This window comes from uncultured Pseudomonas sp., assembly GCF_913774235.1.
GTDB lineage: Bacteria > Pseudomonadota > Gammaproteobacteria > Pseudomonadales > Pseudomonadaceae > Chryseomonas.
Window position 1 is genome coordinate 113,873 of the sequence record NZ_CAJYDW010000017.1, and the last position, 56,456, is coordinate 170,328.

Here is a 56,456-nt window from a genome sequence, read left to right on the forward strand (position 1 = left end):
TTTTCATTTGGTAACGTTAACACTGATGCGCATTGATAGGCCTCGTCGGCGGTTTGTCAAGCGGTGGCGTTCGGAAAGTTGGGGTTTGGAACGCCGCTCAACCAAGACCACAGACAAGAAAAACAAAGGTGACTCATGAAGGCTCAATTCTCTGGAAGAGGGGCGGCCGCGTCCCTGCTGTTGCTCTCGCCGCTCGCCCTGGCTGCACCCAACGGCCTCACGTTGGAAGAGCGGATGGCGCAGCTGGAATCCCGGGTCGTCGCTGCGGAAAGCCGGGCCGCCAAGGCCGAGGCCGAGGTGATCCGGTTGCGTCAGGAAGAGCAGGCCAAGCCGGCGAAACCGGGCAAAACCGCTACCACCGCCACGACCGCCAGCAACGCTGCGACTCCCGCGGGCAGCGCGGCGACCACTACCGATCAGTTGTCGCTGGACGAACGTGTGGCGCGGATCGAAGCGCAGCAGCGCACGGTCGGTGTCGCGCCGGCACCCGTCGCGCCCACCGATAGCGGCTTCAAGTTCGGCGCCTATGCCCGTTCCGGCTTCCTGGCCAATGGTGACAAGGCAGGCCGGGGCGGTCCGGGGGTGACGCCGGCCGGCTCCATCGGCGGCCATATCGGACGCCTGGGCAACGAGCCCGATACCTACATGGAGGCCAAGTTCTCCCAGCAGCAACAGGTGGAGAACGGCACGCGCTGGAAGTACTTCCTGATGCTGGCCGACGGGGTGCAGACGCCCAACGTCTGGACCGCCCAGGAAAGCAACCTGAACGTTCGCCAGGCCTATGCCGAGCTGAGCAGCCTGGCGTCCTTCAAGTCCTCGCCTACCTTTCGTGACTCCACGCTCTGGGCCGGCAAGCGCTTCGACCGCGACAACTTCGACGTGCACTGGCTGGACCGCGACATCGTCTTCCTGGCGGGTACCGGTGCCGGCATCTACGACGTCAAGCCGACCGACTACTGGCGCCTGAACGGCTCGCTGATGACCCGCTCCTATGGCGATTTCGGCCTGGAGAACGGCAAGGATGCGCGGAGCTATATCGGCACCCTGAACCAGTTCTTCGACGATGGCCGCTGGCAGGTGATGACCAGCGGCATCACCTCCGGGCAGAACGACGGCCGCCTGGCCCAGCCGGGCGCCGGCGGCAACGACCATCGCGTCAACCTCGGCGGGCAGACGCCGGGCGACAAGGGTCTGCACACCAACTTCACCTATTCGCAGAACGATTTCTTCGGCCGGGAAGGATTGTTCAAGGCCTCGCTGCTCTATGGTCGCGGCCTCGGTGCGGAACTCACCCAGGTGGGTGGCGACGGCGACCTGCTGGACAACGCCCAGTCGCTGCGGCTGGCGTTCTATGGCCATACCCGCCTGAGTCCGTTCTGGCGGGTGGCGCCGGCCGTGATCGCCGAGCGTGGTACCAACCGCTACATGCCGGGCGACCACTATCGCTACGTGACCACCAACCTGAGATTTTCCAACGACATCACCCGCAACTTCGAAATGCAGTACGAGCTGACCTTCCAGAACATGGATATCGACGCGCGCGGCTATGCCAACCGTGGCATAGCCGATGGCAACTTCTGGAAGGCCACCATCGCTCCTACCTTCAAGGCGCAGACCGGTGACTACTTCCTGCGCCCCGAACTGCGGGTGTTCGCCTCCTACATGAACTGGAGCTCGGGACTCGACAACTTCAGCAGCTCCGACGACCTGGGGCAGCCGGGCTTCAAGTCGGGTGGTGTCTGGCAGGTCGGGACCCAGATGGAGGTCTGGTTCTAGGACTCGAGCGAACGGCGATCCCCTCGCCGTTCGTCTGAAATAGTCATATGAGTTGAGGGGTTTCCAGCGGCTCAACGTCCAGGGTTTGGCCGCTTTTTTCGCTTTCGCACGGTCCAGCGAAACGCTCCACGGTATCAAGAAGTTTGACCACACTGCCGATGGGGTCATCAATTGGCCAGTGGCGATTCGCTTCCCACAAGTCACGTCAGCTCTGAATGGGCCGTGGCTTTCCAGTTTTTCCCATGCCCTGGCCCTCGTTCGTTCGATCCACGCGAAGTGGATCTTCAACAGGGCAATGTCCATGCTCAAGCGGTTGTTCTCCTCCTCTCGCGTACGCTGGAGTCTCGGCGTCTTTCTCTGTGGCGTCCTGCTGACCAGCGTGGCCATGCGGCATCTGGCGGCGCGCAATGATCAGCAGTTGCGCAGCGCCCTGGACAGCGCGGCCGAGGACGTCCGCGACCAGGTACTGGATCGGCTGCGCATCTACGAGTACAGCCTGATCGGCATGCGTGACCTGGTGGTGGTCGCCGGTGGCAACCTGTCGCGCGAGTTGCTCGGCAACTACGGCCGGGTCCATGACCTGGGCCAGGAATTTCGCGGCGCGCGGGGCGTCGGCTTCATCCGCCGGGTGCCCCAGGCCGACGAGGCCCGGTTTCTACGCGAGGCCAGCGCCGATGGCTGGCCCAACTTCACCATTCGGGCCTTCGCCCCCCATGACGGCGATCGCTATGTCGTCCAGTACCTGGAACCAGCTGCGCGCAATCTCAAGGCCATTGGCCTGGACGCGGCGTCCGAGCCCGTCCGCCGCGAGGCCGCCGTGCTGTCCATGCAGCACGGCGATATCCATCTGACCGGTCCACTGCAGTTGCAGGCGTCCAAGCCGCCCGAGCCCGGTTTCTTGATGATGCTACCGATCTATGCCGAGGGGTTGCCTCCGGTCGATCCGCGCGCCCGGGAGGCGGCTACCCTGGGGTGGGCCTACGTGCCCCTGAGCATCGACGCAATGTTCGGCAGTCTGCGGTTGAACATTCCAGGACTGATCATTCGCCTGAGCGACGTGACCGTCCCCGATGCCCCACGCCTGTTCTATCGGCAGGGCGAGGACGAGGAGGGCGTCCAGGAGCTGTCCGAGCGCCGGCTGTTGCAGGACGTCTATGGCCGGCAATGGCAGCTGGCATTCACCGCCACCCCGACCTTCGTCGCGGCGCAGAACCTGGTCTCGGTGCCCTGGGTGCATCTGTTCGGCAAACTGTTCAGCCTGCTGGCCGCCGGCCTGACCTTCGCCGTGATGACCACTCGCCAGCGGCGCCGCCAGTATCAGCAGGACCAGGCCAACCTCACCGCGGTGGTGGAAAGCTCTTCCGACGGCATCATCAGCAAGGATCTCAAGGGCGTGGTGCTGAGCTGGAACCACGCGGCGGAGCAACTGTTCGGCTATTCCGCCAGCGAAGCCGTGGGGCGGCGCCTGCTCGATCTGGTGGTGCCCACCGAACTGGAACACGAGGAATGGTCGGTGCTCGAACGCATCGGCCGGGGTGAACCGGTGCCGCACTTCGAGACCCGCCGCCAGCACCGCGACGGTCACCTCATCGACGTGCTGGTCAGCGTCTCGCCCATGCGCGGCCCCGACGGTCGTGTGGTCGGTGCCTCCAAGACGGTGCGCGACATCTCGCTGCAGAAGGCCGCCCAGGCGGAGATCCTGGCGCTCAATGTCCGGCTCGAAGAGCAGGTGGCCCAGCGTACCGCCGAACTCAGCCAGACCAATCGGTTGCTCGGCGACGTCCTGCGCGCCGCGTCCGAGGTGGGCATCATCGCCACCGACCGCGACGGTCGTATCACCCTGTTCAACGAAGGCGCCGAGCGCCTGCTCGGTTATCGCGCCGCCGAGGTGGTGGGTAGCTGGCACGCCAGTGACTTCCACCTGCCCGAGGAGCTGGCCGCTCAGGGGCAGGCGCTGAGCGCCCAGTACGGCCAGGAGATCAATGGCTTTCGGGTGCTGGTGGAGCGTTCGGAGCGAGCCGGCGCCGAGGCCCGCGAGTGGACCTATGTCCGCCGCGATGGCGAGCACCGGGACGTCAGCCTGGTGGTGACCACCATGCGCGACGAGTCCGGGCAGATCAGCGGCTACCTGGGCATCGCCTCGGACGTCACCGAGCGCAAGGCCGCCGAACATGAACTGGAGGCGAGCCTGGCGCTGACCCGGGCGATCCTCGACACCGCGGTCAACCCAGTGCTGACGGTGGATGACGGCGGGCGGGTACGCTCCTTCAATCCGGCGGGTGAGCGGGTATTCGGTTGCGCCGCCGATCAGGTGGTCGGGCAGGACATCCGCCGGCTGATCCCGTCCTACCTGAGCGGCTACGAAGCGCTGTTCACCGAGGATGACAGCGGTGAGGCACGGGCGGTCGACTCCCTCGGTCACGAAACCCTGGCCCGGCGCGGCGATGGCAGTGAGTTTCCCATCACCCTGAGTCTCGGTATTACCTGGGTGGACGGCCAACGGTTGGCGGTGGCCATCATCGCCGACATCACCGAGCAGTCTCGCCAGCGCGAGGCGCTGTTGCAGACCCGCGATCAGTTGGCCATGGCCGCCGAAGTGGCCCAGTTGGGTATCTGGTGCTGGCGGCCCGAGACCAACGAGGTGCAGAGCAACGAGCACATGGCCGAACTCTACGAGTGGTCTCCGGAGCAGGTCCAACGCGGTCTGGTGTACGAAGACTGGCGCCGCTGCGTGCATCCCGACGACCTCGCCGATGCCGAGACACGGCTGCTGGCGGCCATGGCTGGCCAGGCGGTATTCGATCCGGTATTCCGTATCCTGCGTCAGGATGGCTCCATCCGGCATATCCAGGCCGGCGCCCATACCGAGCGCGACAGCCGCGGTCGGGTCCTGCGTCTGGTAGGCACCAACCGCGACATCACCGAACAGTTGGAACTGGAACACCGCCTGCGCGAGGAGCGCACCCGCGCCGACCTGGCTAGCCAGGCGAAGTCCTCCTTCCTGGCCAACATGAGTCACGAGATCCGCACCCCGATGAACGCCGTGTTGGGCATGCTGCAACTGCTGCAGCGCACCACCCTGGATAACCGCCAGGGCGACTACCTGACCAAGGCCCAGCAGGCGGCGCGCTCGCTGCTGGGGCTGCTCAACGACGTGCTCGACTACTCCAAGATCGAAGCCGGCAAGCTGCAATTGGACGTCCATCCGTTCAGCCTGGAGCAGGTGCTGCGCAACCTGGGTGTGGTGCTGTCCGGCAACAGTGGCGAGAAGAACGTCGAGATCAACTACCACCTGGAGGCTGGGCTGCCCACCGCTCTGATCGGCGACAGCCTGCGCCTGCAGCAGATCCTCATCAACCTGGCCGGCAACGCTCTCAAGTTCACCGAGGCGGGCCAGGTGCTGGTCAGCGTGCGCCAACTATCCTGCACGAACGGCCAACTGCGCCTGGAGTTCGCGGTGCAGGACACCGGCATCGGCATCAGCCCGGCCCAGCAGCAGCACCTGTTCCAGGGCTTCACCCAGGCCGAGGCCTCCATCAGCCGGCGCTTTGGCGGGACCGGCCTGGGGCTGGCGATCTGCAAGCGGCTGGTGGAACTGATGGACGGCCAGCTGCAGGTGGAAAGCGAAGTGGGGGTGGGCAGCCGCTTCTGGTTCGACGTCGCCCTGCGGGTGGACAGCCAAGGCCAGGCCCAGCTCGCGCCGCGCCGCCGCCGGGTACTGCTGGCCGACGACAACACCCTGGTCGGCGAGGTATTGGTGGAGACCCTCACGGCCCTCGGCTGGGAGGTCGACCTGGTCACCAGCGGCGACGCCGCCCTGGCCCGGGTGGTCCAGGCTCAGGAGCGAGGCGAGCCCTTCGATGCCGTGCTCATGGACTGGCGCATGCCCCACGGTGATGGACTGCTGACCGCCCGGCAGTTGCGCGAGCGGCAGGCCGACAGCCGGCCCAAGGTGGTCATGCTCACCGGCTTCGGCCGCGACTTCCTCTCCGAGACCCAGCAAAGCGCCGAACCGCCCTTCGACGACTACCTGACCAAGCCGGTGACGCCAGCGCAGATCGTCGAGGTAGTGGAACGCGCCCTCGGCGCCGAGGTGCCGGCCGGCGTGCATGCCGCCGCGGTGGTCGATGAGAGCCAGCGCCTGGCCGGGTTGCGCCTGCTGGTGGTGGAGGACAACGCCCTCAACCGCCAGGTGGCCGCCGAGCTGCTGCTGGCCCAGGGCGCCCAGGTGGAACTGGCGGAAGGCGGCCTGGAAGGCGTCGAACGCGTGCTCCAGGGCGCTCCGCTGGATGTGGTCATCATGGACATGCAGATGCCCGACATCGACGGCCTGGAAGCTACCCGCCGCATCCGCGCCGATGGTCGTTTCCGCACCCTGCCGATCCTGGCGATGACCGCCAATGCCTCCCACAGCGACCGCGACGCCTGCCTGGCTGCCGGCATGGACGACCACATCGGCAAGCCCATCGACCTGGAATTGCTGGTCGCCCGCCTGCAACGCCTCAGTGGTCGGGAATTGACGACGCGGCCCAGCGAGGCGCCGGTCGCCAATGATCAACAGGTGGAGTCGCTCAATGTGGTATTGCGGCGTTTTGGCGGCGATGCCCGCCTGTTCGCTTCTTTGCTCGAACGTTTCGCCGAGGATTCCCTCGCCCTGCTCGCTGACCTGGAGCGCGCCTGGCAGGCCGGCGAGACCGAGGCGGCAGTGGCGGTGCTGCACTCGCTCAAGGGCAGTGCCGGCACCATGGGCGCCCAGCGCCTGGCGGCGCGCGCTGCTGAGGGCGAACGCGCGGGCAAGGCCGGAGGCGGTCTGCCGGCTGACGTCACGGCGGAGCTGGCGACCCTGAGAAGCCTGCTCGACGACGGCCTCGCCGACTTGCGCGCGGCCCTGGCCGAGCGCCTGCCGCCGGTACCTGCCGAATCCGAAATCGCCGCCGAGCCCCTGAGCGCCTACGCCTGGCCCGAGCGCCTGGCGGAACTCCAGGTGCTGCTCGACCAGGGCAATCTGGAAGCCCTGGAGCTGGTCGCTACGCTACCCACCCAGTGTCGTGCCGAAGCCCAGGTGCGCTATGACCTCTTCCGCGCCCAGGTCGAGTCCCTCGACTTCGCCGCTGCCCTCGCGCTCCTCCCCCAACTCAAGGAAGCCCTATGACCCTGCCGACCGCTCTGGACGCCGGGCGGCGCAGCAAGCCCAAGCTGCTGATCGTCGACGACCAACCGCTGAACATCCGCATCCTCCACGAACTCTTCCGTGAAGACTGCGAGACCCTGATGGCCACCAACGGCGCCCAGGCCCTGCAACTCGCCCTGGCGCAGCAGCCGGACCTGATCCTGCTCGACGTGGTGATGCCCCAGCTCGATGGCCACGAGGTACTGCGCCGCTTGCAGGCCGACCCGGCCACCGCCGCCATCCCGGTGATCTTCGTCACCGGCCAGGAAGGCCCGGACGAGGAGGTCACTGGTCTGGAACTGGGCGCGGTAGATTTCATCAGCAAGCCGATCAATCCGGTCATCGTGCGCGCCCGGGTGCGCACCCAGCTCACTCTCAAAGCGCAACGCGACGTCCTGCGCAGCATCGCCCTGGTCGATGGTCTTACCGGTGTCGCCAACCGTCGCCAGTTCGACGAGGCGCTGCTGCGCGGCTGGCGGCAGAGCCAGCGCGAAGGCACGCCCTTCTCGTTGATCCTCATGGACATCGACCACTTCAAGGCCTACAACGACCACTACGGGCATCTGGCCGGTGACCAGTGCCTGCGCCAGGTCGCCCAGGCCCTGGGGCAGGGCCTGTTCCGCCCCTACGACCTGCTGGCGCGCTACGGCGGCGAGGAATTCGGCTGCCTGCTGCCGGGAACCGACCTGGAGGGCGCCACCCAGGTCGCCGAGCGACTGCTGCAGCAGGTGCGCGACCAGCGCCTGCCCCACGGCTACTCCTCGGCGACCGGCTACGTCACCCTGAGCCTGGGAGTGGCCACCGCGCTGCCGCCCACCGCCGTCGATCCGGCTGCCCTGATCACCGCTGCCGATGCGCAGCTCTATGCGGCCAAGCACCAGGGCCGGGCGCGGGTCTGCGCCGCCGAGTTGCTCGGCTGAGCGGCACCGGCACAGGTAACGCCGGGTAACAGAGCCCGTGGCTTTCTTCGCTGTCCAGGCTGGGCGGCGAGGCGGCGGACTGGCAGACTGAGTGCAGGGATTCTGCCGTTCGGTAATCTATGTACGCCTTCACGCAACGCCAGGCCATCTTGGCCAGCTGGATCATCGTCTTCACCGCCCTCTACCTGGTTCTCCCGCTCAAGCTGCTGCCCAGCCTGCTGGCCGGGCTGCTGGTCTACGAACTGGTCAATACCCTGGCCGGGCGCCTGCAGCGCCATCTGCCCGGGGGCGGCGCACGCTGGCTCGCGGTGGCCCTGCTCGGCGCCCTGGTGGTGAGCCTGCTGACGCTGTTCTTCGTCTGGTTCACCAGCTTCATCATCCAGGAAGTGCAGAACCCCGGCCGGCTGCTGGACAAGTTCATGGTGCTCACCGAGCGCGCCCGCACCCAGCTGCCGCCTTCGCTGGACGCCTACCTGCCGGCCAACGCCGACGGCATGAAGCGCGAGTTGGTGGAGTGGATCAGGGCCCATGTGGCGCAGTTGCAGCTATTCGGTCGCGATGCGGCGCGCACCTTCGTCATCGTGCTGATCGGCATGATCCTCGGCGCCATCGTCGCCCTGCAGCCCACCCCCGATCCCGAACGCCTGCGGCCGCTGTCCGGCGCCCTGCTGGTGCGCCTCGGCCTGGTGGCCCAGGCCTTTCGCAACATCGTTTTCGCCCAGATCAAGATCTCGCTGCTCAACACCACCCTGACCGGCATCTTCCTGCTCGGCGTGCTGCCGCTGTTCGATGTCCACCTGCCGCTGGCCAAGACCCTGGTGATCCTCACCTTCATCCTCGGCCTGCTGCCGGTGATCGGCAACCTGATGTCCAACACCCTGATCTTCATCGCCGGCCTGTCGCTGTCGATCTGGGTGGCCATCGCCGCGCTGGGCTACCTGATCGCCATCCACAAGCTGGAATACTTCCTCAACGCCCGCATCGTCGGCGGCCAGATTAGCGCCCGCTCCTGGGAACTGCTGGTAGCCATGCTGGTGTTCGAAGCGGCCTTCGGCCTGCCCGGCCTGGTGGCGGCGCCGGTCTATTACGCCTATCTCAAGAGTGAGTTGAAGGCGGAGGGGCTGGTCTAGCGTTGACGGTCGTTTAGCGACTGGCGAACCGGCGGGTACCGCTCGTGTTGCCCGCCGGCAACGCCAGCGGCCTGGCCTTCCAAGGTGCGCCCAGCACCTTCAGCCTGACCCCGTAGCAGTCGCCAGCGGGCATTCACTGACGATCCAGATTCGACCACATGCGCTGCCAGAAGGCACCGGCCTCTTCGTTGCTGGCGCGCCACGTCTGTTCCAGGCGCAGGCGTTCTGGCGCTTCGAGATCCTCCGGGCAGGCCAGATAGCGGTCGGCCGCCGCCTGGGCCTCCGCCTGCAGCCGGCGCCATTCGCGCACGTCATCCAGCCAGCGGCGGCCGGTGTGGACCTCGTAGTACTCGTGGGCGATCGCGTCTTTGCTCATGGGGCGTTCCACGGGGGGGGTATAGAGGCCTAGACCGCGCCTGACGGCGGGGGTGCCCACCTCAGAGGTCGAAGACGTCCCGGTTGGCGTTTTCCCGCGCTCGGCAGACGTCCCCCCTCTCTAGTCACCAGACATAGAAAAGCCGCGTCGAGACGCGGCTTCGTGACCTGCCAGACAGGGCTTACTGCCGTGCCAGCACCGTGCTGCGGCCACCCTTGGGCGCGCCCGGCAGGGGACTCAGGGCGCCGGTTTCCAGCCAGCGGCGGACGCGGGTGGCGTCGGCCATATGGGTGAACTTGCCGAAAGCGTCCATCACCACGAAGGCTACCGGCCGGCCGGCCATCACGGTCCGCATCACCAGACAATGACCGGCCTTGTCGGTGTAGCCGGTTTTGGTCAGCTGCACGCTCCAGTCGGCGTTGTAGACCAGGTGGTTGGTGTTGCGAAAGCCCAGCACATAGTTGGGGTTGTGGAAGGCCTGGGTCTTTTCCGGGGTGGTGCTGAGCTGGCCGAGCAGGGGGTAGTGCTCGGTGGCCTTGAGCAGGGTGACCAGGTCGCGGGCGGTGGAGACGTTGAGCGGCGACAGCCCGGTGGGCTCGGCGTAGCGGGTGTTCTTCATGCCCAGGGCGCGGGCCTTGGCGTTCATCGCGGCGACGAAGGCCTTCTGGCCGCCCGGATAGTGGTGGGCGAGGCTGGTCGCGGCGCGGTTTTCCGAGGACATCAGCGCCAGTTGCAGCATGTCGCGGCGCGTCAGCTCGCTACCCAGGCGCACCCGCGAGAAGACGCCGCGCATGGCGGGGTTCTCGCTGATGTCGATATCGATGGTCTGCTCCAGCGGCAGCTTGGCATCGAGCACCACCATGGCGGTCATCAGCTTGGTCACCGAGGCGATGGGGGCGACCTGGTCGGGATTCTGGGCGAACAATACCTGGTTGGTCTTGAGGTCCACGACCAGGGCGTGGTTGGAGGCCAGGCGCTGGGCGGTGGCGGCGGCCGCGGCCTTGACCTTCGGCGGGGTCTGGGCCAAGACGGCCGGACTCAGCCCGACCAAGCCAGCCAGCAAAAGGCCGGCAAACTGATGACAGATCTTCACGGTGGCAGCTCTCAAAAAGGGGGGCGGGGTCAGAACAACCGCGAACGGCAATGCGCCTTGCAGATCAAGGACATTGCGCAGAGATTTCACGTCTTTTATCACCCGGATTGTCGGCTGGGAATCCGACAAGGCAGCTTTTTACACAGCGCGCTGGGAAAAAGTCACAATTAGTTGCAGATGGGCGACGGACGGCAGGGATGGCGGAGCGAATGGGCGCCCGAACGGGGTCGGGCGCCTTGCCTTTCAGTCATGGGCTTCCTGGGCCGTTGGGCCGAGCATGCTGCCGGTGACCAGGTAGCGCTCGTGCCAGGACAGGGCCTCAGGCAGCAGGTGCGGGGTGTGCTTGCCGTGGCTGCCGGCCAGGGCGCGCTCGAAGTAATCCTCCAGTGCCGGGCGGAAGCTCGGGTGCACGCAGTGCTCGAGGATGGCGCGGGCACGTTGCTTGGGGCTGAGCATGCGCAGGTCGGCCAGGCCCTGGTCGGTGACGATCACCGACACGTCGTGCTCGGTGTGGTCGACATGGCTGACCATGGGCACCAGGGTCGAGATCAGCCCATTCTTGGCTGTGCTCGGCGCCATGAACACCGACAGGTAGGCGTTGCGGGCGAAATCGCCGGAGCCGCCGATGCCGTTCATCATCCCGGTGCCCATCTGGTGGGTGGAGTTGACGTTGCCATAAAGGTCGGCTTCGAGCATGCCGTTCAGGGCGATGCAACCCAGCCGCCGCACCAGTTCCGGATGGTTGCTCACCCCCTGCTGGCGCAGGATGATGCGCTGGCGCAGCGATTCCGCATGTTCGAGAAAGCGCTCGATGCCCACCGGGCTCAGGGAGAAGGAGGTGGCCGAGGCCAGTTCCATCTTGCCGCTGATGAGCAATTCCAGCATGCCGTCCTGGATCACCTCGGTGAAGGCGGTCAGCCCCCGGAATTCGCTCTCGGCCAGGCCCTGCATGAAGGCGTTGGCGATGTTGCCGACCCCCGACTGGATCGGCAGCAGGTTGGCGGGGATGCGGCCTTGGCGCACCTCGAAGCGGAGGAAGTCCAGCAGGTGCGCGGCGATGGCCTGGGAGGCGGCGTCCGGCGCCTTGAACGGACTGTTGCGGTCGGGTGCATCGGTCTCCACCACCGCCACCACTTTCTCCAGCGGCACCTCCAGATAGGGCGAGCCGATGCGGTCGCCGGGATGCGCCAGCGGGATGGGCGTGCGGTGGGGCGGCAGGGCGCCATCGGTGTAGATGTCGTGCATGCCGTCCAGGGCGTCGGGTTGCCAGCGATTGACCTCGAGGATCACCGCGTCGGCCATGTCCAGCCAGGTCTTGTTATTGCCCACCGAGGAGGAGGGTACCAGCAGACCGTCCTCGCGGATCGCGGCGATCTCTACCACGGCCACGTCGATCTTGCCGAAGAAGCCATAGCGCACCTTTTCCGCCAACTGGCCCAGGTGGATATCCATGTACTCCAGGCCACCGGCGTTGATGCGGCTACGTAGCTCCGGATCGGACTGGAAGGGCACCCGCAACTCGATGCCATCGACCCGCGCCAGGGCGCCATCCAGTTCCGGTGCGGTGGAGGCGCCGGTCAGCACCTTGATGCGAAAGGCCTCGCCGGCGCCGTGGCTGGCGGTGATGCGCTGGGCCAGGGCGCCGGGCACGGCCTTGGGATAACCGGCCCCGGTGAAGCCGCTCATGCCCACGGTCATGCCGTGGCGGATGAACTGGGCGGCCTGCTCGGCGCTCTGGCGTTTGGCAGCGAAGCCGGGGTGGCGAATACGGTGGGACATGACGACCTCTGCGGGTGTTATCGAAAGCACACTAAGAGTGTGGATTCTACGCGGAAGGGATGCTTAGGTCCCTAAGCAAAAGGTCGGGTGGGAAGGGAAATTTGGGGGGAGTGTGGCGTAGATTGGGTCGAGCGATAGCGAAGCCCAACGGTGCCCAGCCATCTCGAACGTCGGTATTCGTAGGTTGGCGCTGAGCGCAGCGAAGTCCAACGGATTAGGGGTATGGGTGCCCTAGCTGTTTATCGAGTGCTCTGAGGGCTTTTGTTTCGCCCACCCGGGCGAGTTACTTTTTGCATTCGCCAAAAAAGTAACCAAAAACGCTTGTCCCCACGTTTCGGCCCTCCGCTGCGCTCTGGGTCCCCTCGCTCCGGCGCCGTGGCAGGGGCACGGCACGAAGGGGCCTCCTGCCCCTCGCGCCTCGCTCGGCGTCCTGCCTCGCAACCCCCGCCACGACACCGGAACTCGGCCTCACTGACGGGGACGGGACGCCAGCCTGAGGATTCGGAGTTCAGGGGTCGTAGCGTGGAAAACCGCGCAGCGTTTTCCACTGAGGGAGTAACGCCTATCGCGTGGACAAGGCTGCGCCGTTGTCCACCCTACCGGTTTGCACCCAATGCATCAGGCGCGCTAATCGCCCCGTTCAGGAGGGCGAACGCCAGTGTCGTGGAGTGGGTCGAGCCGCATGGATGCGGCGAGAGGCCTAACGGGCCATGGATGGCCCGTGTAGGCCGACCCCGGAGCGGCGCTGGGGTGAGTGGACCCGGCGCTTCGCGCCGGGCCGGATGACCGGGGCAAGCGTTTTTGCTTACTTTTTTCGCGACTGAAAAAAGTGAGTCGCCCGAGGGGGCGAAACAAAAAGCGTCAAGGCACTCGATAGCCAGCTAAGGAGGCTCCTATTCGTTGGGCTTCGCTATCGCTCAACCCAACCTCCGCTGCTTCGCCCGAGCCACCAAGACACGGGCCTCAGCCCACCCCCCCTCACGCCACCATCATCATCCACGGCACCCCGATCCCCAGCAGCACCAACAAGAACAGCGCTCCAAAGATCGTCCCCAACCGCCAATAGTCGGCGCTGGGCAGGTAGCCGCTGCCGTAGTACACCGGACTCGGGCCGGTGCCATAGGGGGTGATGATGCCCATCAGCCCCAGGGACGTCCCCAGCAGCAGGGCGAACACCGGCAGGTCGATGCCGGGGATGCCCATGCCGGCGGCCAGCATCACCGGCAGCAGGGCCGTGGTATGGGCGGTGGTGCTGGCGAACAGGTAGTGGGCGAGATAGAAGACCACTACCAGCACCACCATGGCGGTGCCGGCGTGGAAGCCGCCCAGGTGGCCGGCGACCCACTGGCCGAACCAGGCGACGAAGCCGACCCGGGTCAGGCCATCGGCCAGGGCGACCAGGGTGGCGAACCAGGCGAAGGTGTTCCAGGCGGCCTTGTTGCCCAGGGCATCGTCCCAGGTGATGACCTTCAGCAGCAGCATCAGCACGATCACCAGGATGCCCACCAGCGCCGGATCGGCCCAGGCGGCGCCGAAGATCCACAGCGCCAGGGCACCGATCACCAGGGCCAGCAGCAGCTTCTCGTTGCGCGTCAGAGTGCCGAGTTCGGCCAGTTCCTTGGCCGCCCACAGCGGCACCTGGTCGTTGCGCTTGATCTCCGGCGGATACAGCCAGTAGGCCAGCAGCGGCAGCAGGGCCAGCAGGAGGATGCCCATGGGCGCGGCGGCGATGAACCACTGGCCCCAGCTGATGTGCAACTGGGCGGTCTTCTCGATCAGCGCGGTGGCCAGCAGGTTGGGCGCCAGGGCGGTGAGGAAGAGGGTGCTGGTCACGCAGGTGGAGGAGATTGCCACCCACATCAGGTAGGAACCGATACGCCGGGCGCTGGGGTCGTTGGGCTTGGAATCGTAGAGCAGCGGCAGGTTGCGGATCACCGGGTAGACGGTGCCGCCGCTGCGTGCGGTGTTGGACGGGGTGAAGGGCGCCAGGGCGAGGTCCGCCAGCATCACCGCATAGCCCAGGGTGAGGGTTCGCCGGCCCATGGCCTTGACCAGCAACAGCGCGATGCGTCGACCGAGACCGGTCTTCTCGTAGCCCAGGGCGAACATGAAGGCGCTGAAGATCAGCCAGACGGTGTTGTTGGCGAAGCCCGCCAGGCCCCAGCGCAATGCCTCTTGGGGCGGGCGGAAGCCCGGCGTGGCCAGTTGCTCTGGACTGAACAGTACCCAAGGCGCCAGCAGGACGGCTAGGGCCACGCCGATCAGGCCGATCACCGCGCCGGGCAGGGGTTCGAAGATGAGGCCGACCACCACCCCGGCGAACAGGGCGAAGTACAGCCAGGCGTGCGGGGCCAGGCCGTCCGGGGCGGGCAACAGGGCCAGGAGGCCGGCGACGGCCAGGGGCAGCAGGAATTTCCAGGTGGTACGCATCGGGCTCTCGCAGATTCCGGTGGTCTCGGGAAACCGGCCAGGGCCGGGATGGCTGATGGATGACATGCAGCGCCTTCCCTGCGCCTGCCAGGCTCCCTTGCCTACAGCGGCGCCAAGCTTTGCAAAGCGCGAAGCCCTTTCCCAGCGCCCTGGCCGTGGTCATTCGTCGCAGGCCGACGGCCTTGGGTTCCTCGAAGCATTCTTTACTTATCGAGAATGACTTGCAACGAGGCGGGAAGCTCGTCGCCATCGATTGCACCCGTGGTCCCGACCTGCGAACAATCGGGCGTTCCGCCAACGACAACAACACGAGGAAGAGCAGCATGAAATACCGCCTGGGGAAACAGAGTGTCGAGGCCCATCCGCAGAGCTGGGTCGCACCCACCGCCGCGGTGATCGGCAAGGTGCGCCTGGACGAGGGCGCCAGCGTCTGGTTCGGCGCGGTACTGCGTGGCGACAACGAGCTGATCCACATCGGCCCGGACAGCAACGTGCAGGACGGCGCCGTGCTGCACACCGACCCAGGCTCGCCATTGACCCTGGGCCGCGGCGTGACCGTCGGGCACCAGGCCATGTTGCACGGCTGCGAGATCGGCGACGGCAGCCTGATCGGCATCCACGCCGTGGTGCTCAACGGCGCGCGCATCGGTCGTCATTGCCTGGTGGGCGCCAATGCCCTGGTCACCGAGAACGCGGTGATCCCCGACGGCTCCCTAGTGCTGGGCTCGCCGGCCAAGGTGGTGCGCACCCTGAGCGAGGCCCAGCAGGCCCAGCTGGTGGCCAACGCCCAGGTCTACGTGACCAATGCGCGGCGTTATCTGGAGGAGTTGTTCGAGCAGGGGGAGTAGGGGCGAGCAGGAGCCGCACTTCGCGCTGGATGACCCCCTCTCCCTCCGGGAGAGGGCTGGGGTGAGGGCGGCTCGGCGGTAGAGCGAGTCCAGTTTCTCACTTATCGCGGCCATGCCGGTGCGCCGTAGCGATCGCTCCTACAGCTCAAAGCGCCTGTAGGAGCGGCCCATGGCCGCGATCAAACACTACGCCGACGCAGCTGCGTAGCGTGGAAAACGGCGCAGCCTTTTCCACATGGAGACTAGGTGCCCGGCGCGCCCTCACCCCAACCCTCTCCCAAGGGGAGAGGGGGCTGTTCGAGCAAGCGCTTGGCTCCATCGGCGACTAAGGTAAGCATCTACCTCACGGCTTCTCGAAGCGATAGAACAGATTCGGCTCGCTGACCACGTACAGCCGGCCCTGGTCGTCCATGGCCACGCCTTCGGCCTGGGGCACGCTGCGACTAAGGCCGTGCTGGCCACGCAGCAGCGACAGCGAACTGATCGGCTTGCCGTCGTCGTCCAGCTCCAGCACCAGCCGCGACTGGTCGGAGAGGGCCAGTAGGTGACCCGTGCCGGGATCGAATTGCAGGCTTGAGAGGTCACGCACGAACAGCCGACGATCGCGCTGCGGATCGGTGCGCAGCGACAGCGCCTGCAGGCCCTCGAAGGCCTGGCTGCCGAGGCCGTCGATCTCGTAGATGCGTACCGGATCGCTCTCCTTGGCGACGAAGAAGCGCTCGCGGGCGGCGTCGTAGGCCAGGCCTTCGTTACCGCGGTTGTCGCTTGCCACGTCGCTGAGACTGAAGGGATGGCTGACGCGGCGGTCATCGATGTCCACCGCGCGGGTGTCGGCGCCGATCTGCACCCGCACCAGGCGCTGGCGGCGCTCTTCGCTGATCATGTAGACGCCCGGGGCGATGTATTCGATGGCTTCCGGATCGCTGAAGCCCTTGAGGTCCACCTGGCGCAGCAGCCGGCCGTCCAGATCCAGTTCGAGAAAGCGCGCCGGCTTGTTGGTGACGCTGACCAGAGTGCGGCGATCCGGATCGAAGCTCAGCGCCGAGACGTCGGTGATGCCCTCGCCGATGGGACGGGCCTCCACGGTGACGCGGTAGGCCGGCAGCCACAGCGAACGCGCCTGGCGGCTCTCGGCCTGGAACTGGCTCTGGACATTGAACCAGAGGCGTTCGAAGAGGCGATGCTGCTGGGCTACCAGGGTCAGGGCCAGCAACAGCGCAGCGCCCAGCACGGCGCCGAGCAAGCGAAAGGAAAACAGCGGGAACATCGGCAGGGTCCTACGACAGCACTGCGGCGCAGCCTAAGGGCGCCTGGCTGAATTCAAGCTGAATAAGGCCTCATTGCCCCGGCCCGGACACCTTGCGAAACACATGGAAGATGTTGGGCTCGCCGATGATGTAGAGATTGCCGGCCTCGTCCAGGGCCACGCCTTCCGGTTGCTCCAGGGTGGCGTCCAGACCGTGCAGGCCGCGTCTCAGGCTGATGAAGCTGACCGGCTGGCCCTCGGCGGTGTACTCCACCAGGATGTGGGACTGGTCGGACAGTGCCAGCAGGTGACCGGTGCGTGGATCGACCGCTATCGCGGAATAGTCGATCACCAGTTGCTTCAGCGGGAAGGGCTGCAGGCTGCCGGAGACGCCACGGCCGTCGCTGGCCAGGGTGAAGAGGGCGGCCGGATCGCGTTCCTTGCTGAGGATCAGCCGCTGGCGCCGCGGGTCCCAGGCGATGCCTTCGAAGCCCTTGTTGCCGGCGTCGGGAAAGCCCAGGTCGTGGTGTTCGAAGGTATTGGCGTCCAGCTCCTGCGTGGCGTCGGTGAGGGTGAACAGCGACAGGCGCCGCTGGCGTTCGTCGACGATGGCCATGCGGCCGTCCGCCAGGGCGGTCACCCCCTCCAGATTCGAAACGTTGCGGATCGGGATGCGCCGGAGGATGTCGCCGCTCAGGCTCAGTTGCACCAGGTAGGGGTTGCTGCCGGTGACGGTGAAGAGGGTGCGGGTGCGCGGATCGTAGGTGAGGTCGGAGGTCTCGGCTTCGGCCAGGCCCGGCAACTGCTTGCCCTGGATCACCGCCTGGTAGTCCGGCAGCCAGACCGAAGCGGCCCGCACTTCCGGCGGCGTGCGGTACTCCTGCCACCAGAGCAGTGCCCGGTCGTTCCAGTGCCAGACGACGCTGAGGACGATCAGGACCAGCAGGACGAAGGCGGGGAGCAGGCGCGACAGGAGGAGGCGGGGGAGTCTGGACATGCGGCTTCTTGTTGGATAGTCGCCAAGTACCAGACGCACCATCGCCAGGCACTCGCCCGGCGACGGTGGGTGGCGGTTTTATAGCACGCGGGTTTCGAAGCGGCTAACGCCCGGCAGCTCCAGTACCAGCTCATCGCCCACATTGAGCGGTCCGACACCTACTGGGGTGCCGGTGAGGATGACGTCGCCCGGTTGCAGCGAGAAATGCCCGGCGATGGCCTGGATCAGTGGCAGGATCGGGTTGAGCATGTCGCGACTGTTGCCGTCCTGGCGCACTTCGCCGTTGATGGTCAGGCGCACCGGGATGTCGGCCAGATCCTCGAAGGCGTCGCCTGGCACGAAGGGTGCGAGCACGCAGGCGCCGTCGAAGCTCTTGGCGATCTCCCAGGGATAGCCCTTTTCCTTGAGGCGGCTCTGCACGTCGCGCAGGGTCAGGTCCAAGGAGGGGGCGAAGCCGGAAATGGCGTCGCGCACTTCCTCGGCGGAGGGCTTCTTCGACAGCGGTTTGCCGATCAGCACGGCGATCTCGGCCTCGTAGTGCACCGAGCCCTGGTCGGTGGGGATGGCGAAACCTTCAGCCACCGGCACCACGCAACTGGCCGGCTTGATGAACAGCAGGGGCTCGGTGGGAACCGGGTTGTTCAGTTCCTTGGCGTGTTCGGCGTAGTTGCGGCCGATGCAGACGACCTTGCCCAGAGAGAAGTGGATCTTGGTGCCGTCGAGGTACTGGTGCTGATAGGCCATCTTGTGCTCCTGATGAGTGGCGTCCGCCCACGATCTTAACCAAAAGCGGCGGCCGCGGGGCGGTGCTGGTCGCGAGGCGTTCATGGTCGCCCTGAGAAAGCTTCAGGTCGCAACCGGACCTGCACGCGGTCGCTCATGGTAAGATGGCGCCCCTTCGCCGCTGGCGACTCCGGTCGGATCGCCGCGCAGGCTCCCTCTCCTTGGAAACCCTGGATTCAACGCAGATGAGCAAGACTTCCCTCGACAAGAGCAAGATCCGCTTCCTTCTTCTGGAAGGCGTCCACCAGTCCGCCGTGGATACCCTGAAGTCCGCGGGTTACAGCAACATCGAGTACGTCACCAGCTCCCTGCCGGAGGCCCAGCTCAAGGAAAAGATCGCCGACGCCCACTTCATCGGCATCCGTTCCCGTACCCAGCTCACCGAAGAAATCTTCGATTGCGCCAAGAAGCTGGTCGCCGTGGGTTGCTTCTGCATCGGCACCAACCAGGTCGATCTGCAGGCCGCTCGTGAGCGCGGCATCGCCGTATTCAACGCGCCCTATTCCAATACCCGTTCGGTGGCCGAACTGGTGCTGGCCGAGGCCATTCTGCTGCTGCGTGGCATCCCGGCCAAGAACGCTTCCTGCCACCGTGGTGGCTGGATCAAGAGCGCGGCCAACTCCTTCGAGATCCGCGGCAAGAAACTGGGCATCATCGGCTACGGTTCCATCGGCACCCAGCTGTCGGTGCTGGCCGAGGGCCTGGGCATGCAGGTGTTCTTCTACGACGTGGTCACCAAGCTGCCCCTGGGTAATGCCCAGCAGGTCGGCTCGCTCACCGAGCTGCTCGGCATGAGCGACATCGTCACCTTGCACGTGCCGGAAACCCCCGCCACTCAGCTGATGATGGGCGAGCGCGAGATCCGCGCCATGAAGAAGGGCGGCATCCTGATCAACGCCGCCCGCGGCACCGTGGTCGATCTCGATGCCCTGGCCGCCGCCATCAAGGACGAGCACCTGATCGGCGCCGCCATCGACGTCTTCCCGGTGGAGCCGCGCTCCAACAACGACGAATTCGTCTCGCCGCTGCGCGGCCTGGACAACGTCATCCTCACCCCGCACATCGGCGGCTCCACTGCCGAGGCCCAGGCCAACATCGGTCTCGAAGTGGCCGAGAAGCTGGTCAAGTACAGCGACAACGGCACCTCGGTGTCCTCGGTCAACTTTCCCGAAGTGGCCCTGCCGTCGCACCCGGGCAAGCACCGCCTGCTGCACATCCATCAAAACGTGCCGGGCGTGCTGTCGGAGATCAACCGCGTCTTCTCCGAGAGCGGCATCAACATCTCCGGCCAGTACCTGCAGACCGACGAGAAGGTCGGCTACGTGGTGATCGACGTCGACGCCGAGTACTCCGACCTGGCCCAGGAAAAGCTGCAGAACATCAAGGGCACCATCCGCTGCCGCGTGCTGTTCTAAGTTTTCCGGTGACATGAAAAAGCCCCGGTCGGGTTCGCCTGACCGGGGCTTTTTGCTTGCGTGCTGGCGGAAGGTCTATCGCGGCCATGCCGGTGCGCCGTAGCGACCGCTCCTACAGAGGTGATACTTTTGTAAAAGCGGCCACATCGGCGGACCGCCATGGCCGCGATAAAGAGCCGAAAAGATAACGCCTCAGCTCCGCTCCAACCGCTCCACGCCCTGGGCGGTGCCCAGCAGCAGCACGTCCGCCGGGCGGGCGGCGAAGAGGCCGTTGGCGACCACGCCGACGATGTTGTTGATCCTGGCCTCCAGGCCCACCGGATCGACGATGTGCAGATTGTGCACGTCGAGGATGACGTTGCCGTTGTCGGTCACCACGCCGTCGCGGTACTCAGGATCGCCGCCCAGCTTCACCAGCTCACGGGCCACGTGGCTGCGGGCCATGGGGATGACTTCCACCGGCAGCGGGAATTCGCCGAGGACGTCGACCCGCTTGCTGGCGTCGGCGATGCAGATGAATTTGCGCGCCACGGCGGCGACGATCTTCTCGCGGGTCAGGGCCGCGCCGCCGCCCTTGATCAGGTTGAGATGGCCGTCGGCTTCGTCGGCACCGTCCACGTAGAATTCCAGGTCGCTGACGCCGTTGAGGTCATAGACGGTGATGCCGTGGCTTTTCAGCCGGTCGGCGGTGGCCTGGGAGCTGGCCACGGCGCCGTCGAATTCCAGCTTGTGCTTGGCCAGCAGGTCGATGAAGAAGTTGGCGGTCGAGCCGGTACCCACGCCGACCACGCTGTCGCGGGAGAGCTGGGGAAGGATGAGGTCGACCGCGGCCTGGGCGACGGCCTGCTTGAGCTGGTCCTGGTTCATGGGGGTATCCACAGGGAAAACGGGTGAAGGGTCGCCGATTATAGCCGCTCGGACGGCCTGGCTAACCTCCCCGGGGATGCCCGTAGTAGACTTTTCGCCCCCGCCGCACCCACCGGATCGCCCCGCCGATGCTCGAACAGTACGTGAAGAAGACCCTGCTCGCCCCCGTCTACGACGTGGCGATCGAAACGCCCCTGCACCCGGCGCGGGCACTCTCCGAGCGACTGGGTTGCCAGGTGCTGCTCAAGCGCGAAGACCTGCAGCCGGTATTCTCCTTCAAGATCCGCGGCGCCTACACCAAACTGGCCAGTCTCTCGACCGAAGAGAGGGCCCGCGGGGTGATCGCCGCCAGCGCCGGCAACCACGCCCAGGGCCTGGCCCTGGCGGCCCGTGAACTGGGGGTGCGGGCGATCATCGTCATGCCGCGCACCACGCCCGAACTCAAGGTCATCGGCGTGCAGTCCCGCGGCGGCGAGGTGGTGCTGCACGGCGATGCCTTCCCCGAGGCCCTGGCCGAGGCGCTACGGCTGGTCGAGGAGCAGGGCTACACCTTCGTCCCGCCCTATGACGATCCCGATGTCATCGCTGGCCAGGGCACCGTGGCCATGGAGATCCTGCGTCAGCATCCGGGGCGCCTGGATGCCATCTTCGTCCCCGTCGGCGGTGGCGGTCTGATCGCCGGCATCGCGGCCTATGTGAAGTACCTGCGCCCGGAGATCAAAGTGATCGGCGTCGAGCCGGACGACTCCAACTGTCTGCAACAGGCCATGGCCGCGGGCGAGCGGGTGGTCTTGCCGCGGGTGGGCCTGTTCGCCGACGGCGTGGCCGTGGCCCAGATCGGCCACCACACCTTCGAGGTCTGCCGGCGCTATGTCGACGAGGTGATCACCGTCAGCAGTGACGAGATCTGCGCGGCGATCAAGGACATCTACGACGACACCCGCTCCATCACCGAGCCGGCCGGCGCTCTGGGCGTAGCGGGCATCAAGAAATACGCCGAGCGTGAAGGTTCGGGTGGTCAGGTGCTGGTGGCCATCGACTCGGGTGCCAACATCAACTTCGACCGGCTGAGACACGTGGCCGAGCGCGCCGAACTGGGCGAGCAGCGCGAAGCCATCATCGCCGTGACCATTCCCGAGCGGCCGGGCAGCTTCCGCGCCTTCTGCGAAGCCCTGGGCCGGCGGCAGATCACCGAATTCAACTACCGCTATCACACTGGCCAGGAGGCCCATATCTTCGTCGGGGTGCAGACCCATCCGCAGCGCGATCCGCGCGAGGCCTTGCTGCAGGGGCTGCGTGACCAGGGCTTCCCAGTGCTGGACCTGACCGACAACGAGCTGGCCAAGCTGCATATCCGCCATACCGTGGGCGGTCATGCGGCGCGGGTGGATCAGGAGCAGGTGTTCCGCTTCGAATTCCCCGAGCGCCCGGGTGCGCTGTTCGACTTCCTCGAACGCCTGGGCGGGCGCTGGAATATCAGCATGTTCCACTACCGCAACCATGGCGCGGCGGATGGGCGGGTGTTCGCGGCACTGGAGGCCAGCCAGGCCGAGCGACCGGAGCTGCTGGCGACCCTGGATGCCATCGGTTATCGCTACTGGGATGAGACGGAGAATCCGGCGTACCGGTTGTTCCTGGGCTGAGGTTAGAGGATGTTGGGCTTCGCGGCCTACAGGTAGGGTGGATAACGGCGCAGCCTTATCCACCGTTGGCACCGGCGCCTGTCAGTGGAAAACGCCGTACGGTTTTCCACGCTACGGCGATGATCGCGGCCATGGGCCGCTCCTACAGGGAATGACGCTTTGGTAGGAGTGGTCCATCGGCGGACCGCCATGGCCGCGATGAGCCTACAAGCCCACGCTGAACCAGACCGCCCCCTCTCCCTCGGGGAGAGGGCTGGGGTGAGGGTAGCCCCATACCGGAAGGTCCAGCCCGTTGGACTTCGCTGCGCTTGGCGCCAATCTAAGGGTAGGGTGGATAACGGCGCAGCCTTATCCACCTTTGGCAACGGTGCACGTCGGTGGAAAACGCCGTACGGTTTTCCACGCTAGGGTGAGCGCGGCAGATCGCGGCCATGGGCCGCTCCTACAGGGAATGACGCCTTTTTAGGAGCGCCGCAGCGGCGGACTGCTATGGCCGCGATGAGCCTATAAGCCCACGCTGAACCAGACCGCCCCCTCTCCCTCCGGGGGAGGGTTGGGGTGAGGGCAACCGGACGCCAGGAACCCTAGCGTTGGGCTACGACGCCAGCTGCTCCACCCGGATATCCGTCAACCCGTGCACCTCGGCTTGCCGCAGGATGGCCTCGGCGGGAGCATCGGCGGGGGGCAGGGCCAGGCTGTTCTCGGCGTCGGCGCGGAGGTGTTCCAGCAGCGCCAGGGCCGCCTCATGCGGCGCGAGAGTCGTTTGCGGATGCTCGAGGTCGAGCTGACGGGATTCGCCGTCCTTGCGATAGTGGACGCGGAACTGGGGCATGGCGGCGGCCTCGGCAGGGGTCTCTAGACAGACCCATCCGGACGCACCGCCGTTCCGGCCTACTTCAGGATGACCAGTTTGCCCTTGAGGGCGACACCGGCCATGAGGGCGCCGGCGTGGCACTCGTAGCGGGTAGGATCGCTCCACTCGTTCTTCTTGTAGTAGCTGGTGATGTCGGTGACGGCGTTGGCACCGGCGGCCTTGGCGGCTTCCTGCAGGCGGATCAGCGCCGATTGCAGCACCCAGCGGCAGGCGACTTCGTCGGTCTTGTTGAAGGCGTTGGTCTTCTGGTTGGTGGTGATGCTGGAATTCACCACGGTGGCCTTGCCGGGGACCGGATTGCCGGCCAGGTAGAACTTGACGCTGCCATCCAGGCGTTTGGCCGCCAGGGCTTCCTGGACGACTTCGGCGAAGGGCAACTGCAGGGTGGTGTCGCGCGCCTGGGCGGCGGCGGGCAGCAGGGCGGCCAGGCTCAGGGCGAGGGCCAGTTTCGGGACGAGAGTGCGCATGATGACTTCCTTGTGGACGGGGGTGATTGTTTAACGCAGAACGCCTGGGCCGTCAGCTAGCGGGCCAGCGTTCTGCGACATCGCGCAAGCGAAGTACCTTTCACTCCGCTGCGGCCGTGGGCGCCGGCAGCTGCAATTGCCGACGGATGTCGGCGTCTAGCTGCTGCACCCAGCGATTGTAGTTGCGATGGATGCGTTCGCCATCGTAGTCGAGGCCGGCGCTGTCGCGGTAGCGGATCTGGTAGCCCTTGGTGCTGTAGGGGATGTCGACCCAGGCCTGGTGACGGCCACGTACCAGAATGCTAGCGACGATCATGCCGGGACTCTCGTCGCCCACGGTCCAGCCGCGGGTTTCCAGCACCTCGACGATGGCGCGGCGAATATCGGCGGCGTTCTCCACCCGATCGGCGGGGAAGACCTCCTGGGGTGTCACCAGCGGTGCCTGGGTACAGGCGGCGAGCAGCAGCAGGCCGAGGACGAGCGACAGGCGACGCAGCATGGAGGTACCTCGTTGGGTGGTCATCAGGACCAGCGGCGGAAGATCAGCGAGGTGTTCACCCCGCCGAAGGCGAAATTGTTGTTCATCACGTGGTCGGTGCGCAGTGTCCGCGGACCGTCGCGCAGGTAGTCCAGTTCGCCGCACTGAGGGTCCAGCTGGTCGAGGTTGAGGGTCGGTACGAAGCGTTCCTCGTTCATCATGGCGATGCTGAACCAGGACTCCAGGGCGCCGCAGGCACCGAGGGTGTGGCCCAGGTAGCTCTTCTGCGAGCTGATGGGCATGCCGGAACCGAACAGCGCCTGGGTGGCGCGGGTCTCGGCGATGTCGCCCTGTTCGGTGGCGGTGCCGTGGCCGTTGACGTAGCCGATGGCCTCCGGGGTCAACCCGGCGTCTTCCAGGGCCAGCTCCATGGCGCGCTGCATGGTGGCCTGCTCGGGACGGGTGGAGTGCTGGCCGTCGGCGTTGCTGCCGAAGCCGACGATCTCGGCGTGGATGTGCGCCCCGCGGGCCAGGGCGTGCTCCAGTTCTTCCAGCACCAGGATGCCGGCGCCTTCGCCGATCACCAGGCCGTCGCGCCCCTGGTCGTAGGGCCGCGGCGAGGTGTGGGGCGCGTCGTTGCGCAGACTGGTGGCATAGAGGGTGTCGAAGACCATGGCCTCGCTGGGACAGAGTTCTTCGGCGCCGCCGGCCAGCATCAGCGGGAGGCGGCCGAACTTGATCGCCTCGTAGGCGTAGCCGATGCCCTGGCTGCCGCTGGTGCAGGCGCTGGAGGTGGGGATCAGCCGGCCCTTGAGGCCGAAGAACAGGCTCAGGTTGGCCGCCGCCGTGTGCGGCATCATGCGCACATAGGTGTTGGCGTTGAGGCCCACCGCGGCGTCGCTGAGCAGCATGTTGGCCAGCGCCTTGATGTCGTCGGTGCTACCGGTGGAGGAGCCGCAGGCCACGCCCATGCGGCCGTCGGCGATGCTGGCGTCGTCCAGCAGCCCGGCATCGGCCAGGGCGCGCTCGCCGGCGGCCACTGCCAGCTGGGAGACGCGCCCCATGCTGCGCAACTGCTTGCGGGTCCAGTGGCTGGGCACCTGGAAATCGACGATGGGGCCACCCAGGCGGGTGTTCATCTCGGTGTAGCGGTCCCAGGCGTCCATGCGGCGGATGCCGCTGCGGCCGGCGAGGAAGTTGTCGCGGATGGTCGGCCAGTCACTGCCCAGGGCGGTGACGCCGGCCATCCCGGTGATCACGACGCGGCGGCCGTTCATCAGCACAGTCCTCCGTTGACCGCCAGCACCTGGCGGGTGATGTAGCCGGCCTCGGGGGCGAGCAGGAAGGCCACGGCGTGGGCCACTTCCTCGGGGGTGCCCATGCGCCCGGCGGGAATCATCTCGAGGATCTTCTCCACCGGTACGTGCTCGTCGAGGATCTCGGTATCGATCAGCCCCGGGGCCACGCAGTTGACGGTGATCTTGCGCTTGGCCAGCTCCACGGCCAGGGCCTTGGCGGCACCGATGAGGCCGGCCTTGGAGGCGCTGTAGTTGACCTGGCCGCGATTGCCGATCAGCCCGGACACCGAGGTGATGCAGACGATGCGCCCCGGCGCGCGGCGGCGGATCATCGGCATGACCACCGGGTGCAGCACGTTGTAGAACCCATCGAGGTTGGTGCGCAGGACCAGGTCCCAGTCCTCGCCGGTCAGCGCCGGGAAGGCGCCGTCGCGGGTCAGGCCGGCATTGCAGACCACCCCGTAGTAGCCGCCGTGGGCTTCGGTGTCGGCCTCCAGGATGGCGGCGCAGGCGGCGCGGTCGCCCACGTCGAATTGCAGTACCCGGGCACTGCGACCCAGGGCCTCGACCTCGGCACGCACGGCCTCGGCCTCCTCGCGGCGGCTGCGGCAGTGCAGCACCAGGTCGTGGCCGGCGGCGGCCAGGCGTAGGGCGATGGCGCGGCCCAGGCCGCGGCTGGAACCGGTCACCAGGACCGGGGCGGGGGCGACGCTCATGGCGCGGGCTCCTCTAGGTACAGATCCGCCTGGGGCGGACGATAGACGTTCAGGCGGGCACTGGCCTGGCAGCCAGGGCCTTGCAGATGGCAGTCGAAGATGGCCATGCCATCCTCGTTTTCCAGCGCCGACTGGGCGCGGATGCGCAATTCGGCGCCAGCGGGAAAGGCTGGTACGTCGCAGGCGAATTGGCGGGTGCCGAGCAGGAAGCCCAGCGCCGGTGCCTCGGCACGGCGGCGTGCCTGGCAGCCGGCGAAGGCAGCCACGCTCTGGGCCATCAGCTCCACGCCGATCCAGGCCGGCAGGGCGCCGTCGGCGTCGGTGAAGAGGCCGGGACGCACCACCAGGCGAGTCTCGATACCGCCGTCGTCGCAGGCGAGGATCTCGTCGATCAGCAGCATGTCGCCGGCGTGGGGCACCAGCTCGGCGAGGGTCCAGGGGATCATGGGGTGGCTCCGAGGATCAGGCTGACGTTGCTGCCACCGAAGGCGAAGCTATTGCTCATGGCGTAGCGGCGGCCGTCCAGGCGGCTGTCGGGTGTGGTGAGTGCCAGGCGCGGCAGGGCCGGATCGGGCTGGCCATCCCAGAGTTGCGGCGGCAACTGGCCGGCGGGATTGAGGGTCGGATCGAGGGTCAGCCAGGCGAAGGCGGCTTCCAGGGCGCCGGCGGCGCCGAGGGTATGGCCGGTCAGCGACTTGGTCGACGAGCAGGGTACCCCGGCCGGGAACACCGCCTGGGTCGCCTGGCTTTCCATGGCGTCGTTGTGCGGCGTGGCGGTGCCGTGCAGGTTGAGATAGCCGATGTCGCCCGGTTGCAGGCCGCTGGCGCGCAGGGCGGCCTGCATGGCCTGGATGGCGCCCCGACCGCTGGGATCGGGCGCGGAGATATGGTGGGCGTCGGAGCTGGCGCCGCCGCCGAGCAGGGCGATGGGACCGGGCTCGCGGGTCAGCAGGAACAGCGCCGCCCCCTCGCCGATGTTGATGCCGCATCGATTGACTGAGAAGGGATTGCACAGCGACTCGCTGATGGCCTCCAGGGCGGCGAAGCCGTTCAGGGTCAGGCCGCAGAGGCTGTCGACGCCGCCGCAGAGCACGGCGTCGCAATGGCCCTGGACCAGCAGCCGCCGGGCGCTGAGCAGGGCGCGGGCGCTGCTGGTGCAGGCGGTGGAAAGACCGTAGCAGGGGCCGCTCAGGCCCAGGTAGCGGGCGAGGAAGTCGGCCGGTGCCACCAGCTCCTGCTGGGCGTACTGGTAGCCCTCGGGCAACTGGCCGCTGCGCTGGTGCACGGCGATGCCCTGGCTGGCCTCGTGGATGCCGGAGGTGCTGGTGCCCAGCACCACGCCGATCCGAGCCGGGCCGTGGCGCTCGATGGCCTGGCGCACCTGGGGCTCGATTTCGGTCAGGGCGGCCAGCAGCAACTGGTTGTTGCGACTGAAGAAGGGCGTCCATTCCAACGGCCAGGCCGGCAAGGCGGCGGTGACCGTCCCCACCGGCGGCTGGCGCTCGGGAATCCAGCCCGGCGTAGGCTGCATGCCGGAGCTGTCGCCGGCGAACAAGCCGCGCGCTACCTCGGCCTTGCCCTGGCCCAGGGCGCAGAGCAGACCCAGGGCGTTCAGGTAGGCGCTCAAGGCGTGGACTCCGGGAGCAGGGTCAGGCGGTAGCTCGGTTGCTCCGGCGCCCTGAGTTCCAGGCGGTCGGCGGCGGGATAGCGCACCTGCCAATTCTTGAGGGTGCGGCTGCCATCGGCATTCTGCCGCCAGTCGCCCGCGGCATAGGCCCGGGGCAATTGCTCAGCGGGCGTCAGGGCGAACAGGAGCACGGCGAAGAAGGCTCGCGCCTGGGGATTGGGTGGCAGGAGGCCGTCGGCCTGCCAGGCACCGTCGATGAATTGCTGGCGCGCCTGGGGCACGCCCAGGGGATCGAACAGCGAGAACCTCAGATGCTGGCCTTCCGGCTGGATCGCCAGCAGCAGGGCGTCGCTGCTGGCTGGCGTCTGGCGCTCCACCTGGTAGACGCGCGCACTGTCCAGTGGCGGCAGACTACTGGGCAGCGGCGGCTGGCTGGCACAGGCGGCGAGCAGCAGGCCAGCCAGGAGGATGAGCGGACGGAGCAAGGTCATGCAGGATGGGCCGAATTCAGCTGGCAAAGCTCCACGAGCAGGCGCAGGCGCCGCTTGGGTTCCTTGACGAAGGGGTTGCGCACGTCCCAGGCGTAGCCGGCGAGGATGGCGCAGATCATGCTGCGGATCTCCGGCTTGGCGTGCTCGAAATAGATGACGTCCTGGAAGCTGCCATCGTACCAGCCCTCCACATAGGCGCGGAACGTATCGACGCCCGCCTTGAGCGGCTGGGCGAATTCGCTTTCCCAGTCCACCGGCTCGCCGCGCAACTGGCGGTCCACCAGGGGGGCGGCCAGGCTAGCCGAGCGCAGGGCGATGGTGACGCCCGAGGAGAACACCGGATCGAGGAACTCGGCGGCGTTGCCCAGCAGGGCGAAGCCGGGGCCGTGCAGGCGCTTGACGTTGGCCGCGTAGCCACCCAGTTCACGCACCGGGGTATCCCAGACCGCATTGTGCAGCACCCGGGCCAGGCTCGGGGTCTCGGCTACCCAGTCGCGCAGACAGGTGGCGAGATCGGCGGCGCGTCCGGCATAGCGCTCGGCGGCGGCGACCACGCCCAGGGAGGTGCGGCCATCGCTGAAGGGAATGGTCCAGAACCAGACGTCACGCAGGGTCGGGTGGGTGGTGATGAGAATGCGTTCGCGGTCGAAGCGGGGATCGTCGATGCGGTCCTCGACATGGGTGAAGAGGGCGCGCCGCATGGGGAAGTTCGAGGGCGCCTCCAGGTCCAGCAGGCGCGGCAGGACGCGGCCGTAACCGCTGGCGTCGAGCAGGAAGTCGGTGCTGAGGCGATAGGCGTGGCCGTCGTCGCCCAGGACGTCGACCAGGGTCTTGGCGCCGTCTTCGCCGAGGGTCACCGCGGTCACCCGCTGGCCGTAGCGGATCGCCACGCCCTGGCGGGCGGCGTCGTCGGCGAGAATCTTGTCGAAGGGTCCGCGCTGGACCTGGAAGGTGCTGCGCCCGCCGCTGTAGGTGTCGCGGAAGTCGAAGTCGGTGTAGCGCTCGCCCCAGGCGAAGGCCGCGCCAATCTTGGTCTGGAAGCCGGCGGCTTCGACCGCCGGCAGCATTCCGGCTTCCTCGACGAAGTCCAGGCTATGGGACAACAGGCTCTCGCCTATGGAGAAGCGCGGGAAATGCTGGGCTTCCAGCACCAGCACCGCATGACCGCGACGCTTGAGCAGGGCGGCGACCACGGCGCCCGCCGGGCCGGCGCCGATGACGATCAGGGGATGATGTTCAACCATGACGAAGGTCCTTTTCGTGGGAGATGGGTGGCGACGCCCAGGGCGCCAGCAGGAAGCTGAACACCAGGCCCAGGCTGATGGCCAGGCCGAAGTTGGCGATGGCCGGGGTGCTGCTGAGCATCAGCAGGCCGAAGGACAGCCAGCTGCCGACCCCCGACAGCAGGCCGCCGAGCAGACTCACCGCCGCGCCGCCGATGGCCTCGTGCATGAGGATGGCGTAGTCCACGCCGATGGCGGTGATCAGTAGTAGGGCGAACAGGCTGAACAGGGTCAGCGGTTGGCCCAGCCAACCCAGGCAGGCCAGGGCGGCTAAGGCGGCCAGCAGCGGCAGGCAGACGATGCGCAGCGCCGCGCGCCGGCCGAAGGCCCAGAGCAGGAGCAAGAAGATGGCACCCGAGGCCAGCAGCTTGAGCTCCACCGCCAGGCGCTGGGTATGGACGAACAGCCCGCGCAGCTCGCCCAGGCGATCCACCAGCTGCACGCCGGGCAGGCCGTCGGCCACCGTCTGCAGGAGGCGGGCATCGCCCAGGCCTTGCAGGCTGACCAGCCCGGCCGCGCCGCCAGCGGCCGTCCGGCCTAGCCAAAGCGGTCGCCAGGGTTCGCCCAGGGGGCCGGCCAGGGCTTGGTCGAGATCGAGGTCAGGCAGGCTCTGCAGTTGCTTGAGTTCAGCGTCCAGCGCCTCTTTGGGAATACCCACCGCCAGCAGGGGTTGCAGGCGCTCGCCCCAGCCAGCCAGGGCCTGGCGCAGTTCGGCCTGGGCGGCGGCGGGGGCAACCAGACCGCTGAGGGCGCGATAGCCCTGCAGCTTACCGTCTGCGACCAGAGCATCGAGGCGCTGTCCCAGGGCGCTCTGGCGTTGCAGTACCTCATCGGCATTCGCACCGCGCACCAGGAAGAACTGGCTGGTGGGTTGCAGGCCGGTAAGGCGGGCGATGGCCTGGGCTTCCCGGGTCAGCGCCGGGTCCTGGCCGAGCCAGAGGCGCAGGTCGTTTTGGGTGTGCAGTTGCCAGAGGCCGGCGCCGCAGAAGGCCAGCAGCGCCAGGAGCAGTGGCAGGCTGCCGGTGCGGGCCAGCAGCCGCAGGCGCAAATCCAGCAGACGCTGCATGAACCGCAGGGGCGCGGCCGGCGGCGCCAGGTCCAGGCGTTGCCACCAGGCCGGCAACAGGCAGACGGTGGTGAGGTAGGCGCCGATCAGACCGGCAGCGGAAAACACCGCCACCTGGGTCAGCGCCGGAAAGGGCGTGCAGGCCAGCGCCAGATAACCGAGCAGATTGGTGGCCAGGCTGAGGGACAGCCCGGGCAGCGTCTCGCGCAGGATGGCCGTGGCGTCCCAGGGGCCACCCTTCCAACTTTTGCTCAGGTAGTGCAGCGGATAGTCGGCGGCCACCCCGGTGAGGCTGGCGCCGAGGATCAGGGTGAGGGCATTGATCTGGCCGAACAGCAGCACGCAGGCGGCGCTGCCGGCCAGCAGGGCGACGCCCACCGCCAGGAGACTGAGCAGCACCCGCCAGCGGCGGAACAGCCCCAGCAGCAGCGCCAAAGTGCCGAGGGTGGCCAGGCCGCCGATCAGCGACATCTCGCGGCTGGCGGTGGCCTGGCCGTTGGCGGCGTACCTCAGGCCACTGGCGGCCAGCAACTGGCCACCGTCGGCTACCACCTCTCGGCGGGCGGCCTCGATCAGGGCCTCCACCTGGGGCGGGGCATCGAAATCGAAGGCGTCGGCGCGGGTGCGGGCGCGGACCAGTGCCCAGGTTAGGCCGTCGCCCTGGGTCAGCAGCAGGCCGCTGCCGGCATCGAATTGTACCTTGCTGGCCGGGGTGAGCTGGCGCTGCAGCAGCAGGCCGAGACCGAACCAGTCCTGCTCCAGGGGCAGCGCGCCAGCGCCGGCGAAGGGATCGAAAAGGGCGGCGGCGCGGGCTTGCAGATAGGTGTCGGGCGTCTTGAGCAACTCGTCGCGCGCGGGTCCCGGTGCCAGCGCCAGGCGACTGGCCAGGAGTTGCTGGCGCAGGCCGGGCAGGTCCGGCGCGAGTTGCCATTGCACCTTCTCGAACAGCGGCTCTCGCGACCAGGTTTGGCCCAGCCGCGCGACCAGGGCTGCTACCCGCTCGCGCTGGGGATGGCCGACCAGCAGCAGGACCTCGCGATTGAGCGGCTCGGCCATGCGCGCCTCGGCCTGCAGAGTGAGGGCATCGCCAGCGCCCTGGGGCAAGAGTGCCAGCAGATCGGCGGCCACCGGCGGGCCATGTCGCCACTGCCAGGCGCTGAGCGCCAGCAGGGCGAGCAGGAACAGCAGGAAAGGACGGTGCAGCCGGGTCACTGGAAGGCCGCGCGCTGATCGGCGGTCAGGGTGTCGCTGGCCTGGCCCTCGAGCCTGAGCAGGCTACGGTCGCCCTGGGTCTCGCGGATTTCTACCTGTTCCACCAGCTTGCCGCCCTGGATGAGGATGCCGTCGAATACCTGCTTTAGCAGCGCGCCGCGTGGGGTGAGGCGCAGCTGCCAGTGACTGGCGTCACCGCTCAGGGCCAGTTCGAAGTCGCGTTCCAGGCCGCTGCGATCACCGCCGAGCACGGCGAGGAACAGCGCACTCTGGCGGGCGGCCAGATCGCTGCCGGGCAGGGGCGTCCAGCCGGCGGGTGTCTGCTTGGCGATGGCACCGGGGGTGATGCGGTAGGTCTGCGCCAGGGGCTTCTCCAGCCGCCAGAGCAGGCCCAGGCCCCGGGCCAGGGTGAAGTGGCCGCTGCTGGTGAGCGGTTGCGGCAGGGCGCGCAGAAAGCGCTGCTGGACGAAACTGCCCTCGACCACCGCCGGCCGTGCCAGTTGGGTGGCCAGGTCATCGAGGTTGAAGGCCTGGGCCAGGGGGGCTGCCAGCAGGAGCAGCAGGGCGATCAGCTTGCGCATGCCAGGGCCCTCTCCACGGCGTCGATGAAGACCTTGGGCGAGGCCAGCTGCATCTCGCGGCTGGCCATGTCCACGGCGACCTGCACGGTGCTGGCGCGGGTCAGGCGCTCGCCAGTGGCGGCGTCGCTGATCAGGTAGTTGAGCTTGAGGCGATTCTCCCATTCCACCAGGTCGGCCCGCACGCGCACGCGCTGCTGGAACAGCAGGGGGCGGATGTAGCGGATCTGCAGGTCGATCACCGGCCAGCCATAGCCGGATTCGCGCATCTGCAGGTAGTTGTGGCCGAGGCGGTCGAGCAGGGCGCAGCGCGCCACTTCCAGGTACTTCACATAATGGCCGTGCCAGGCGATTTCCATCATGTCGACGTCATAGAAGGGGATCTGGATGTCCACCTCCACCTGCAGAACACCAGCTTTACGCATAGAGCCTCCAGTGGCGGGCGCGGATCAGGGTAAGGGCCTGGCGCAGTTCGGCTTCCAGGGCGCGGTCTTCGCGCAGCGGTGGGAAGGTCGCGCCGAGTTCGGCATGCATGGCGGCCAGGGGGCCGGGTGGTTCGACGCCCTGGGCGCAGCGCAGCCAGACGCCCTGCTGGGCGGCCAGCAAGGTAGCGGCGGCCACCTGCTCGGTGAGCTCCAGCACGCGCAGGGCGTCGCGGGCGGCGATGGTGCCCATGCTGACCTTGTCCTGGTTGTGGCACTCGGTGGAGCGTGAAAAGACGCTGGCCGGCAGGGTGCCCTTGAGCGCCTCGGCCGTCCAGGCGCTGGCGCCGATCTGCACCGCCTTGAAGCCGTGATTGAGCATGGCGCGTTCGGCCGGTGCCCCGGAGAGATTGCCCGGCAGGCCGTGGTTGTAGCGGGCGTCCACCAGCAGGGCGAGCTGGCGGTCGAGCAGGTCGGCGACGTTGGCCACCAGGGTCTTGAGACTGTCCATGGCGCAGGCGATGTGGCCGCCGTAGAAGTGGCCGCCGTGCAGCACCCGCTCGTCCTCGGCATCGATCAGCGGATTGTCGTTGGCGCTGTTGAGTTCGGTCTCGATGAACTGGCGTAGCCAGGGCAGGCTGTCGGCCAGGACGCCCAGCACATGGGGCGCGCAGCGCAGCGAATAGCGATCCTGCAGGCGGTGCAGCGGCGCCGCCGGGCCTTCGGCGGCGAGGTCGCTGCGCAGCCAGGCGGCCACCTCGCCCTGGCCCGGATGGGGCTTGGCGGCGAACAGGCGCTGGTCGAAGTGCTCGGGATTGCCGGCCAAGGCGAACACGTTGAGGGCGGTGATGCGGGTGGCCAGACGCAGCAGGTACTCGGCGCGGGCGAAGGCCAGGCAGGCCAGACCGGTCATCACCGCGGTGCCGTTCATCAGCGCCAGGGCTTCCTTGGGCCTGAGCACCAGGGGCGCCCAACCCAGCTCGGCATGGACGTCGGCGGCTTCCCGCACCTCGTTGCGCCAGCGCACCTGGCGCTCGCCGCAGAGGGCGGCGGCGACGTAGGACAGCGGGGTGAGATCGCCGCTGGCGCCCACCGAGCCTTCCTCGGGAATCAGCGGCAGGATGTCTTCGCGCAGGAAGGCGGTGAGTCGCTCCAGCAACTCGACGCGCACCCCGGAGACGCCCTGGCACAGCGACTGCAACCGCGCCGCCAGCACCGCGCGGGTTGCCGCCGGGTCCAGGTGGCGACCCAGGCCGCAGCCGTGGAAGGTGTAGAGCTGGCGTGGCAGCGCCTCGACCTGGGCCAGGGGCACGGCGACCACGCAGGAGTCGCCGTAGCCGGTGGTGATGCCATAGACCGAGCCTTCGCGGGCCAGCAGCGAATCGACGAAGCGTGCGCCGCGGGCGATGCCATCGCGGAAGGCGGCGTCGTCCTGCAGCGTGGTGGTGGCGCGGCCTTCGGCCAGGGCGATCAGGTCTTCGATGGCGAGGGCGGTGCTGCCGAAACGGACCTTAGCGTTCATCGCGACTCCAGAACGGATAGAAGTTGAACCACTGCCGCGGCGCTTTCAGGCAGTAGGCGGCGAGGCGCTCGGCATAGGCCTGGGCCAGGCCCTGGATGCCGGCGGCGCGTTCCTGGCGGCGCCAGGCGGGAATGGGGGCGAAGTCTTCCAGGTAGACGTGGTAGCCATCGTCCTGGCGCAGGCAGAACAGCAGATTGGTCGGGCAGCGCAGCAGGTGCGCCAGCAGCCAAGGGCCCTGGGGAAAGGGTGCCGGGGCGCCGAGGAAGTCCACCGCCACGGTACGGCCGCCATGCAGCGGCACCCGGTCGCCAGCGATGGCCAGCCATTCGCCGCGCTCCAGGCGCTCGCTCAGTTGCAGCATCACCGCCGGGTCCAGCTCGCTGACCTGGATCAGCCGCAGGTCGCTGGCGCCGGCTTCTTCCAGCAGGCGATTGAAGGCCTCGGCGTGGCGAGTGTGCACCAGCACGTTGAGGCGCACCCGGCGCCCCAACTGGGCCAGGGCGCGACAGACTTCCAAGTTGCCCAGGTGGGCGGTAACCAGGATCTCGCCACGCGGGGCATTCATCCGCGCGTGGACCTGGTCGTCGTCGTGCAACTGCACCTGATCCAGGCCGAGCCGGCCGTTCCAGGCGTCGAGCTTGTCCAGCAGGGCTTCGGCGAAGGCCATGAACTGGGCATAGCCGCTGCGCCAGCTGGGGCCCAATTCGGGCCGACCACTCCAGGTGGCCAGGCGCTGCTGGTACTCCTGGATGCCGCGGCGGGCACGCCCACCGAACAGGAAGAAGTACAGCACGATCAGCCGCAGCAGCGGGGCGATGGCACGCCGGCCCAGATGCCGCGCCAGCCAGGCGGTGAGGCGCATGAGCATGGGGCTGCCACGCTCGCGCTGCTGTGCCCAGTGGCCGCTCACGCGCGCACCCGGCGCCAGAGCAGGCGCGGCGCACGCACCAGCATGCCGAAGAACAGTCGGGTGTGCATGCGTGAGATCAGCACGTTGTCCTGCCAGAGGCGAAAGTGCGAGCGACCATCCAGTGGGTAGTGCACCCGCGTCGGGCGCCAGCGCATGGGCTGGTCACGCCAGGCCAGGCGCACCAGGATCTCCGGGTCGAAATCCATGCGCTTGCCCAGGCCGCCGGCCTGGATCACCGCCAGGGTCGGCGCCAGGGGATAGACGCGAAAGCCGCACATGCTGTCGCGGATCGCCAGCGACAGGCTGTTGATCCACACCCAGACGTGGGTGAGGTAGCGGGCATAGAGCCGGCCCTTGGGTACGGAAGCGTCGAAGCGCGGATAGCCGCAGATCAGCGCCTCGGGATAGGCCTGGGCCTCGGCGAGAAAGGCGGCCACGTCGGCCAGGTCGTGCTGGCCATCGGCGTCCACCTGCAGGGCATGGGTGAAGCCCAGCCGCTGCGCCTCGGCCAGCCCGGCCATCACCGCACCGCCCTTGCCCTGGTTGACCGGCAGGCGCAGCAGGTGGATGTCGGGCAGGGTCGCCAGTTCGTCCATCACCTGGGCGCAGGCCGGGCCGGAGGCGTCGTCCACCAGCACACAGGGCAGGGCGCGCTGGCGCAGGGCCTGGACCACCAGCGGCAGGGCGTGCTCGTGGTCGAACACCGGGATCACCGCGCAGGCACGAAAGCTCACGGCTGCACCTCCTTGAGCAGGATGCGCCCGGACGAACAGGCCGCTTCGCCACGGCGAAAGGCGAAGTGCAGCTTGCTGCGGCTGGCGTCGAAGTGGAAGGTCAGGGTCACCCGATCACCGGGCCGTAGCAGCTGCTGGAACTTGAGTACTTCCATCCCGGCGAAGTCTGCCGGCAGGTCGAGCTGCTGGCGGGCCAGGCGCTGCGCCCAACCGACCTGCACCACCCCCGGCACCACCGGCGCCGTGGGGAAGTGACCGGAGAAGAAGGCCAGGTCGGGGGCGATCTCCAGCTCCAGGCGCCAGCCGTCTGCCGTTCGTTCCACGCTGAGCGGCTCGATGTCCACCGGCCGGGGCTGGGCCAGCCGCCGCTCCACCTCGGCCTGGGCCAGCTTGCCCTGGGCGCTGTAGGGCAGCGCCAGCAGCAGCCGCCAGCGGCGTGGCAGGGCGATGGCTTCGCAGTGACCGACCAGATGCTCGCGCAGTTCGGCCACCAGGGCGCGGCGCCCACCGTTGCGTAGCCGGTGCAGGCCGTTCTCGCTCAGGGCGACCAGGGCGCCGAGCAAGGCGCGGCCCTGCTGCACTACGCCAAGGCGCACGTCGGCCACCGCGGGATGGCTCAGCAGCCGCTCTTCCAGGGCCGGCAGGGCGATGCGTTTCTCTTCCAGCTTGACGATGCGATCCAGCCGGCCGAGCAATTCGAAGCGTCCGTCGCCGAGCAGGCGCACGTCGTCCATGGTCTGCTCGCGCAGGCCCTGGGGCAGATAGGGCGAGGTCAGCCAGAGGGCGCCGTCATGGTCCTGGCCCAGGTCGATGTCGGCGAAGGCCTGCCAGGGCTGGGGCCCTTGACGCCAGGCGATGCCGCCGGTCTCGGAACTGCCATAGACCTCGGTGGGATAACGCCCGAAGCGCTGCTGACAGGCCTTGGCAGCCGCGCCCGGCAGCACGCCGCCGGAAGAGAACACCCGCACCACCTGGCCGAGGATGGCGTCGTCGAGATTCTCGCCCAGGCGCTTGAGCAGCGCCGGGCTGCTGATCCATACCGCGCGCTGGCCTTGGCGCAGCAGGGCGGCGGTCTCGCGATGCAATTCTTCGGTGAAGGGCAGCGCCTGGCGGGCGAAGGGCCGGCCGGCGCAGAGCGGCCAGAGCACGCGGAACAGCAGGCCGTAGATGTGCTGGGTGGAAACGCTGCCGAGGACGGTCGCCGCGCCCAGAGCTTCGCCCCAGAGGCGCTCCAGGGCGGCGACCTCGTTGGCCAGCTGGAACAGCTGCTTGGCGATCAGCTTGGGCTCGCCACTGGAGCCCGAGGTGCTCAGGGTCAACAGCGGCGCCTGCAGATCGAGCAGGGCGGGCGTCAGGGGCTCGGCCGCGGTCCAGCCGTCGAGGTCGTCGAGCCAGGCGTCCAGCGTCGGCGCCAGGCGCGCGCGGGTGGCGGGCTGGTCGTCGGCCGGCAGGATCACCTCGATCCCGGCGCGCCAGGCGCCGAGCAGGGCGCAGGCCAGGTCTTCGGCATCGCCCAGATGCAGCGCCAGGCGCTTGAGGCCGGCGCTCTGGAAGGCGGCCGCCAGCTGCAGGGCGCGCTGCTTGAGCGCGGCGTCCAGGGGGCTCGTGGCGTCGAGCAGCTCGGCCAGGGGGGTGAAACTCATGCTTGCCTCCGCACGCGCTGGCGGATCAGCCATTCACCGGCGAACAGCAGGCCCATCAGCAAGTAGGCGATGACGCCGGTGTAGAGGGTCCACCAGGCCAGCGGTGCCCAGAGCGCCAGGGTGGCGGCGGTCAGGGCGTTGCACAGGAAGAACAGGCACCAGACCTGGGTCACCCGGCGGGTGTAGCGCACCGCTCGCGGTGGCAGCTCGGGTTCGCGCAGCCGCGCCAGGCGCTCGATCACCGGCTGGCCATGGACCAGGCTCAGGCCGAACACCGCCAGCAGGAACAGGCTGAGCAGCACCGGATACCAGCGCAGCAGCACGGCGGCCTCGCTCAGCGCCAGCAACAGGCAGAAGCCCAGGGCGACCAGGGCGGTGCCGCGCTGCAGGGCGCTGGCGCCGGGTTGCAGCAGGCGCAGGCACCAGAGCGCGCCGAGGGCGGCGGCGAACAGCCGCGGCGAGAGGTGCTGCAGGCCGAAGTAGACGGCGAAGGGATAGGCAAGGCCGAGCAGGAGCAGCAGGGCACCGGCGAGCAGGCCCAGCGGTGAGCGGGAAGGCAGCGCACTCATAAGCGGCGGATCAGGCTTCCGCTTGGCTGATGCGATGGACCGCCTCGACCACGTCGCCCACGGTGCGCACCTGGCGGAATTGCTCGGCGGCGATCTTGTGGCCGGTCTGGCGGCGCAGGTGGTCGATCAGGTCGACAGCGTCGATGCTGTCGATCTCCAGGTCTTCGTAGAGATTGGCCTCCAGGGTCACCCGCTCCGGCTCCAGCTCGAAGAGTTCGACCAGGGCGTTGCGCAGGGTGTCGAAGATAGCTTCACGGCTTTGCATGGCGATCTCCTCAGGCAGCGCGCTGGGCGGCCACGAAGGCCGCGAGGCTGTTGACGTTGGCGAAATGGGTGCGGGTGTCCTTGGCTTCGGCGTCGATGCGGATGCCATAGCGCTTCTGGATCGCCAGACCCAGCTCCAGGGCGTCCACCGAATCCAGGCCCAGGCCTTCGCCGAACAGGGTCTGGTCGTCGCCGATGTCGTCGACGGTGACGTCCTCGAGGCCGAGCGCCTCGATGATCAGGCTTTTGAGCTCGAGGTTGAGGTCAGTCATGGTTGCCGGTTTCCTTCAGGTAGAGCTGGTGCAGCTGGTCGTTGAGTTCACGCGACGCCAGCGGCAGCGGCCGGCCGGCGAAGGTGGTGGGATCGATATCGGCGCCGACGTCCAGCTGGAAATCGAAGCGCCGGGACGGAATGCGGTACCAGGGCGTGGCCTTGGTCAGGGTGCTGGGCACCACGCGGATGATCACCGGGGTGATGCAGCGGGCGCCGCGCAGGGCGATGGCCGCGGCGCCGCGATGGAAGCGCGGGGGCTCGCCCGGCGTGGTGCGGGTGCCCTCGGGAAAGACGATCAGCGTCTGGCCTTCGCGCAGGGAGTCGGCGGCGGCATCGAGCATCTCGGCGCTACCGTCGTTGCTGATGTAGCCGGCGGCCTGGATCTGCCGCTTTAGGTAGGGGTTCTGCCAGAGGCCCTGCTTGACCACGCAGTTGGCGTCGGGCACCAGGCCGATGAGTACCACCACGTCGATCAGCGAAGGGTGGTTGGCGATGATCAACTGGCCCGGACGCCCCAGGCGCTCGCGGCCCTGGATGCGCAGGTTCATCACCCGGGTCAGCACCATGAAGCCGACGAAGGAACGGAACAGCCAGGCATTGGCCCGGCGAGCGCGCTGGCGGCGCCGCAGGCTATCGCCCGGCAGCGCCAGCAGGATGGGCAGGATCAGCAGGCGGAAGACCAGCGCGCCGCAGCCGAACACCACGAAGTTCAGCCCCGTGGCCAGCAGGCGGTAGGCGTAATCCAGCCGACCGATCATCCGCGCGCCTCCGCCTGCCAGTGCCAGGCGCGCCCGGCATAGGCGAGGTGCAGGGCGCCAGGCGCTTCCAGCAGGCGGAGCAGTTCCAGGGCGTGGGGCCAGGTGCTGGGCGCGGCCTCGGCCGGCGCCGGCTCGCCCCTGAGGACGCAGGTACTGCCAGGGGTGAGCAGCAGGCCGACGGCATAGGGAAAGGGCACGTCGTCGATCTGCGGCGCATAGAGGATCGGCGGGGCCTCCTCGGCGATCACCACCAGCACCCCGGTAGCGCCTTCGGCGAGCAGGGTGCAGGCTTCCAGCACGGCGTGTTCGAGGCCGTCGCGGCCGGTGGCCAGGGCGTTCATCTCGCTGTGATCGCCCCGCAGGATCGACCACTGACCGATGATGGCGTTGTGCACCGAGAGACTGAATTGGGTGGGGGAGAGCGGTTCGCCGCGGGCCAGCTCCTGGAGGATGGCCAGGGTGCGCGGCGTTTCGCCGTGGCGCGAGGCGAAGATCAGCGGCAGCGGCGCCCCGTGGGCATCGGCCAGCGGCCAGGCCACCTGGAAGGTCATGCGGGCGAGACGGCTCAGGCGCCGGCGCTGCATGGCCGACAGGAAGCTGGCGTCGGGTTGGCTGCCATCGTCCGCCGGACGCCAGGGCGCGGCGCACCACTGCCGCCAGGCGTCCTGGTCGATGAGACCAGGCGCCCAGGCGCGCCAATCGCTGATCTGGAAGTGCATGTTCACGGCTGAATCTACCCCGGAGCCTACCTGCTTGCCGTTCATCTATCCCTGATGAGCAGGGTACTGCAGCGTTCGCCGCGCATTATCCAAGCGGCTACATACCTAGGCAAACATTTGTATGAACTTTGCGAAGGAGGTGCAGTCGCCTGCGATGAGTTGGGAACAGGCTAGCGTGGTGCGACGCAGAGGGCCCCTTTTCAGGGCATGAAACGCCGCTCCGTGCGACGAGTGGCAATCGAGGAAGAAATTGACGGCAATGAGATCGCCCCCAGCTGCCTATTCTATCGCGGCCATGGCGGTCCGCCGGTGCGGCCGCTCCTACAAAGGCATCACTCACTGTAGGAGCGGCCCATGGCCGCGATCGAGCCCCCGGGCAGCATCGAGCGCCTTCAGGCGGCCGGCAGCGGCTGCAACTTCGCCAGGCGCACGGCCACGGCGAGGGCGGCCAGCAGCAGGGCGCCGATGAACAGGCCGACGCCCGTCCAGCCGCCCAGGTGCCAGCAGAAGCCGCCCAGGGTGCCGGCCACGCTGGAGCCGGCGTAGTAGCTGAACAGATAGAGCGACGAGGCCTGGCCGCGAGCCTGGCGCGCGCGCCGACCCACCCAGCTGCTGGCCACCGAATGGGCGCCGAAGAAGCCGAAGGTGAACAGCAGCATGCCCGGCAGCACCAGCCACAGTGGGGTGAACAGGGTCAGCAGCAGACCGCAGAGCTTGAGTACGATGGCCGCGCTGAACACCCGCCGCCGGCCGAAGCGATCGGCCAGGCTGCCGAACTTGGCCGAGCTGTAGATGCCGGCCAGATAGACCAGCGACAGCACCCCGATCCAGGCCTGGCTCAGGTGGTAGGGCTCGCCCAGCAGGCGATAGCCGATGTAGTTGAACAGGGTGACGAAGGCCCCCATCAGCAGGAAGGCCTCCAGGAACAGCCAGGGTAGGCCGGCATCGCGAAAGTGCAGGGCATAGCCGGCGAGCAGGCTGCGCGGCCGCAAGGGCCGCGGCTGGAAACGCCGGGAGGCCGGCAGGCTGCGCTTGAACAGCAGCGCCGCCACCAGGGCCAGGATGCCCAGGGCGCCCAGGGCGATGCGCCAGGAGACGAAGTCCACCAGCACCCCGCTGATCACCCGGCCCGACATCCCGCCCAGGGCATTGCCACTGATATAGAGGCCCATGGCATAGCCCAGGTGCTCGGGATGCACCTCCTCGGCCAGATAGGTCATGGCCACCGCCGCCACGCCCGCCAGCGACAGCCCGACCAGGGCGCGGGTCACCAGGATGCCGTCCCAGGTGGGCATCAGGGCGCTGGCCAGGGTGAAGGCCCCGGCGGCGAACAGCGCATAGACCATCACCGACTTGCGGCCTATGGCATCGGAAATCGGCCCGGTCACCAGCAGGCCGCAGGCCATCAGCCCGGTCGCCAGGGACAGCGACAGGCTGCTGGCTGCCGCCGTTAGGCCAAAGGCCTGAGAAAAGATCGGCATCAGCGGCTGCACGCAATAGAGCAGGGCGAAGGTGGCGAAGCCGCCGCAGAACAGCGCCAAGGCGGTGCGCAGGAATTGCGGCGTACCCTTTTCGATGAAGGCGTCCGGCTCGTGCTGCGCCTCGTTGGCGGCAGGACGGGATTCGAGCGGAGAGGAGGGCGGCGTAGCGGACGACCGGGACGTGTTCACGGATACCTCAGGGACAGGTCTGATGTCTTCACCCTAGGCTGGTGGCTGCCATATATCCAATATATTGTCCGTCTCGATTGATAGGTTCTGCGACTCAATGGAGGCGGCATGGAATTGCGACACCTGAGGTACTTCGTGGCGGTGGCCGAGGAACTGCATTTCGGCCGCGCGGCCCAGCGACTGAACCTGTCCCAGCCGCCGCTCAGTCAGCAGATCCAGGCGCTGGAAGCCGAGCTGGATACCCGCCTGCTGGAGCGCACCAACCGCCGTGTCGCCCTGACCGACGCTGGCCGGCTGTTCCTCGACGAAGCTCGTCAGATCCTCGCGGCCAGCGAGCGCGCCGCCGAGCGGGTCCGCCGCGCTGGTCGGGGCGAGACGGGGCAATTGCAGGTGGGCTTCAGCGCCTCCTCGCCCTTCGTCGCCACCATCCCCAAGACCCTGTTCGCCTATCGCCGCGCCTATCCCGAGGTACGCCTGCAACTGCAGGAGATGAGCAGTCGCGAACAGATCGACGCCATGCTCGCCGGCAACCTGCAGATCGGCCTGATCCGCCCCATCGAACTGCCCGACAGCCTGGTGGCGGTCGAACTCTTCCGCGAACCCCTGGTGGTGGCGTTGCGCCACGACCATCCCCTGGCCCGCCAGGGCACCGGTCCCTTGCCCATGGCCGCCCTCGCCGAAGAGCCCTTCGTCTACTTCCCGCGCACCTTCGGCACCGGCCTCTACGAACAGGTCCACACCCTCGCCGCCCGCGCCGGCTTCACCCCGCGCATCGTCCAGGAGGCCAGCGAAGTCCTCATCATCCTCGGCCTGGTCGCCGCCGGCCTCGGCGTCACCGTGCTGCCGGCTACCTACCAGCGCACCCAGATGGAGGGGCTGGTGTATCGGGAGCTGGACGATCCCGAGGCGACCTCGGCGGTGTGGTTGCTCAGGCGCCGGGATGAGGTGTCGCCGCAGGCGGAGGCGTTTGTAGGGTTGTTATTTAACAAGGCAGCTAAAGCTCAACTCTCGTTTTAAGCGAGTTGATATTTAATCTCACGTTTGAGCGCCTGCAGCTGGCTTTGCGGATGGTTCTTCGGTTGTGGGTGATATTTTAATGTCGGACAAAGCTATCCAATTCATTATATTGTTTATCGATTCTGGATCTTTGCATGTTCCATCTATTCCTTTTTCTTCGATTTTAGTCTTAAAGTTTATCCAGTCTTCTTCGGATTTGCTGAGTGTGCCTAGATGAGCTTCAATTGCACCGTTACACCAAAGCCAAATGTTGTTCTCTAGAAGCTGTCTGTGTAGTTGTTGTATGTGAGGTTTGCAGTTTATGTCTGCGCAAAGTTTTTCATAGGCTTCAGCTGCCGTGCATGGAGAGTTCTTTCCAGTAGGCAGGCCTCCGTTAAGCTTGCATTCTCCATTTGCTTCTAGTTGCTCTAGTGATTTTCTAAGCTCAACAATTTCGCCGCAGTCTTCCTTAATGAATCCATGCTTTACAGCTCCTCTGAATGCAAAGTCTAAATCCACAATGGCTACTGCCGGAAGATCAAGTTCTTTTAAAACTCGTAGTGTCTTGGGTATGTTATCCACTGATCCTGTTTCTATCAGCGCTATTTGGTGCTGGCCCAGCGTTTTTCCAAATTTTTTTGAGAATAGAAATGGAAGCAGACGAAGTTCGGTCTTTCCTTCGGTAAGAATTACTTTGTTCGAAAAAAGAACTTGGGTTGACTGGCTTAATGAGAAAATATGGTGGGCTTGGGAGAGTGAAGAAGGAAAAACCTTATCGAAAGCATCCTTCAGTCTTTTTCTGGCTATCGTTCCAGTTTCAGAGGTTTTTCTTATGAGTAGGGTGTGCTGTGCTCTTTCAGCTGTAATCATTTGTGCAGAGTGCGTCGAAAATAAAACTTGGTAGCCGTGATTTGATAGTGTATGTAAGGCCTCGCGTACCTGTTCAATGGCGAAGGGGTGCAGGTAGAGTTCAGGTTCATCTATAAGCAGTAGAGTGGTTGTGGGGTTTTCTGCTTCTTTTTTAATTTCTGCTAAATGCCTAATAAGGGCCATTTGTATTGATCGCTGAGCGCCATGCCCATATGCTGAAAAATCTCTGGATACAATATTATTTTCTTCGTAAACTCTTACAGTGCCTGCTTTGAATATATCTTCGAAGGATGGTGTTTCAAAATGAAGCTTAAGGCTGAGTCCGGGAAATAAATCATCTATTTTTGTGTTAATGGAAGCATCGATTTCAGACAGTTCGGGAAGTCTGTTGCTTCCATCGGCTGACATTCTTCTTGAGATTGCGTTGAGATGTCGGTCAATGCGGGCGGAATTTTTGTCTCTCACCGAATTGCAAAATTCCGCGAGAAGTTTCCAATAGTGCTGGTTGACTTTGATTTAGATGAGTCGTCAGCAGCATTATCCATTGCAGCAATTCGTATAGGTTCAGGAAAAAGATTTTTTATTGCATTGGATATTCCGGTTGGGTTCTTTTTAAAGCCGTTAGCTGGGTGTTGTACAAAAAGTTCTATGTCGGTGGCTTTGCTTGCGTTAATAGGTTGATTTCTTTTTATGGTTAGATTGCCATCTGTTATGAATGGAGCAATTGCCTTTCTGTGACCCTCTTCGAGCGTTTCTAGCAACTGAGGCGTTATGCCGGTTATTTGGCCGGATACAGTCACGGGTTTTTCTACATCGTTAAAGTCACTTTTACCTAAAATCTTAGGTTTTAGTAGCCACTCAATTGCAGAAAGAATGTTGGATTTTCCAGCATTGTTGTATCCTACGAGAGGCACAAAATTTGTAAGATTTATATTTAGTTCTTTGCAGGATTTGAAATTTTCTACTGATAGTTTTTCAATGTGGTGTGACATTTTCAGTTCCTTTGATTTTTTTTGAAGAAATGGTGTTTTGAATTTTGGCTGTGAAGTTAGATGCTTTTTGATAACTCATCACCAACCGATCAATCGCCCTGGTCATCGCCACATACAACAACCGCGCCTCGTCCGCCTCCGGCTCGCCCTGCTTGGGCATTTCGCCTAGTCCCGGAATCAATACCAAGCCGAATTCCAGGCCCTTGCTGGAGTGCATGCTGACGATCTTGACGCTGTCTTCGGCGTCGTAGAGCTGGGCGCGTCCCTTGTCGCTGGCGCCGGATCGGTAGGGGATGGCGGCCTTCTTGAGTTCGTATTCGGCCTGGTAGGCCTGGCTGCTGCTGCGATAGAGGATGGCCATGTCGCTGAGCGGGCGACCATTGGCCTGTTCGTCGCGGATACGGGCGATGAGCAGGTCCCATTCCTCGCGGTCGCGGCCGCATTGGATGAGTTCGGGGAAGGGGCCGCGGCGGCCGGCGCTTTCCGGGGCGATCAGGGGCACGCCGTCTTCGCTGGCGTCGCGACTGGCCAGCAGCTCGGTGGCGAAGGCGCGGGCTACGGACAGAATTTCCACCGTGTTGCGGTAGTTGAGCTTGAGGATGGTGGTGCGGCCCTGGGCCTGGATGCCGACGCTGGCGAAACTGAAGTCCAGCGCCTTCTTGCCGCCCTTGCCGCGATAGATGGCCTGGGCATCGTCATAGAGCACCAGCAGCGACTGGGTACTGGGATCAACCATCTGTACCACCAGCTTGAACCACTCGGGGGCGAAGTCGTGGCCTTCGTCGATCAGCACGGCGCTGTACTGGCCGCGGGGGATCTGGCCGCGGTCGACGCCGTCGATGGTGCGCAGCACGTACTGCTCCATCTTGGCCGCCACCGGCAGGCGCTGATCCGGCTTGTCCACCTGGTAGGCGGTGAGCATCTCGGCGCACCAGGCGTGGAAGTTCTGCACCACCACCCGCTCGCCCAGGCCCCTTTGTTCGATCACCTGGCGCAGTCGTCCGGCCAGGGACTTGTTGTAGCAGAGCACCAGGATGGGCTTGACCGAGACCTTGGCCAGGTGGGCGCAGCGATAGCCGAGGATCATGGTCTTGCCGCTGCCGGCGGCGCCGTGGATGACGCGGTGGCCGTCGCCCAGGGAGCGAGCCAACTGTTCCTGCTGCAGGTCCATGACCTTGATCAGGCTGGGCAGGGGCGCGTCGGTAGCGTCGAACAGGCCGAATTGGCCGGGCTGGCTGTTGACCCGCACCTCGGGATAGAGGTGATACCGCACCCGGTCGATCTGCGGCAGTGTGAGGGCGCAGGGAAAGACGTGGGGAAACATGTCCCAGAGGCGCTGCTGAAAGGCTTCCGGGTCGGCGGATTCGGTCATCTCGTCCTGGAACAGCACCCGCTGGGGATCGAGGACGTCGGCCAGATCGGTCTGCTCGAACTGGCGGCGGGTGATACCGGTGAGCACCACGCCCCAGCCCCAGGGCATGATCAGCTGCCCCGGATGGGGCGAGCCGGCGCTTTGGCGCAGCAGCGGGTCCTTCTTCAGCAGCAGGTCGACTTCGAGGATGTAGGAGCGGGCTTGCAGCAGGGGATTGGCGACGGTCTTCAGGCCGTCCTGGGTGTGCAGGCGCACCTTGCCAGGCGTGACGGATTCGAGGGTGGCGAGCTTCCAGTCCTTGACCTCCAGCACCAGGATGCCGCGCCGCGGATGCAGCACGACGAAATCCGGATAGCGGGCCTTGGGGCCGACCGGAACGTTGCTCCAGCAGAGGTAGTCGTCTTCGAGCAGTTTTTCCAGGCGTTCGGCGAAGCGGCGTTCACCGGGCGTATCGAACTGGCATTGGCTGCGAGCGGGGAAAAAGCGGGCCATCGGTCATCCATTCCGAGGTGCGGGCAGGGCGGATGAACCGTGACCTGTTGCACAAAAATCCTTTCGTCATACGTTAGCCAGGCGAGCGCGATGGGTAAAGCGGGGGAGGGCGTTTGCGGGGCGACTGGACCGGCTGGCCGACCGATGGTGGCTGGCAGGTGGCCGGTATTGGGGGTTTTGGGTGGGTATAGAGGTTGTCGGGTGTCTGGTTTGCCCTCACCCCCGCCCTCTCCCTAAGGGAGAGGGGGCGTTTGGTGCCTGGGCGGAGGTCGGCGGTGCTTCCTGGCTTAGTAATGGCTGCGCATCACCGCGATCCCGGCCTCCAGTACCTCCCGCCATTCCTGGCGCAGCGCGGCGTCGAAGTCGGGATCGTGCTGGGCGAGGGTAGCGAGCAGGCAGTCGATCCAAAGCTCGTAGAGCTCGGGGCCGATGTCCAGGCGGGCGCGGCTGTGGCTTTCGCCGAGGTGGCGCAGCTTGGTGGCGGGCATGCCGCGGGCGACCAGCACCAGGTTCATGATGCCGTGACGCAGCAGCAACTGCTGCGCGGCCATATCGGTATGGGTGAATTTCTCCCGCACGCTGGGCGAGCTGGCGAGGAAGCCTTGGTAGAAGTCGTCGAAGAAGGCGGGGCTGGCGCAGCAGCGTCCGTAGCTCAGCATCACGTTCTGGGCCGGCAGCATGGGCGGGTCCTGGCGGTAAGACACGCGACAGGCTGCCCGAGAGGCGCGAAGGGCGTCTTGATACCGGTCAACGGCGATCACCGCCAGGTGGCGCTGAAACATTTTGAACCAACTTTCATGACGGCTTCTCTACCTTAAGCGCAGCGGTCGTCGTGAAACCCCGAGGGCAGAGAGGGTGATCGGACCGGTTCGCTCCCATCGCCTTTGGAGACTTCCATGATTCAAACCCCTCTGCTCATCGGCTTCGTCATCATGTCCCTCGCGTCCCTGGTCATCTATGCCAAGGGCGCGCACCAGGGTCCGCTGCGTGGGCACACCCTGGTGCATGCCGCGGTGCCCTTCATCGCTGCCACGGCCTATCTCGCCATGTACCTGGGCGTCGGTAATCTACTCAAGCCGGACGGCAGCATCACCTATGTCGCCCGCTACCTGGACTGGACTTTCACCACGCCGCTGCTGCTGGCCGGCGTGGTGAGCTCGGCCTATCTGGGGGCTCGTGAGCAGGAAGGCCAGGCGGGTTTCGTGGCGGCCATCGTCACCCTGGACGTGGTGATGATCGTGACCGGTCTGGTCGCCTCGCTGGCGCCCTATGGGACGATCAAGTGGGTGTTCTTCGCCTGGTCCTGCGCGGCCTTCGCCGGGGTGCTCTATCTGCTGTGGAAGCCGCTGGCGGCCCTGGCCGGGCAGACGGCGGCGGTCGGCGGGGCCTATCGCAAGAACGTCGGCTTTCTCAGCGTGCTCTGGCTGATCTATCCGGTGGTTTTCGCCATCGGGCCGGAGGGTGTCTGGACGGTGAGCGATGCCGCCACGGTCTGGGCCTTTCTGATCCTCGACGTGCTGGCGAAGGTGGTCTACGCCTTCACCTCGGAGAGCAGCCTACGGACCGCCCTGGCCCGACGCGGCGCCTGAGGATGAAGCGCACGGGACGCGGCTGGCTGGCGTTGCTGCCGGCCGCCGGGTTCGCCAGTGCGATGGGCGGGGCAGGGCAACTGGCCTTCGCCCTCGTGGTAGGCCTGGGGCTCGGACTGCTGCATGGCGCCAGCGACCTGCGCCTGGTCGCACCAGCGCGCCGCCTGGCCTTTCTCGGCTGCTACCTGGCGACGGCCCTGGCCTGCCTGCTGGGCTGGCAACTGGCGGGCGGGGTAGCCCTGCCGCTGTTCCTGCTGCTGTCGGTCTGGCATTTCGCCTACGAAGACGACCTCCTCGCCGCCCGGTTGAGCTCGCTGGCCCTGGGACTCTTCATCGTGGGTGGTCCGGCCATGCTGCATGAGGCGGCTGTCGCCCGGCTGCTGGCGCTGGCCATGGGACCGGATGCCGCTCCAGCTTTAGCGGCTTGGCTGGCCAGGTTGCTTGCCTTGGGCGGGGTGCTGGCGTTACCGATGCTGTTGCTGGCCGCCTGGCAGCGCCGCTGCCTTTGGCTCGCGGCCACGCTGCTGGCGGTGGTGCTGGCACCGCCCCTGGTCGGTTTCGCCCTGGGCTTCTATCTGCTACACGCCGCGGCCCAGACCGGAGTTCGTCAACGACTGCTGGGTACACCCACCTTCATGGCCTATCTGCACCTGACCTGGCCGATCCTGCTGGGCGCGGCCGTCTTCACACTGGCTGGCGGACTGGTTTTCCTGGTGCAGGAGCATACCGGCATTCGCGCGCTGTTCGCCGTCCTGGCGGCCTTCGCCGTGCCCCACATGCTGGTGCTGCCACGCTTTCTCGCGCCTGGCGCCGAGGTCGCGCTGCGTTCAGACGCGTAGGTGATTGAGCGGTAGTTCGGTGCTGGCCAGGATCTGGTTGAGCACGAAACTCGAACGCACGCTGGAGACGCCTTCGATGCGTGTCAGGGTGCCCAGCAGCAGCTGTTGGTAATGCTCCATGTCGGGTACTACCACCTTGAGTTGGTAGTCGGCGTCCATGCCGGTCACCAGGCAGCACTCCAGCACCTCGGGGCATTGGGCGATGACGGCCTGGAAGTTCTCGAAGCGTTCGGGGGTGTGCCTGTCCATGCCGATGAGCACGAAGGCGGTCAGCGATAGCCCGAGCTTCTTGCGATCCAGCAGGGCGACCTGGCGGGTGATGTAGCCGCTGTCTTCCAGTTGCTTGACCCGGCGCGAGCAGGGCGAGGGCGACAGGCCGATGCGTTCGGCCAGCTCCTGGTTGGAGAGGCGCGCGTCGCGCTGCAGTTCTGCCAAGATTTTCAAATCGAAGCGGTCGAGTTTGTCCATTTTTCCTGCCTTGCACTAGCCGATTGCGCTGGATGCTAGTTTTTTAGCCATGGATTGCGCAAGAGGCGGTAAAGAGGGCGTACAACGCAACCCCCTGCCGGCGACAGGGGCGTAAGCTGAACTCAACTTCGATAGCCCGGTAGAGCTGTCCAACGAAGGCGCCCCAGGAGGGCCTTTCGCATCGCCAACGACGGTATCCCGTCCGCCGCGCCCGGGCCCGCCCAGGTCACCATTCCTGGTCGATCGCAGCCACCGTCACGAGCGGTGCGAGAGGACAACGAATTCAAGGGGAGGCCGCGAGGTCTCCCCTTTTCTTTTGGGTGGGGGTTTTGGTGTGGGGCGGGCCCTCACCCCGGCCCTCTCCCAGCGGGAGAGGGGGCGTTTGGGGGAGGTTGGGGTGAGGGGGAAGGGCATCATCGCGGCCATGGGCCGCTCCTACAGTAGGAGCGGCCCATGGCCGCGATTGGCTCTTACGCCTGCCCCGGCGGCTGCTTGTCCACGGTCAGGGGCGCGTCGCTGGCGAGGAATTCCTTGGCTTCTTCTTCGCTGGCCACCGAGGGTGGCGAGCCGCGCAGGGGTTTGCCGGCGGTTTCGCGCACGGTGAGCATGGTCAGGATGCCGATCACCGCCGCGGCCATCAGGTAGTAGGCCGGCACCAGGGGGTCGCCGGTCCTTTCCACCAGCCAGGCGGTGACCAGCGGGGTGGTGCCGCCGAACAGCGACACCGAGATGTTGAAGGCGATGGACAGGGCGCTGTAGCGGATCGGGGTGTAGAACAGCGCCGGCAGGGTGGAGGGCATGGTGCTGGTGAAGCAGGCCAGGGCCATGCCCAGCAGCATCAGGCCGAGGAAGATCAGCCAGTCGTGGCCGCTGCCGATCAGCTTGAGGCAGGGAATCGCCAGCACCAGGATCGCCAGGCAGGCGCCGATGATCATCGGCTTGCGACCCAGGCGGTCACTGAAGAAGCCACCCAGGATGTTGAGCGGCATCATCACCACCATGACGATGAGGATCAGCAGCAGCCCCTTGGTCTCGGCATAGCCCATGGTCACCGCCAGGTAGCTAGGCATGTAGGTCAGCAGCATGTAGTCGGTGACATTGAACACCAGCACCAGGCCGACGCACTTGAGCAGGGCGACGCGATGCAGGGTAAACAGCTCGCGCAGGCTGTGCGCCGGGCCTTCGCCCTTGCCCTCGTTGGCCTCGGTGTGGGCCTTGAACGCCGGGGTTTCTTCCAGCTTCAGGCGCATGTAGAGACCGAGCAGACCCAAGGGCCCGGCGATGAAGAAGGGCACGCGCCACCCCCAGTCGAGCAACTGCTCCTGGGTCAGGGCCGCGGTGAGCGCGGTGACCGTCCCGGCACCGGCGATATAGCCGGCCAGGGTGCCGAATTCCAGCCAGCTGCCCATGCGCCCACGGGTCTTGTCGGTGGCGTACTCGGCGATGAAGGTCGCCGCGCCGCCGTATTCGCCGCCGGTGGAGAAGCCTTGCACCACCCGCGCCAGCAGCAAGAGGGCGGGCGCCCAGATGCCGATGCTCTCGTAGCTCGGGATCAGGCCGATGCTGAAGGTGCCCAGGGCCATCATGATCATGGTCAGGGCGAGCACCTTCTGACGCCCGTACTTGTCGCCCAAGGGGCCGAACACCATGCCGCCGAGCGGGCGGACCAGGAAGGCCACGGTGAAGGTGGCGAAGGTGGCGATCAGCTGGGCGGCGGCATTGCCGTCGGGAAAGAACACCTTGCCCAGGGTGACGGCCAGATAGCCATAGACGCCGAAGTCGAACCACTCCATGGCGTTGCCCAGGGCGGCAGCGCCCACGGCGCGCTTGACCAGGGAGTTGTCGACGATGGTGAGGTCGTCCGGCTTTACCTCATGGCGGCGCTTGAACCAGCCGACGTGATGATGGTGTTTCGACATGTGTTTTCCTCCTTGCGTGGGGCGATAGACCCGAGCGGAGCGCCAGAAGTGCGATGACAGACGGTCATAACTTCGATCTTGGCCCCTGGGTTTAGGCGAAACCCGTGGCAGGAGAGGTGAGCCCTGGCCGAGCGACGCGTCCGGAATGCTGCATTCGCCGCCGAACCAGGCGGCGGGTAACGGTCGGGTCGTGGGCCGGTCCAAGCCTTGAGGTAAGCTGGGCCATTCCTTCAAGGAGCCGCGCGATGAAAGCGCCTGCCGTCCTCTTCGCTCTCGCCCTGCTGGGTGTCGCTACCGGGAGCGCCGCGCCTGCCTGGGCCGACTCCAACTATCGCCTGGGCGGTGGCTATGTGACGCCGCCCCCGGGCGCGGCGCCGCCACCGGCACCGGCCGGCAACGGCGGGGGCTGGCAGGGTGGCGGTCCGGGTAACTGGAACGGCGCGCCGCCGCCTGGCCGTGGTGGTGGACCCGGCCGGGGGGATGCGCCGCCGCCGGAGCGTTGGGGACGTCCCGATCCGGGGCCGCGGCCGGATGTACAGCCAGCCTTCCAGGATCGTCCCGTGCCCCTGCCGCGGCCCGGTTACATGATGCCGGCACCTGCGCAACCGGACTGGAATCCGCCACGGCCGCCCCGTCCCAATCCTGGCTACGATCAGGGCTGGTCGGGCAATCGACCGGGCTGGGGCGCCCATCCGCAGTGGCGACCGGGTTTCGAGGTGCCGGGGATTCCCGCCGGCTTCACCCGCGTCTGGTACCGCGACAGCCAGTACTACTATGCCGATGGCTACTGGTATCGGCCCCAGGGACCACGCTATGTGGTGACCCTGCCGCCGACCGGGGTGCGGGTCAGCGTGCTGCCGGCCTTCGCCGAGACGCTGTGGATGGGCGGCACCACCTATTACTTCGCCGCGGGGAGCTATTACCGCACCGATCCGGGCGGTGGCTTCGTCACGGTGGCCGATCCCACGGTCGCCGCGGTACCGGCCACTTCCGCGGCGCCCACCGGGGCGGGCTACGATGCCTATGACGTCACCGCCTATCCGCTGCAGGGGCAGCCACCGGAACGCTATGCCACGGACAGATACGATTGCCGCCGCTATGCCGCCGGCGACTCGGGCTTCGATCCCGAGCGCCCGGGTGCGGTGGCCGATCCCTACCTGACCCAGCGTTTCCGCCAGGCACTGGCGGCTTGCCTGGCGGGGCGCGGCTACCGGGTGGAGTAGGGCTAGGCTAGTCGTTGGTTAGCTGCACCAGGGTGAACAGCCCGAACGGCGGCACGCTGCTGCGGCTGGCGCGGCGCAGGTCTTCCCGAGACAGGATGGAGCCCATGGCGAAGTCCGGATGCCAGCCCAGCTTGCGCGAGGCCGGGGCCATGGCCTTTTCCGCCAGCAGGCGCAGGCCGCCCTCGGCCTGGAAGTGGTTGACCAGCAACAGGTGGCCGCCGGGTTTCACCACCCGGCGCATCTCCTGCATCAGCTTGCGCGGATTGGGCACCACGGAGGCGACGAACATGGCCACGGCGATATCGAAGGAACCGGTGGGCAGACCGGTTTCCTCGGCATTGGCCTCGATCAGCGCTTCGACGGTCGCGATGCCGTCGCGGGCTACCCGTTCCCGGGCCTTGGCCAGCATGTCGGGTGACAGGTCGATGCCGGTGACGCGCTTGTCCGGCCCGTAGTGGGGCAGGGCCAGGCCGGTGCCCACGCCGACTTCCAACACCCGGGTGCCCGCCAGGGCATTGACCGCCGCCACCGCGCGCTTGCGTCCGGGCGCCGAGACGCCGCCGAATACGCGGTCATAGACATTGGCCCAACGCCGGTAGGCGGAAATGATGGCGGCATTATCCAGTGCGGAATGAGGCGCGGAAGTGTCCGCAGTATTCAGCGAATAATCGATTTTCTTCGAGTCGTGCATAGCGGCCTTGTCATTGTCGGTAGATGAAAGCAGAGGCGGTACGGAGCTAACTCGGAGCAAGTCCGATGGTGGCAAGTGCGCAGCCGTGGCGGAGCGGTGAAACCGCCTTCAACGTGCGCACATTTCGCATAAGACGCAGTCTTGCAGCGGGCTTGCGCCTTGTCGCCAGCGGCCCGCAATCAGGCGGAGAAGCCTCCTTGACCGATTCTGGTCAAGGGTCTGGCTCTTTTTAAAACAATTGCGAAGTCTTTGGCTAGTTATGTCTGAGGGAGTTCTGCGCGAATGAGAAGTTGGTGGCTTTAGCTGTTCTTATTGTTCGAATGTCCAATCAATAAAAATACCGCGTCGAATACCTTTATTAATTCGCGCGTTCAATCAAAGAGCCGGGGCGCAAGCGTTCGAATGTCCTTGCGACTTCCGCTCAGAACAGAGGGCGTTCCTCATCCGACGGATCAGGAGGTGACAGCCTTCGATTGGACGAGAAACCATAGGGGCTTAAGCAAAGGTTAAGCATTACCAATTCAAACTCACCGGTAACGTTAACGTCCGTCTCAGTAAGGTGGACAGCCGGGTGTCGTCAAAATCGTTAGCTGGCTTTTATTACCTATTACAAGTTAATGTCAGTCCCGTTTCAGGTAGGCGGTCAGCCTGCCAGATGCCTTTGGCAGGACGCCTGATGCAGACCGCAGCCTTCTCGCAGGCCTCCGTCAACCCCGCGCTTGCCCAGCAAATCCAGGAAAGTTAAGCCCTACAGGCTGTGTGGAGGCTCGCCCGGTTGCGCTGTCCTGTCTGTCCGAGCGCCATCCGAAAAAATAATTAGCTTGCTACTGAATTGCTGGATTTACTTGTACGAAAGGAAATAGAACCAGCGAAAGCGCTTAGGCCACAGCCGGGCCACCGATCATCATGCTTTAGAGGCCGAATGTCATACGTCTACTGACTTGCGCCGAAAATGGCCGCAGCATGGCGGGAGAATCATTTGCGATAGCCGGTCTGCGGGGCTTGAGGTCCCGGGCTCAGGCTTGGCTATGCGAATGCTCAAGGATGACGGCTGAGCGCTGTTTTGCTGCGGAATTGGACTCCCGGCTAACGCCTTTCGCTTGGGTACGGCAGTCGTGAAGAGAGTGTCATTGCGTAGAACCTGGGGTTTCACCCTGATCGAGATGCTGGTGGTGGTCGCCCTGATGGGGATCTTCGTGGCCATTGCCGCGCCCAGCTTCGCCGGGCTGATCCGCTCCAACCGGGTCCAGGCCGCCGCCGATGAACTGGTGGGGGTATTGCAGTACGCGCGGGGCGAGGCCGTCACGCGGGGCGTGACCGTGACCCTGACGGCGACCAATGCCAACGCCTGGAACGCCGGCTTCACCCTGACCGCCGCCGGACAGACGCTGCCGCTGCGCCGCATCGATGCGAGTGGCCTGCAGAGCGGGGTGACGGTCAGCTCGGGTGCCGCCCAGGCCAGCTTCAGTGCGACGGGCACCAGCGGCACCACGACCAATCAGTGCTTCACCATCTGTTCCGCCGACCAGTCCGGGCAATGCCGTTTCGTCGGGCTCAGCGTGACCGGGCGCATCACTCCGCCCTCGACGACCCGACCGCAGACCGGGGAGTGCTCGTGAGACCCACCCAGTCCGGCTTCAGCATGATCGAGGTGCTGGTCAGCGTGGTGCTGATCTGCGTGGGGCTGCTCGGCATCGCCGCCCTGCAGAGCAAGGCCGTGCCTTTCACCCAGGATTCCGTCCAGCGCAATGCCGCCATCATGTTGAGCAACGATCTGCTCGAACTGGTGCGCAGCCACCCCAACGCGCTCGCCGACTTTCTCAAGGCGCCCGGCGACGACTTCCCCAGCGCACCGAGCAGTTGCCTGCCCACGCCCGCTGCCGCGGCGGACCAGCTCGCCTGCTGGGCAGCCCAGGCGAGTGCGCTGCTGCCGGGCGCTGCGGATCTGCTGAATGGCTCCTTCTATGTCTGCCGCAATGCCACCCCCGGTCTTACCGGCGCGACGGCGTCCTGTACCGGTGGCGACTATCTCGAGATCCAGGTGGCCTGGAGCGCACCCCTCGACAGCTGCCTGGACGGCACCACGACCAGCAGCGGGACCAGCTCCATCTGTACCTATCGCGTACGAACCCGACTCTGAAGGCGCCCGTCATGCTCAACCGTTTCGCGACCGTACCGGTCCGGCAGCAGGGATTGTCCATCGTCGAGCTGATGGTGGCCCTGGCGCTCAGCAGCTTCTTGATCCTCGGTGTCACCGAGCTCTACATCAGCAACAAGAAGACCTATCTCTTCCAGCAGGGCCAGGAACTCAACCAGGAGAACGGGCGCTTCGCCCTGGCGCTGTTGAGCCAGGAGCTGGCCAAGGCCGGTTATCGCCGACGGCCGGACATCGCCGTCACACGGGATTTTCCCGCGGACAGTGGGACGACCACCACCGGTAACGCCCTGGGCTGCAACTTCGCCGCCGGTGCGGCGGTGACGGGCAACGCCACCAGCCTTTGCGTCCGCTACCAAGCCCGTGACGTCCAGGAGACCGATTGCCGGGGGCAGGTCCTCAGTGCCCAATCGACCACCCTGGCCAACAATGCCGATGCGCCCTACGAATATTCCAACACGGCGCAGAATGCGGTGATCGTCGAACGCTTCTCCCTGGCGGCCGATGCCAACGTCACGACCGGCGCGACCAACGAGCGGGCCGGTGCCCTGGTGTGCGCCAGCAACCTGCTGGCCTGTGGCAATGGCACCTGTACCCGCACCAACGGCGACACCACGACCGCGCAGCTCATCGGTGGCGTCCGCGACCTGCGCTTCGACTATGGCGTGGGTGCTGATCGCAGCGTCACCGCCTTCAGCCTCACCCCCGCCGTCAGCGCCGCCAACCTGATCCTCACCGTGCGTTATTCCGCGCTGATGCAGGCGCCCGCCCAGGGCGTGCGGGACAGCAGCGAGACACCGGC

51 protein-coding genes (1 of these 51 cut by a window edge) are annotated in these 56,456 nt (G+C 66.3%); 14 read left to right on the forward strand and 37 right to left on the reverse strand.

Annotated features, from left to right (window positions below; genetic code table 11):
* Window positions 1–135: 135 nt before the first annotated feature.
* The 4 genes from QZ471_RS17560 to QZ471_RS17575 all read left to right on the forward strand — a co-directional run bounded on the left by QZ471_RS17560 (window position 136) and on the right by QZ471_RS17575 (window position 8,996).
* The gene (locus tag QZ471_RS17560; protein WP_295466148.1) at window positions 136–1,776 is read left to right on the forward strand and encodes a carbohydrate porin; all 1,641 of its coding nucleotides are present in this window, start codon (window positions 136–138) and stop codon (window positions 1,774–1,776) included.
* A 301-nt stretch (window positions 1,777–2,077) separates the two neighbouring features.
* Window positions 2,078–6,928, forward strand: coding sequence for a PAS domain S-box protein (locus QZ471_RS17565; protein WP_295466150.1), 4,851 nt, complete (start codon window positions 2,078–2,080; stop codon window positions 6,926–6,928).
* Window positions 6,925–7,866: a diguanylate cyclase gene (locus tag QZ471_RS17570; RefSeq protein WP_295466152.1), complete on the forward strand. Its 942-nt coding sequence runs from the start codon at window positions 6,925–6,927 to the stop codon at window positions 7,864–7,866. The genes QZ471_RS17565 and QZ471_RS17570 overlap by 4 nt, the downstream gene beginning before the upstream one ends.
* 119 nt (window positions 7,867–7,985) lie before the next feature.
* Window positions 7,986–8,996, forward strand: coding sequence for an AI-2E family transporter (locus tag QZ471_RS17575; protein WP_295466154.1), 1,011 nt, complete (start codon window positions 7,986–7,988; stop codon window positions 8,994–8,996).
* Between the two features lie 133 nt (window positions 8,997–9,129).
* On the opposite strand, the gene QZ471_RS17580 is transcribed toward QZ471_RS17575, so the two are convergent.
* The 4 genes from QZ471_RS17580 to QZ471_RS17595 form a co-directional block, all read right to left on the reverse strand.
* Complete coding sequence (locus tag QZ471_RS17580; protein ID WP_295466156.1) at window positions 9,130–9,372, reverse strand: hypothetical protein; 243 nt, start codon at window positions 9,370–9,372, stop codon at window positions 9,130–9,132.
* Between the two features lie 181 nt (window positions 9,373–9,553).
* Window positions 9,554–10,465, reverse strand: a complete 912-nt coding sequence (pbpG, locus tag QZ471_RS17585) for a D-alanyl-D-alanine endopeptidase (protein WP_295466158.1) — start codon at window positions 10,463–10,465, stop codon at window positions 9,554–9,556.
* 243 nt (window positions 10,466–10,708) lie between these two features.
* Complete coding sequence (locus QZ471_RS17590) at window positions 10,709–12,244, reverse strand: acetyl-CoA hydrolase/transferase family protein (protein ID WP_295466160.1); 1,536 nt, start codon at window positions 12,242–12,244, stop codon at window positions 10,709–10,711.
* 978 nt (window positions 12,245–13,222) lie between these two features.
* Window positions 13,223–14,674, reverse strand: a complete 1,452-nt coding sequence (locus tag QZ471_RS17595) for an anion permease (RefSeq protein ID WP_295466162.1) — start codon at window positions 14,672–14,674, stop codon at window positions 13,223–13,225.
* Window positions 14,675–14,997: 323 nt separating this feature from the next.
* On the opposite strand from QZ471_RS17595, the gene QZ471_RS17600 reads away from it, so the two are divergent.
* On the forward strand, window positions 14,998–15,522 hold the full coding sequence (locus tag QZ471_RS17600) for a gamma carbonic anhydrase family protein (RefSeq protein WP_295466164.1): 525 nt from the start codon (window positions 14,998–15,000) through the stop codon (window positions 15,520–15,522).
* A gap of 343 nt (window positions 15,523–15,865) precedes the next feature.
* Here the strand turns inward: QZ471_RS17600 and QZ471_RS17605 are convergent, their stop codons facing one another.
* The 3 genes from QZ471_RS17605 to QZ471_RS17615 all read right to left on the reverse strand — a co-directional run bounded on the left by QZ471_RS17605 (window position 15,866) and on the right by QZ471_RS17615 (window position 18,509).
* Window positions 15,866–16,789, reverse strand: a complete 924-nt coding sequence (locus QZ471_RS17605) for an SdiA-regulated domain-containing protein (RefSeq protein WP_295466166.1) — start codon at window positions 16,787–16,789, stop codon at window positions 15,866–15,868.
* 70 nt (window positions 16,790–16,859) lie between these two features.
* A complete protein-coding gene (locus QZ471_RS17610) occupies window positions 16,860–17,765 on the reverse strand; it encodes an SdiA-regulated domain-containing protein (protein WP_295466168.1) in 906 nt (301 codons plus the stop codon).
* Window positions 17,766–17,843: 78 nt separating this feature from the next.
* Complete coding sequence (locus tag QZ471_RS17615; RefSeq protein ID WP_058774475.1) at window positions 17,844–18,509, reverse strand: fumarylacetoacetate hydrolase family protein; 666 nt, start codon at window positions 18,507–18,509, stop codon at window positions 17,844–17,846.
* Between the two features lie 224 nt (window positions 18,510–18,733).
* On the opposite strand from QZ471_RS17615, the gene serA reads away from it, so the two are divergent.
* Window positions 18,734–19,963, forward strand: a complete 1,230-nt coding sequence (serA, locus tag QZ471_RS17620) for a phosphoglycerate dehydrogenase (protein WP_295466172.1) — start codon at window positions 18,734–18,736, stop codon at window positions 19,961–19,963.
* Between the two features lie 192 nt (window positions 19,964–20,155).
* Here serA and rpiA read toward each other — a convergent pair whose 3' ends face one another.
* On the reverse strand, window positions 20,156–20,830 hold the full coding sequence (gene rpiA, locus QZ471_RS17625) for a ribose-5-phosphate isomerase RpiA (protein ID WP_295466174.1): 675 nt from the start codon (window positions 20,828–20,830) through the stop codon (window positions 20,156–20,158).
* A gap of 116 nt (window positions 20,831–20,946) precedes the next feature.
* Between rpiA and ilvA the strand changes: the two genes are divergently transcribed.
* On the forward strand, window positions 20,947–22,473 hold the full coding sequence (ilvA, locus tag QZ471_RS17630) for a threonine ammonia-lyase, biosynthetic (RefSeq protein ID WP_295466765.1): 1,527 nt from the start codon (window positions 20,947–20,949) through the stop codon (window positions 22,471–22,473).
* A 595-nt stretch (window positions 22,474–23,068) separates the two neighbouring features.
* Here ilvA and QZ471_RS17635 read toward each other — a convergent pair.
* From QZ471_RS17635 to QZ471_RS17740, 22 genes are all read right to left on the reverse strand, one after another.
* Entirely contained in the window at window positions 23,069–23,305 is a 237-nt protein-coding gene (locus QZ471_RS17635) for a hypothetical protein (RefSeq protein WP_295466176.1), read from the reverse strand.
* Between the two features lie 59 nt (window positions 23,306–23,364).
* Window positions 23,365–23,814 carry an excinuclease gene (locus QZ471_RS17640; protein WP_295466178.1) on the reverse strand — a complete coding sequence of 150 codons (450 nt, stop codon included), beginning with the start codon at window positions 23,812–23,814 and terminating at the stop codon, window positions 23,365–23,367.
* A gap of 100 nt (window positions 23,815–23,914) precedes the next feature.
* Entirely contained in the window at window positions 23,915–24,313 is a 399-nt protein-coding gene (locus tag QZ471_RS17645) for a hypothetical protein (RefSeq protein ID WP_295466180.1), read from the reverse strand.
* Between the two features lie 23 nt (window positions 24,314–24,336).
* Window positions 24,337–25,569: a beta-ketoacyl-ACP synthase gene (locus QZ471_RS17650; RefSeq protein ID WP_295466182.1), complete on the reverse strand. Its 1,233-nt coding sequence runs from the start codon at window positions 25,567–25,569 to the stop codon at window positions 24,337–24,339.
* On the reverse strand, window positions 25,569–26,306 hold the full coding sequence (gene fabG / locus QZ471_RS17655) for a 3-oxoacyl-ACP reductase FabG (RefSeq protein WP_108582923.1): 738 nt from the start codon (window positions 26,304–26,306) through the stop codon (window positions 25,569–25,571). Before fabG ends, QZ471_RS17650 begins: the two co-directional genes overlap by 1 nt.
* A complete protein-coding gene (locus QZ471_RS17660; protein ID WP_295466185.1) occupies window positions 26,303–26,752 on the reverse strand; it encodes a hotdog family protein in 450 nt (149 codons plus the stop codon). Before QZ471_RS17660 ends, fabG begins: the two co-directional genes overlap by 4 nt.
* Window positions 26,749–27,933, reverse strand: coding sequence for a beta-ketoacyl-[acyl-carrier-protein] synthase family protein (locus tag QZ471_RS17665; RefSeq protein ID WP_295466187.1), 1,185 nt, complete (start codon window positions 27,931–27,933; stop codon window positions 26,749–26,751). The genes QZ471_RS17660 and QZ471_RS17665 overlap by 4 nt, the downstream gene beginning before the upstream one ends.
* Window positions 27,930–28,424: a hypothetical protein gene (locus tag QZ471_RS17670; protein WP_058786097.1), complete on the reverse strand. Its 495-nt coding sequence runs from the start codon at window positions 28,422–28,424 to the stop codon at window positions 27,930–27,932. The genes QZ471_RS17665 and QZ471_RS17670 overlap by 4 nt, the downstream gene beginning before the upstream one ends.
* Window positions 28,421–29,668, reverse strand: a complete 1,248-nt coding sequence (locus tag QZ471_RS17675) for a tryptophan 7-halogenase (RefSeq protein ID WP_295466191.1) — start codon at window positions 29,666–29,668, stop codon at window positions 28,421–28,423. Before QZ471_RS17675 ends, QZ471_RS17670 begins: the two co-directional genes overlap by 4 nt.
* Window positions 29,661–31,985 (reverse strand): hypothetical protein, encoded by a 2,325-nt coding sequence (locus QZ471_RS17680; RefSeq protein ID WP_295466193.1) that lies wholly within the window; start codon window positions 31,983–31,985, stop codon window positions 29,661–29,663. Before QZ471_RS17680 ends, QZ471_RS17675 begins: the two co-directional genes overlap by 8 nt.
* A complete protein-coding gene (locus tag QZ471_RS17685; RefSeq protein ID WP_295466195.1) occupies window positions 31,982–32,566 on the reverse strand; it encodes an outer membrane lipoprotein carrier protein LolA in 585 nt (194 codons plus the stop codon). Before QZ471_RS17685 ends, QZ471_RS17680 begins: the two co-directional genes overlap by 4 nt.
* Entirely contained in the window at window positions 32,554–32,988 is a 435-nt protein-coding gene (locus QZ471_RS17690) for an acyl-CoA thioesterase (RefSeq protein WP_058769075.1), read from the reverse strand. Before QZ471_RS17690 ends, QZ471_RS17685 begins: the two co-directional genes overlap by 13 nt.
* On the reverse strand, window positions 32,981–34,507 hold the full coding sequence (locus QZ471_RS17695; RefSeq protein ID WP_295466199.1) for an aromatic amino acid ammonia-lyase: 1,527 nt from the start codon (window positions 34,505–34,507) through the stop codon (window positions 32,981–32,983). The genes QZ471_RS17690 and QZ471_RS17695 overlap by 8 nt, the downstream gene beginning before the upstream one ends.
* The gene (locus QZ471_RS17700; RefSeq protein ID WP_295466767.1) at window positions 34,497–35,375 is read right to left on the reverse strand and encodes a glycosyl transferase; all 879 of its coding nucleotides are present in this window, start codon (window positions 35,373–35,375) and stop codon (window positions 34,497–34,499) included. The genes QZ471_RS17695 and QZ471_RS17700 overlap by 11 nt, the downstream gene beginning before the upstream one ends.
* A 38-nt stretch (window positions 35,376–35,413) precedes the next feature.
* Window positions 35,414–36,151, reverse strand: coding sequence for a glycosyltransferase family 2 protein (locus tag QZ471_RS17705; RefSeq protein WP_295466201.1), 738 nt, complete (start codon window positions 36,149–36,151; stop codon window positions 35,414–35,416).
* A complete protein-coding gene (locus QZ471_RS17710) occupies window positions 36,148–37,794 on the reverse strand; it encodes an AMP-binding protein (RefSeq protein ID WP_295466203.1) in 1,647 nt (548 codons plus the stop codon). The genes QZ471_RS17705 and QZ471_RS17710 overlap by 4 nt, the downstream gene beginning before the upstream one ends.
* The gene (locus tag QZ471_RS17715; RefSeq protein ID WP_295466205.1) at window positions 37,791–38,363 is read right to left on the reverse strand and encodes a hypothetical protein; all 573 of its coding nucleotides are present in this window, start codon (window positions 38,361–38,363) and stop codon (window positions 37,791–37,793) included. The genes QZ471_RS17710 and QZ471_RS17715 overlap by 4 nt, the downstream gene beginning before the upstream one ends.
* A gap of 10 nt (window positions 38,364–38,373) precedes the next feature.
* Window positions 38,374–38,628, reverse strand: a complete 255-nt coding sequence (locus QZ471_RS17720) for an acyl carrier protein (protein ID WP_059230980.1) — start codon at window positions 38,626–38,628, stop codon at window positions 38,374–38,376.
* Window positions 38,629–38,638: 10 nt separating this feature from the next.
* Window positions 38,639–38,899: a phosphopantetheine-binding protein gene (locus QZ471_RS17725; protein ID WP_295466208.1), complete on the reverse strand. Its 261-nt coding sequence runs from the start codon at window positions 38,897–38,899 to the stop codon at window positions 38,639–38,641.
* Window positions 38,892–39,659 (reverse strand): lysophospholipid acyltransferase family protein, encoded by a 768-nt coding sequence (locus tag QZ471_RS17730; RefSeq protein ID WP_295466210.1) that lies wholly within the window; start codon window positions 39,657–39,659, stop codon window positions 38,892–38,894. The genes QZ471_RS17725 and QZ471_RS17730 overlap by 8 nt, the downstream gene beginning before the upstream one ends.
* On the reverse strand, window positions 39,656–40,378 hold the full coding sequence (locus QZ471_RS17735; protein ID WP_295466769.1) for a beta-ketoacyl synthase chain length factor: 723 nt from the start codon (window positions 40,376–40,378) through the stop codon (window positions 39,656–39,658). The genes QZ471_RS17730 and QZ471_RS17735 overlap by 4 nt, the downstream gene beginning before the upstream one ends.
* A 392-nt stretch (window positions 40,379–40,770) precedes the next feature.
* The gene (locus QZ471_RS17740; RefSeq protein ID WP_295466212.1) at window positions 40,771–42,048 is read right to left on the reverse strand and encodes an MFS transporter; all 1,278 of its coding nucleotides are present in this window, start codon (window positions 42,046–42,048) and stop codon (window positions 40,771–40,773) included.
* A gap of 108 nt (window positions 42,049–42,156) precedes the next feature.
* Between QZ471_RS17740 and QZ471_RS17745 the strand changes: the two genes are divergently transcribed.
* Entirely contained in the window at window positions 42,157–43,065 is a 909-nt protein-coding gene (locus tag QZ471_RS17745) for a LysR substrate-binding domain-containing protein (RefSeq protein ID WP_295466214.1), read from the forward strand.
* A gap of 18 nt (window positions 43,066–43,083) precedes the next feature.
* Here QZ471_RS17745 and QZ471_RS17750 read toward each other — a convergent pair whose 3' ends face one another.
* The 4 genes from QZ471_RS17750 to QZ471_RS17765 all read right to left on the reverse strand — a co-directional run bounded on the left by QZ471_RS17750 (window position 43,084) and on the right by QZ471_RS17765 (window position 47,450).
* A complete protein-coding gene (locus QZ471_RS17750; protein WP_295466216.1) occupies window positions 43,084–44,322 on the reverse strand; it encodes a TOPRIM nucleotidyl transferase/hydrolase domain-containing protein in 1,239 nt (412 codons plus the stop codon).
* Window positions 44,323–44,375: 53 nt separating this feature from the next.
* The gene (locus QZ471_RS17755; protein WP_295466218.1) at window positions 44,376–44,906 is read right to left on the reverse strand and encodes an AAA family ATPase; all 531 of its coding nucleotides are present in this window, start codon (window positions 44,904–44,906) and stop codon (window positions 44,376–44,378) included.
* A complete protein-coding gene (locus QZ471_RS17760) occupies window positions 44,890–46,770 on the reverse strand; it encodes a 3'-5' exonuclease (RefSeq protein WP_295466220.1) in 1,881 nt (626 codons plus the stop codon). Before QZ471_RS17760 ends, QZ471_RS17755 begins: the two co-directional genes overlap by 17 nt.
* 287 nt (window positions 46,771–47,057) lie before the next feature.
* Complete coding sequence (locus QZ471_RS17765; protein WP_295466222.1) at window positions 47,058–47,450, reverse strand: globin domain-containing protein; 393 nt, start codon at window positions 47,448–47,450, stop codon at window positions 47,058–47,060.
* A gap of 216 nt (window positions 47,451–47,666) precedes the next feature.
* Here QZ471_RS17765 and QZ471_RS17770 point away from each other — a divergent pair, with 216 nt between their 5' ends.
* Together QZ471_RS17770 and QZ471_RS17775 are read left to right on the forward strand one after the other, a co-directional pair.
* A complete protein-coding gene (locus QZ471_RS17770) occupies window positions 47,667–48,359 on the forward strand; it encodes a bacteriorhodopsin (RefSeq protein ID WP_295466223.1) in 693 nt (230 codons plus the stop codon).
* A gap of 2 nt (window positions 48,360–48,361) precedes the next feature.
* Entirely contained in the window at window positions 48,362–49,198 is an 837-nt protein-coding gene (locus QZ471_RS17775) for a Brp/Blh family beta-carotene 15,15'-dioxygenase (RefSeq protein WP_295466224.1), read from the forward strand.
* Here QZ471_RS17775 and QZ471_RS17780 read toward each other — a convergent pair.
* The gene (locus tag QZ471_RS17780; protein ID WP_295466225.1) at window positions 49,187–49,666 is read right to left on the reverse strand and encodes an Lrp/AsnC family transcriptional regulator; all 480 of its coding nucleotides are present in this window, start codon (window positions 49,664–49,666) and stop codon (window positions 49,187–49,189) included. The two genes, QZ471_RS17775 and QZ471_RS17780, sit on opposite strands and share 12 nt — an antisense overlap.
* Window positions 49,667–50,136: 470 nt before the next feature.
* Entirely contained in the window at window positions 50,137–51,585 is a 1,449-nt protein-coding gene (gene proP, locus QZ471_RS17785; protein WP_295466226.1) for a glycine betaine/L-proline transporter ProP, read from the reverse strand.
* Window positions 51,586–51,830: 245 nt separating this feature from the next.
* Between proP and QZ471_RS17790 the strand changes: the two genes are divergently transcribed.
* Window positions 51,831–52,808 carry a DUF6515 family protein gene (locus QZ471_RS17790; protein ID WP_295466228.1) on the forward strand — a complete coding sequence of 326 codons (978 nt, stop codon included), beginning with the start codon at window positions 51,831–51,833 and terminating at the stop codon, window positions 52,806–52,808.
* Window positions 52,809–52,815: 7 nt separating this feature from the next.
* On the opposite strand, the gene QZ471_RS17795 is transcribed toward QZ471_RS17790, so the two are convergent.
* Complete coding sequence (locus QZ471_RS17795) at window positions 52,816–53,499, reverse strand: class I SAM-dependent methyltransferase (RefSeq protein ID WP_295466230.1); 684 nt, start codon at window positions 53,497–53,499, stop codon at window positions 52,816–52,818.
* Window positions 53,500–54,629: 1,130 nt separating this feature from the next.
* Between QZ471_RS17795 and QZ471_RS17800 the strand changes: the two genes are divergently transcribed.
* The 3 genes in view from QZ471_RS17800 to QZ471_RS17810 are tightly spaced (at most 11 nt apart) and all read left to right on the forward strand, a layout consistent with a single transcriptional unit that may run on beyond the window.
* On the forward strand, window positions 54,630–55,118 hold the full coding sequence (locus tag QZ471_RS17800; RefSeq protein WP_295466232.1) for a GspH/FimT family pseudopilin: 489 nt from the start codon (window positions 54,630–54,632) through the stop codon (window positions 55,116–55,118).
* Window positions 55,115–55,639, forward strand: coding sequence for a type IV pilus modification protein PilV (gene pilV / locus QZ471_RS17805; RefSeq protein ID WP_295466234.1), 525 nt, complete (start codon window positions 55,115–55,117; stop codon window positions 55,637–55,639). The genes QZ471_RS17800 and pilV overlap by 4 nt, the downstream gene beginning before the upstream one ends.
* A gap of 11 nt (window positions 55,640–55,650) precedes the next feature.
* A protein-coding gene (locus QZ471_RS17810; RefSeq protein WP_295466236.1) for a PilW family protein crosses the window boundary here: on the forward strand, window positions 55,651–56,456 show its 5' portion. It continues 106 nt past the right edge of the window; 806 of the gene's 912 nt are visible here — the first part of the coding sequence; it begins with the start codon at window positions 55,651–55,653; its stop codon lies off the right edge, out of view.

Bases quoted from the DNA above. Each gene is read 5' to 3' on its own strand.
- QZ471_RS17560 (WP_295466148.1), top strand. From the start codon at position 136: ATGAAGGCTCAATTCTCTGGAAGAGGGGCGGCCGCGTCCCTGCTGTTG.
- QZ471_RS17565 (WP_295466150.1), top strand. From the start codon at position 2,078: ATGCTCAAGCGGTTGTTCTCCTCCTCTCGCGTACGCTGGAGTCTCGGC.
- QZ471_RS17570 (WP_295466152.1), top strand. From the start codon at position 6,925: ATGACCCTGCCGACCGCTCTGGACGCCGGGCGGCGCAGCAAGCCCAAG.
- QZ471_RS17575 (WP_295466154.1), top strand. From the start codon at position 7,986: ATGTACGCCTTCACGCAACGCCAGGCCATCTTGGCCAGCTGGATCATC.
- QZ471_RS17580 (WP_295466156.1), bottom strand. From the start codon at position 9,372: ATGAGCAAAGACGCGATCGCCCACGAGTACTACGAGGTCCACACCGGC.
- QZ471_RS17590 (WP_295466160.1), bottom strand. From the start codon at position 12,244: ATGTCCCACCGTATTCGCCACCCCGGCTTCGCTGCCAAACGCCAGAGC.
- QZ471_RS17595 (WP_295466162.1), bottom strand. From the start codon at position 14,674: ATGCGTACCACCTGGAAATTCCTGCTGCCCCTGGCCGTCGCCGGCCTC.
- QZ471_RS17600 (WP_295466164.1), top strand. From the start codon at position 14,998: ATGAAATACCGCCTGGGGAAACAGAGTGTCGAGGCCCATCCGCAGAGC.
- QZ471_RS17605 (WP_295466166.1), bottom strand. From the start codon at position 16,789: ATGTTCCCGCTGTTTTCCTTTCGCTTGCTCGGCGCCGTGCTGGGCGCT.
- QZ471_RS17610 (WP_295466168.1), bottom strand. From the start codon at position 17,765: ATGTCCAGACTCCCCCGCCTCCTCCTGTCGCGCCTGCTCCCCGCCTTC.
- QZ471_RS17615 (WP_058774475.1), bottom strand. From the start codon at position 18,509: ATGGCCTATCAGCACCAGTACCTCGACGGCACCAAGATCCACTTCTCT.
- serA (WP_295466172.1), top strand. From the start codon at position 18,734: ATGAGCAAGACTTCCCTCGACAAGAGCAAGATCCGCTTCCTTCTTCTG.
- rpiA (WP_295466174.1), bottom strand. From the start codon at position 20,830: ATGAACCAGGACCAGCTCAAGCAGGCCGTCGCCCAGGCCGCGGTCGAC.
- QZ471_RS17635 (WP_295466176.1), bottom strand. From the start codon at position 23,305: ATGCCCCAGTTCCGCGTCCACTATCGCAAGGACGGCGAATCCCGTCAG.
- QZ471_RS17640 (WP_295466178.1), bottom strand. From the start codon at position 23,814: ATGCGCACTCTCGTCCCGAAACTGGCCCTCGCCCTGAGCCTGGCCGCC.
- QZ471_RS17645 (WP_295466180.1), bottom strand. From the start codon at position 24,313: ATGCTGCGTCGCCTGTCGCTCGTCCTCGGCCTGCTGCTGCTCGCCGCC.
- QZ471_RS17650 (WP_295466182.1), bottom strand. From the start codon at position 25,569: ATGAACGGCCGCCGCGTCGTGATCACCGGGATGGCCGGCGTCACCGCC.
- fabG (WP_108582923.1), bottom strand. From the start codon at position 26,306: ATGAGCGTCGCCCCCGCCCCGGTCCTGGTGACCGGTTCCAGCCGCGGC.
- QZ471_RS17660 (WP_295466185.1), bottom strand. From the start codon at position 26,752: ATGATCCCCTGGACCCTCGCCGAGCTGGTGCCCCACGCCGGCGACATG.
- QZ471_RS17670 (WP_058786097.1), bottom strand. From the start codon at position 28,424: ATGACCTTGCTCCGTCCGCTCATCCTCCTGGCTGGCCTGCTGCTCGCC.
- QZ471_RS17675 (WP_295466191.1), bottom strand. From the start codon at position 29,668: ATGGTTGAACATCATCCCCTGATCGTCATCGGCGCCGGCCCGGCGGGC.
- QZ471_RS17685 (WP_295466195.1), bottom strand. From the start codon at position 32,566: ATGCGCAAGCTGATCGCCCTGCTGCTCCTGCTGGCAGCCCCCCTGGCC.
- QZ471_RS17690 (WP_058769075.1), bottom strand. From the start codon at position 32,988: ATGCGTAAAGCTGGTGTTCTGCAGGTGGAGGTGGACATCCAGATCCCC.
- QZ471_RS17695 (WP_295466199.1), bottom strand. From the start codon at position 34,507: ATGAACGCTAAGGTCCGTTTCGGCAGCACCGCCCTCGCCATCGAAGAC.
- QZ471_RS17700 (WP_295466767.1), bottom strand. From the start codon at position 35,375: ATGCTCATGCGCCTCACCGCCTGGCTGGCGCGGCATCTGGGCCGGCGT.
- QZ471_RS17710 (WP_295466203.1), bottom strand. From the start codon at position 37,794: ATGAGTTTCACCCCCCTGGCCGAGCTGCTCGACGCCACGAGCCCCCTG.
- QZ471_RS17715 (WP_295466205.1), bottom strand. From the start codon at position 38,363: ATGAGTGCGCTGCCTTCCCGCTCACCGCTGGGCCTGCTCGCCGGTGCC.
- QZ471_RS17720 (WP_059230980.1), bottom strand. From the start codon at position 38,628: ATGCAAAGCCGTGAAGCTATCTTCGACACCCTGCGCAACGCCCTGGTC.
- QZ471_RS17725 (WP_295466208.1), bottom strand. From the start codon at position 38,899: ATGACTGACCTCAACCTCGAGCTCAAAAGCCTGATCATCGAGGCGCTC.
- QZ471_RS17730 (WP_295466210.1), bottom strand. From the start codon at position 39,659: ATGATCGGTCGGCTGGATTACGCCTACCGCCTGCTGGCCACGGGGCTG.
- QZ471_RS17735 (WP_295466769.1), bottom strand. From the start codon at position 40,378: ATGCACTTCCAGATCAGCGATTGGCGCGCCTGGGCGCCTGGTCTCATC.
- QZ471_RS17745 (WP_295466214.1), top strand. From the start codon at position 42,157: ATGGAATTGCGACACCTGAGGTACTTCGTGGCGGTGGCCGAGGAACTG.
- QZ471_RS17750 (WP_295466216.1), bottom strand. From the start codon at position 44,322: ATGTCAGCCGATGGAAGCAACAGACTTCCCGAACTGTCTGAAATCGAT.
- QZ471_RS17755 (WP_295466218.1), bottom strand. From the start codon at position 44,906: ATGTCACACCACATTGAAAAACTATCAGTAGAAAATTTCAAATCCTGC.
- QZ471_RS17760 (WP_295466220.1), bottom strand. From the start codon at position 46,770: ATGGCCCGCTTTTTCCCCGCTCGCAGCCAATGCCAGTTCGATACGCCC.
- QZ471_RS17765 (WP_295466222.1), bottom strand. From the start codon at position 47,450: ATGCTGCCGGCCCAGAACGTGATGCTGAGCTACGGACGCTGCTGCGCC.
- QZ471_RS17770 (WP_295466223.1), top strand. From the start codon at position 47,667: ATGATTCAAACCCCTCTGCTCATCGGCTTCGTCATCATGTCCCTCGCG.
- QZ471_RS17775 (WP_295466224.1), top strand. From the start codon at position 48,362: ATGAAGCGCACGGGACGCGGCTGGCTGGCGTTGCTGCCGGCCGCCGGG.
- QZ471_RS17780 (WP_295466225.1), bottom strand. From the start codon at position 49,666: ATGGACAAACTCGACCGCTTCGATTTGAAAATCTTGGCAGAACTGCAG.
- proP (WP_295466226.1), bottom strand. From the start codon at position 51,585: ATGTCGAAACACCATCATCACGTCGGCTGGTTCAAGCGCCGCCATGAG.
- QZ471_RS17790 (WP_295466228.1), top strand. From the start codon at position 51,831: ATGAAAGCGCCTGCCGTCCTCTTCGCTCTCGCCCTGCTGGGTGTCGCT.
- QZ471_RS17795 (WP_295466230.1), bottom strand. From the start codon at position 53,499: ATGCACGACTCGAAGAAAATCGATTATTCGCTGAATACTGCGGACACT.